Below are 57,156 nucleotides of genomic sequence, written 5' to 3' on the forward strand. Positions count from 1 at the left end.
TGATAAAGCGAGACAGGCGTTGGCGCAACACACGGTTTTCCTGACGCAACTGCGCGTTCTCTTCTAACAATGTCAGCGCAACGGCGATTCCCGGCCAGTCAAGCTCCAGCTCCTGGCGCAGGCGCATTGCGCGTCGCATTACGGTCAGGGCATGATCGTCAAAGGTCTCGTCTTCATGGGGTTCAATCACCCCTAAGCCGACAATCTCATGCAGTTCCTCTTCTGATACACCGGTGTACAGACAAAATTCGGTAATGCTAAAGGTGACAGTGACGTTAGCCATTATGCTTTCCCCACTCTTTGCGCGGATCAAAGGTCTTTTGTGCATCTGCCAGCTGTTGCCACAGGGTGGCTGTGTTGTCGTCAGGTTTCGGCGGCATCACGATTTTGATCACCGCGTACAAATCGCCGGTATGTTTTTTACTCACCAGACCTTTGCCTTTAATGCGTAACCGCTGCCCGGCCTGACTGCCCGCAGGGATGGTTAACAGGATGCTTTCTTTCAGCGTAGGTACGGTCACTTTCGCGCCCAAAGCAGCTTCCCACGGCGCTACGGGAACGACAACTTCCAGATCCTGATTGACGATATCAAACAGTGGGTGCGGTGCGATATGAATCACCAACCACAAATCACCGTTCGGCCCTCCGTTTTCACCAGGGGTACCCTGGCCTTTCAAACGGATACGCTGACCGTTGCCCACGCCTGCCGGGATTTTCACGTTCAGTGTTTTGGGAATTTCTCGTTCAACCATGCCGAAGGCATTGTAAACCGGCAGGTTGTAACTGATCGTGCGGCTGTGTTCAGTGAGCGTTTCTTCGAGGAATACGGCAACTTCAATTTCAATATCATGTCCGCGGCTGGCATGGCGCTGTCGCGTGTGGTGTGCATGCTGACCAAAAATGGAGGAGAAAATATCGTCGAAATCTTCGGCGCTGTAGTTTTGATTCTCTCCTTGCTGGAATTGACGGTTGAACTGAGGGTCGTTGCGGTGCTGCCACAACTGGTCGTACTCGGCGCGTCGCTGTTCATCACTCAGTACTTCCCAGGCTTCAGCGACCTCTTTGAACCGGGCCTCTGCGTCAGGCTCTTTGCTGACATCAGGATGGTATTTACGGGCGAGTCGACGATAGGCGGTCTTGATTGTCTTGAGATCGTCTGTCGGTTTCACGCCCATAATGGCGTAATAATCCTTTAATTCCATAGCGTTCTCTCGTGTAAATCAACACTTGCAGAAGGTGAACCCTGACAAAAGGTGTCACCGCTAAGTTTAGGGTAATCCTGATAACGGCGAATGCCAACCGGGAAGAAAGGATATCGGTATAAACGATGCTGGCGTCGCACCACCAACAGCGCGTTGCAAGGTGGTGGCGTCTGTTGTGTGGTGCGAATAGTCGGATTAGCGAAATATCAGGATTTGGTCATCAGGAAGCGGACCGTGTCTGCATAGTTCTGTACGAAAGAATTAAGGTCATCTGATTTCAGTCCCTTCGGATTGATCATATATTTACCGTTAATAAAAATGGCAGGTACACCTTTTAAATCCACAGCTTTAGCCATTTCCTGTTGTTTGGCGGTGAGTGATTTCACGGCAAAGCTATTCCACGCAGCATCATAATCGCTGGCACTGACGCCGGCGTTGATAAATACGTTACGAATATCGTCTGCTGTCTTAATCGTTTGTTTTTTCTGCACGGCATCAAAAAGCAATGGTTTCACTTTGTCCTCCACGTTCAGGAGAATGGCGACGGACCAGGCATGCGTCATGTCTTGCCCCAAAGGGCCTAAAAAATCGACGTGATACTCGGTGAGTTTGACATCATCAGGCAGAACTTTTTTCACGTTATCAGTCACTTTAAACACTTCATCATATTGATAGCATGAAGGGCAGTAAAACGAGAAAAACTTCAGCGCCGCCGGTGCTGTAGCGACAGGTTTTTCCAGTGAAATAAATTCTTTGCCGTCGGTAAATGTTGCCGCCTGAGCGCTAACTGTGAAAAGTAATCCAATCAGGGGTAATAAATATTTTTTCATTTCCATATACTCTAAATAACATTTATTAAACATGTTGTTCTTGAAATGAACGGGTGTCCATTACGTTACGCTATAATACGATACTCACATTGAAAATGTGCTGAACCTTACTTTCATTTACGCATCAATACATGGCAGTACATTCGAAGTGTCTTTTTTCTGCTGGTGTTAAATATTATCGGGTACCCTTTATAAATAATGAATAATAACTGGCGTAACATTTTAAGGGGGTATTTAATCCGCAATGTTATATTGTAATAAGTAATGCTGAAAATATGATGAATAATCATTTCACATATAGTGTTTCTATTGCGCGAGGGCGTGTATGACCTTCAAATAACAGGACATAACTTTACAGCGCAAAGGTTGCTAAAACCTGGCGAGTGGTTAAGATAACCCGCATCAATCAGTGAGGGTAGAATGGCGAAACGTCAACGGCTGGGATGGTGGTTCCTCTGTCTGGCATGTGTTGTGGTGATGGTTTGCACCGCGCAACGCATGGCGGGCCTGCACGCGTTGCAGATGAACACCGTTGTCACAAGCGTTGTCACAAGCGAACAAGCGCAACCTGATGAGGCTGCCCCGGTTACCCCTTGTGAACTGAGCGCGAAGTCGTTACTGGCTGCGCCGCCGGTACTGTTTGAGGGCATTATTCTGGCGCTGTGTCTGCTGCTGTCGCTACTGGCGCCAGTGCGGGCGTTTCGTTTACCTTTTTTCCCACCGCGAGCCATCTCGCCGCCCACTCTCAGGGTACATCTCCGATTTTGCGTCTTCCGTGAATGACAGAACAGCCGTTGCTGACTGTTAGATAATTATTCACGGAGAAAAACTATGATGACTGTTTTCAGGCAGGCGCTGCTCTGTCTGTTATTACTCTGGCTGCCCGTATCCTGGGCGGCTGACCCCGGCTGGCTACGTTCACCCGATAACGATCACGCCAGCGTGCGATTACGCGCCGATACCTCAGCCGCCGGTGAAACCCGTCTGCTGCTGGATGTTAATCTGGAGGATGGCTGGAAAACCTACTGGCGTTCGCCGGGGGAGGGGGGCGTTGCGCCGTCTATCGCCTGGAAGGGCGAAATGCCGACGGTCGACTGGTTCTGGCCAACCCCTGCGCGTTTTGAGGTCGCCAATATCACCACCCAGGGGTATCACGATCGGGTGACGTTCCCGATGATGGTGCGCGGCAGATCGCCCGCCACGCTTAGCGGCGTGTTGACACTATCCACCTGTAGCAACGTTTGCCTGTTGACGGATTTTCCTTTTTCCGTGACGCCCACCGCCGAGGATCCGACTTTTGCGCATGACTATGCTCAGGCGATGGGGCAGATCCCGCTCGCCAGTGGCCTGACTGATTCTCTTCATGCCGGGGCGCGTGCTGGAGAACTGGTCGTTGAGGCGCAGCGCGCCGGAGGCTGGACTGCGCCAGGGCTGTATCTGGATGCCGTAGATGATGCGGATTTTGGTATGCCGCAAATCCAGGTTGACGGGGAAACGCTACGCGCCACGGTACCTGTCCATGATGGCTGGGGGGAAGGCGCGCCGGATCTGCGCGGTAAGTCGGTCACGCTGGTTTTGGCTGATAATGGCGTGGCGCAGGAAAGCCGTCTTGCGATTGGCGAAGCGCCAGCCATCGATAACGCTTCGCTTCCGCTGTGGCAGGTGGCGCTAATGGCGTTACTGGGCGGGTTGATTCTCAACCTGATGCCCTGCGTGTTACCGGTGCTGGGTATGAAGCTGGGTTCGATTTTACTGGTTGAGGAAAAAAGCCGCCGCCAGATTCGCCGTCAATTCCTCGCATCGGTAGCCGGAATACTGGTCTCCTTTATGGCGCTGGCGCTATTGATGACGGTGCTGCGGTTAACCAATCAGGCGCTTGGCTGGGGGATCCAGTTCCAGAATCCGTGGTTCATCGGTGTCATGGTACTGGTGATGCTGACGTTCAGCGCCAGCCTGTTTGGGTGGTTTGAATTCCGCTTGCCTTCGGCGATGACTACCACGCTGGCGACTCATGGCGGCAACGGCCTGGCGGGACATTTCTGGCAAGGCGCATTTGCGACCCTGCTTGCCACGCCATGCAGCGCCCCGTTTCTGGGCACGGCTGTGGCGGTGGCGCTGACGGCCTCATTGCCGACGCTGTGGGGACTGTTTATCGCGCTAGGTCTGGGGATGAGCCTGCCGTGGCTGCTGGTGGCCCTGCGTCCCGGTCTGGCGCTGCGCCTGCCGCGACCGGGGCGCTGGATGAATATCCTGCGGCGTTTGCTTGGCGTGATGATGCTGGGTTCGGCTATCTGGCTGGCGACATTGCTGCTCCCGCATTTAGGGCTGGCAGGGCAAAGTAGCGCTAAAGAGAGCGTGAACTGGCAACCGCTTAGCGAGCAGGCGATTGAAGAGGCGCTGGCGCAACACAAGCGTGTGTTTATTGACGTCACGGCGGACTGGTGTATTACCTGTAAGGTAAATAAATACAACGTTTTGCATAAAGATGACGTCCAGGCCGCGCTGCAGCAGCCGGATGTTGTGGCGCTGCGTGGTGACTGGACCCTCCCTTCTGAAGCCATCACCGAATTTTTGAAAAAACGCGGCCAGGTTGCTGTGCCGTATAACCAAATTTATGGCCCCGGTCTGCCGGAAGGTCAGGCGTTGCCAACGTTGTTAACCCGCGATGCGGTACTGCAAATGTTGAATGATGCTAAAGGAGTCACCCCATGAAGATGATGATTGTTCTGTTGTTAAGCCTGTTTTCCGCCGTCAGCGTGGCGAAAGAGCCTGCGCCATTTACCCCGGAACAGGAAAAGCAAATCGAAGCGCTTATCCAGGAAGCCCTGTTTAACGATCCTAACAGTCCACGAATTGGTGCAAAGCAGGCGAAACTGACGCTGATAAACTTTACCGATTACAACTGTCCATACTGCAAACAGCTCGATCCGATGCTGGAGAAAATTGTGCAGAAATACCCTGACGTGGCGGTGGTCATTAAACCGCTGCCATTTAAAGGGAAAAGTTCGGAACTGGCGGCGCGGACCGTGCTGACCACCTGGCATCAGCATCCGCAGCAGTTTCTGGCGCTGCATGAAAAGCTGATGCAGAAGAAGGGCTATCATACTGACGTGAGTATCAAGCAGGCCCAGGAAAAAGCGGGTGCCACTCCGGTGACGCTGGACGCGCAAAGCGCTGAAACGCTGAGTACGAATCTGCAACTGGCGCGACTGGTCGGGGTGCAAGGTACCCCTGCAACGATTATTGGCGATGAACTCATTCCGGGCGCAGTACCATGGGAAACGCTTGAGGACGTCGTAAAAGAAAAACTGGCGGCGGCCAATGGTCAGTAAGCTGCGCCGCTGGCTGCGCGAAGGGGTGATCTTACTGGCGTTGTTGGCCGGTGTGATGTTGCTGATGGATGCCTGGCGTGCCCCGCAGCTCCCTGCCTCTTTTGACAGCACACCTTTACAAACGCTGGATGGTGAAACCGTCACGCTGGCGGCGCTGAGTCAACACGAGCCAGTATTGCTCTATTTCTGGGCCAGCTGGTGCGGCGTGTGTCGCTTCACGACGCCGGAAGTCGCCAGGCTACGTTCGCAAGGGGAAAACGTGATGACCATTGCGCTACGCTCCGGCAATGAAGCTGAGGTATCCCGCTGGCTGTCGCGAAAAGGCGTGGACTTTCCGGTCATCAATGATGCAAACGGGGCAATTTCCCGCAGTTGGGCAATCAGCGTCACGCCCACGCTGGTGGTAATGTCGCAAGGCCGGGTGGTGTCTACAACCAGCGGCTGGACCAGCTACTGGGGCATGAAGCTTCGGTTGTGGTGGGCGAAAACGTTCTAATATTCGTGCCGGGGAAACCCGGCATTTTTTATGGTGCCGCCGCTAAAACGGGAGGACATATTTCGTTGTCTGGCGAAGCAAGCAGAGTGATTGATGTTCAGAATGAGTCACCTTCTCTTTGCAGGAAAGTGCAACATGACGAGTTCTGTAGCGTTTGGACCTTCTCTGGTAATGATGATTGCCGCCACATTTGTCCTCGCCGGCATGGTGAAAGGGGTCACCGGTATGGGGTTACCCACCGTGGCGATGGGGATCCTCGGATCGCTTATTTCGCCGGTTGCCGCGGCGGCAATGCTGCTCTTACCCTCGCTTATTAGTAATTTGTTTCAGTTTGGCGGCGGCGGTAATACACGCAGATTGCTCAAACGGCTGTGGCCAATGCTGTTGACGGTAGTGGTGGCGACCCTGCTTGCCAGCGCCTGGATTACCGGCGGCGACACGGCCCGTACCCAGTTTGCGCTCGGCGTAGCGCTGGTGGCTTACGCCATCTGGACGTTGGCGGGTAAGACGATCGCGGTGGCCGCGCACCGTGAAAAACCATACTCCCTTGTTGTTGGATTCGTTACCGGCTTGCTGACCGGCGGAACCGGCGTATTTGTGATGCCTGCGGTGCCCTGGATCCAATCCCTGGGTTTTGAGAAAGATGAACTGGTGCAGGCGCTGGGGATCTCTTTCACATTTTCAACGCTGGCGCTGGCGCTCGGACTGTGGTGGCACAATGCGCTGCCCGCACAGTCGCTGAGCTTATCGGCGTTGGCCATTGTGCCTGCGCTGATTGGTCAGTGGATGGGGACTCGTGTGCGACGGGTTATATCTCCGCTGGTGTTTAAACGCTGTTTTCTGTTGTGTTTGCTTGGACTGGGTGTGGAGATGATGGTGCGTGCGGTGTGACCCTTCGGTGACTTTCGCGCGTTTTCATGGCATCGTTAATTCAGATATTTAGCGCCAACGAGGTCACTATGGCATCCGTAATGTTAAAGGAAGAAGAGGGCGAGCTGGAGTCGCGCATGGCGCTCACTGCGGCAGTCATGGCCGATAAATCGCGCTCGCGTATGCTGTGTGCGCTGATGGATGGCCGCGCCTGGACCGCGACCGAACTTAGCGCCGTAGCGGATGTATCCGCTTCGACCGCCAGCGCGCATCTGGCGCGTTTGTGCGAACAACATTTTGTGGTGGCGCTCGCTCAGGGAAGACATCGTTATTTTCGCCTCGCAAGCGCGGAGATTGCTGAACTGCTGGAACGACTGATGGGGGTGGCGTGGGCGACATCTCCCCCTCGAAAAATCACCACGCCCCTAAGTTTGCGGCATGCCCGCACCTGCTACGACCATCTCGCCGGAGAAGTGGCGGTGAGACTGTTTGATACGTTCGTTTCCCGTCAGTGGTTAACGCCGGATGGTGAAACGCTAACTGAACTCGGGCAGGAAAAACTGACGGAAATGGGGATCGTCCTCTTTACCGGCTCGTCACGGCGGAAATTAACCTGTGGTTGTCTGGACTGGAGTGAGCGACGTTACCATCCTGGCGGCGTGCTTGGCGCAACGCTGTTACGTTGGTTTACCGAACAAAAGTGGATTAAAACGCAGACCGGTAGTCGCCATGTCACCTTTACCCCACCAGGGATCCGTAAACTCAATAGCGAGTTCGGTATTAAAACAACACGGTAGATGCCCTGTTTTGCGAAAGCGTTCCCGGAAAAATGTCCTGTTTCTGTCACACTCTGTTGTGATTGATAACAACAAGAGGTCGTAGGGATGAATAAATCGTTAATCGCCGCAGCCGTGGCAGGGGCTGTATTAGTGTCAGGCGCTGCGTACGCGCAGACCGCGCCGGAAGGCTACCAGCTTCAGCAAGTATTGATGATGAGTCGGCATAACTTACGTGCACCTTTAGCCAATAACGGCAGCGTTCTTGAGCAGTCCACACCTAAACAATGGCCGGAATGGGATGTTCCTGGCGGGCAACTCACCACCAAAGGCGGCGTGCTGGAAGTCTATATGGGTCACTACATGCGTGAGTGGCTGGCAGAGCAAGGGATGGTAAAAACGGGCGAATGTCCGGCTCCGGACACGGTCTATACCTATGCGAATAGCCTACAGCGTACGGTTGCTACGGCGCAGTTCTTTGTCACCGGCGCATTCCCGGGGTGCGATGTTCCAGTTCATCATCAGGAAAAAATGGGCACTATGGATCCCACCTTTAACCCGGTGATCACCGATGATTCTGCCGCCTTCAGCCAGCAGGCTGTCCAGGCGATGGAAAAAGAGCGCAGCAAAATGCAGCTCAGCGACAGCTATCAATTGCTTGAGCAAATGACAGACTACAAAGACTCGCCATCCTGCAAAGAAAAACAGCAGTGTTCCCTGACCGACGCCAAAGATACGTTCAGCGCCAAATACCAGCAGGAGCCGGGGGTGTCAGGACCATTAAAGGTGGGGAACTCGCTGGTCGATGCTTTCACGCTGCAATATTACGAAGGATTCCCGATGGACCAGGTCGCCTGGGGGGAAATTAAGTCCGATCAACAGTGGAAGGTGCTGTCGAAGCTGAAAAATGGCTATCAGGACAGCCTGTTCACCTCGCCGGAAGTGGCGCAGAACGTCGCCAAACCGCTGGTGAAATATATTGATAATGCGCTGGTCACCGAACGCATGAAAGCACCGAAAATAACCGTGCTGGTGGGGCATGACTCAAACATTGCTTCGCTGCTCACCGCGCTGGATTTCAAACCGTATCAGCTTCACGACCAGAACGAGCGTACGCCGATCGGCGGGAAGATTGTCTTCCAGCGCTGGCATGACAGCAAGGCGAATCGTGATCTGATGAAAATCGAATATGTCTATCAAAGCTCGCAGCAGTTGCGTAATGCGGATGTCCTGACGCTGAAATCCCCGGCGCAGCGTGTGACGCTGGAGCTGAAAGGGTGTCCGGTAGATGCGAACGGCTTTTGCCCAATCGATAAGTTCGATAGCGTGTTGAATGAGGCGGCGAAGTAAAAGAAAAACTCCCCCGTGCGAGCGGGGGAGTCAGAGCGCTAGACGTTTTTGCGTTCGATAGTCTGTTCACCCCAAAAGAGCGAATCTTTGTCTGTTTTCTCAAAGGCTTTGATGAGCACCTCATCGCTACCTTCTTCCCAAATTTTTTCCGCCAGTTTCTCGTCATAATGCGCGACTTCAAAAATGGCTTCGGCTATTTCCGGCGATGTATTGCGCAGACTTGCCCATTCACCGACGTGATGGGCTTTCGCTTCTTGAGTTGGCATTCGAATCCTCCTGTTGAAGATTAGCCGTTGAGTTTTACTGCCAGACCTGCGACATATTCACCCTGATAGCGGGCGATAGACAACTCTTCCTGACTTGGCTGACGGGAGCCGTCGCCTCCGGCGATAGTGGTTGCGCCGTAAGGCGTACCGCCGCGAACCTGTGAGACATCAAACAGCTCTTGCGCTGCGTAGCCGATCGGCACAATCACCATCCCATGATGGGCAAGCGTCGTCCAGGTTGAGGTAATGGTTTGTTCCTGACCGCCGCCGGTCCCCGTTGAGCTGAATACGCTGGCGAGTTTGCCGTACAGCGCGCCGGAAGCCCACAGCCCGCCGGTCTGGTCAAGGAAAGTACGCATCTGGCCGGACATATTGCCAAAGCGTGTGGGGGTACCAAAAATGATGGCGTCGTAATCAGCCAGTTCTTGCGGGGTGGCGACTGGTGCATTTTGTGTTTTACCGCCCGCCTTGAGGAAAATCTCAGGCTGCATGGTTTCCGGTACACGCTTAATGATGACTTCCGCGCCGTCTACCTTATTTGCGCCTTCTGCAACTGCATGGGCCATAGTTTCAATGTGTCCGTACATGGAATAATAAAGCACCAGAACTTTTGCCATTTTACACTACTCCTCGAGTTAACCGTGTCCGTAGCGATTCGCTACCTACCTATAAAGATATGACGTACTGTCAGGAGTGCAAATTTCACAAACACTTCTTTGATTTATAACAATTTTTATAACATCCTCTTTTGTTGCAAAATGATACATATTTAACCGTGCGAAATTTGGCAGTCATAAGAAAGGCTTATTGATTTCTTCTTGTTATTATTTTGATCATGCAGCGGATCCTGTTGCAGGATATTACAGTTTGCTGGTCAACAGGCCGGTCTTCGCTAAGCTTAATTCCACGCAGTGAAAACAAGGGCCTCGCCCAGACGCTGCGTTGAGGTATCACTCCTCAGTACCTATGCAATATGATGTCTAATCAATGACGGAGGTCAGTAATGGCAAACCATCGAGGCGGTTCCGGTAACTTTGCGGAAGACCGCGAAAGAGCATCAGAAGCAGGTCGAAAAGGTGGCCAGCACAGCGGGGGCAACTTCAAGAATGACCCGCAACGCGCTTCAGAAGCAGGCAAGAAAGGGGGCAAAAATAGCCACGGCAACAATAAATCGTAATTATTGCATTGCCTGTTAGTTATGTCGTGACGGTCTCGTGTTTCATCTTAGCCGTCACGAAGCCACCGCCGCCGGGATCATCCGGCGGTTTTTTTGTCAGCAAGGTTGAACTGTAACAAAACGCAACGCAGACTAATGACATTCTGTTAATCGGGTGTCTCATGTCTTTACTTTCTCGTTATTCCTTTTCGGTTAAACCTCAGGAGGCGATCCTCATTGTGATCACCATGTTCTGGGGTGGAACGTTTTTGGCGGTGCAATATGCCGTTACTCTGAGCGGGCCCTTTTTCTTTGTCGGTGTGCGTTTTGCTACTGCCGCGCTGGCCGTTGCGCTTCTGTCGTGGCGAACGCTGCATAAGCTGACCTGGCTGGAGTTTAAAGCTGGCGTGGCAATTGGCATTGCGATAGCGCTGGGCTATAGCCTGCAAACCTGGGGCTTGCAGTTTATTCCCAGCAGTAAATCGGCGTTTATTACCGCGATGTACGTACCGCTGGTGCCGCTGTTGCAATGGCTGTGCCTGGGGCGTATGCCTGGCCTGATGCCGTGTGTCGGGATTGTACTGGCCTTTATCGGGTTGATTTTTCTTGCCGGACCGGGGGGAAATTTACTGGCGCTGGGTGAAGGTGAGTGGATCACGCTCGCGGGCGCGGTGGCCATTGCGGCAGAAATTATTCTGATTAGCGCGTGGGCGGGAAAAGTAGATGTGCGTCGGGTAACGGTGGTGCAACTGGCAACCGCTTCTGTGGCGGCGTTTATTGCCATGGCCCCGGCAGGAGAGGCTGTACCGCCGATGTCGACAGGATTGCTGGTGGTCGCGCTGGGATTAGGAATATTTAGCGCGATTATTCAGGTCACCATGAACTGGGCGCAGCGCAGCGTTTCGCCGACGCGGGCGACGGTCATCTACACCGGAGAGCCGGTGTGGGCGGGGATCTTTGGTCGTCTGGCGGGTGAACGCCTACCGCTACTGGCTTTGTTAGGCGCAGCATTCATTATTGTTGGCGTGCTGGTCAGCGAACTGAAGTTCAAGAAGAAAAAAGCGCAGCCGCAGGCGGCGCCTCCTGAATCGCTTTAATTTAACCATTCACCGTGTGATTTGGTATGCTGACGCCCTCACAAGAAGGAGAGGGCGCATGGTCCAACGCGCAGAGAAAAAAAACGGTAAACGCTCGCAGGCCGTCAGTGCAAAACGTCAGGCTATTTTAACCGCGGCATTAAATATCTTTTCCCAATATGGGATCCACGGTACGCGTCTGGAACAGGTGGCAGAGCAGGCGGGGGTGTCAAAAACGAATCTGCTCTATTATTACCCGTCAAAAGAGGTGCTCTATATTGCCGTTTTACGGCAAATCCTCGACATCTGGCTGGCACCGCTAAAGGCGTTTCGCGAAGACTTTGCGCCGCTGGTGGCCATTAAGGAATATATTCGCCTGAAGCTGGAAGTGTCGCGCGATTACCCGCAGGCGTCCCGGTTATTCTGCATGGAGATGCTGGCGGGCGCGCCATTGTTGATGGCTGAATTAACGGGCGATCTTAAAACGCTGATTGATGAGAAATCGGCGTTGATTGCCGGATGGGTCAGCAGTGGGAAACTGGCTCCTGTCGATCCGCACCATCTGATTTTCATGATTTGGGCTTCAACACAGCATTATGCAGACTTTGCCCCACAGGTAGAGGCGGTAACGGGCGCAACGCTGCGTGATGAAGCCTTTTTTAACCAGACCGTTGAGAGCGTACAGCGGATGATTATCGAAGGGATCCGCGTGCGTTAGCTGGCAGGCGGTAGCGGACAGCTTAAATCGCCTTCTTCACACTGTAAAAGCGAGGCGAGAAACGCTTCGCGCTCGTTGGTCTTATCCGTTAAACACTGGCTAGAAATCATCGCCTGGGCGCTTCCGCCTTCGGTACCGGAACTGATTAACGCACAGTCTGCATCGCGCAGGGTTATCCACGAAGTTTGCGCTTTTTTCAGTAAATCGCGCTGGGTCGGGGCGGCGCGCTTTAGCGCATTCTGATACGTTTCATTAAGTTTGGCGTCGGCCGCTTTAAACTGCTCTGCCGCACAGGTGTTCATTTCAGCTTGATTATTCGCGTTGGCGCAGTCATCTGCCAGCGCCTGGCCGCTCAGCAGCAGCGCTGCACATGTCAGTAAAATTCGTTTCATGTTTCCCTCTGACTTTATAAAAAAGGCCCCGTTACCGGAGCCTTAATTAACCACAACCTTAGCCGATTGTCATCAGGCTGGCGTTGCCTCCGGCGGCGGCGGTATTGACGCTCAGGGAGCGTTCAATATACAGCCTTTCAAGCAGGATATTGCTTTCGCCGCGGGCAAAGCCCTGAACCGACACAATCGCTCCTTCACGGGCCGCCACCGCTTCACACAGCGCGCGAAGCTGATCGGAATCGCCATGGAAAATCACGGCATCAAACGGCTGCGTGGCGATGTTGTCCGCTTTGGCAAACTGAATTCGCCCGGAGACTGCAACTGGCAGACGTTTTGCCAGTTCACGATGGAACGCATCATCCGGCCACAGGATCAAGCTTCCCACCGAAGTCACAGCGGCAACCTGCACCAGCGCATCCTGCTCGTCATCAGCGATACACAGTACGCGCTCGCGCGGTAACAGCGTCCAGGTATTGCGCTCGCCGGTTGGTCCTGGCAGCAGACGTTGTGTTCCGGCCTGCGCCAGTTCACCAAAGTGCTGGCAAAGCGCACGCAGCGACGGACGATCGGCGGCCCATTCGGTGAGTGCTTCCAGCGGTTGAACAAGAGCCGCTTTGAGCTGCGCATCGACAGGATAGTCTGCATCCTGACGGGCAAGCGTAATGCCCAGCGCATTCTCCGGGCGGTTAGCCAGCAGGCGGTACAGGTACAGCGGTCCACCTGCTTTTGGTCCGGTTCCTGACAAGCCTTCGCCACCGAATGGCTGCACCCCGACGACGGCGCCAACCATATTACGGTTAACGTACAGGTTCCCCACATGTGCAGATCCCGTGACCTGAGCGATGGTTTCATCGATACGGGTGTGGACGCCCAGCGTCAGGCCGTAGCCGGAGGCATTAATTTGTTCAATCAGGCTGCCCAGATTGTTACGGGTGTAACGCACGACATGCAGTACCGGACCGAACACCTCTTTTTGTAATTCATCGAAGCTTTCCAGCTCGATAAGCGTCGGAGCGATAAAGGTACCGGTTTGCCATTCCCGCGCATCGTCACTGTTCTCACGCACGGCCTGGAATACCGGACGTCCTTTGGCGCGCATGGCCTGAATATGGCGCTCAATATTGGCTTTGGCTTCTTTATCGATAACCGGCCCAATATCGGTAGTCAGGCGACCCGGATTACCCATGCGGCATTCCGCCATCGCCCCGCGCAGCATTTTCAGCGTGTGGTCGGCAATATCATCCTGCAGACACAGGACGCGCAGCGCGGAGCAGCGCTGTCCGGCACTGTCAAAAGCAGAAGCCAACACGTCGACCACCACCTGTTCCGTTAACGCTGAGGAGTCGACGATCATCGCGTTCATGCCACCGGTTTCGGCGATAAGTGGGATTGGACGGCCCTGAGCATCAAGGCGGGTCGCGATATTGCGTTGCAACAGCGTGGCGACTTCCGTCGAGCCGGTAAACATCACGCCGCGTACGCGCTCATCGGAAGTGAGCTGCGCCCCGACGGTTTCGCCCTGGCCTGGCAATAGTTGTACCACGCCCGGCGGTACGCCCGCTTCGAGTAAAATAGCGATACCCTGGGCGGCAATCAGCGGGGTTTGTTCCGCTGGTTTTGCCAGTACGCTGTTGCCTGCGGCCAGCGCGGCGGCAATCTGTCCGCTGAAAATAGCCAGCGGGAAGTTCCACGGGCTGATACAAACTACCGGGCCTAACGGACGGTGGGTTTCATTATCGAAGTCATCGCGCACCTGGCCTGCATAATAGTGCAAGAAGTCTACCGCTTCGCGCACTTCTGCAATGGCGTTGCTGAAGGTTTTACCCGCTTCGCGTACCAGAATGCCAATTAATTGCTGCATCTGGCCTTCCATCAGAACGGCAGCGCGATGCAAAATAGCGGCGCGCTCTTGTGGCGGCGTCGCAAACCAGATTGGCGCATTATTAACGGCGTTTTGTAATGCCTGTTCCACTTCGCTGTGAGTCGCTTCACGCACGTAGCCGACAATGTCTTTTGGCTCGGCCGGGTTAACGACCGGCGTCATTTCACCGTCAGCAACCGGCTGCTCGAGAATCGGTTTGGCATGCCATTTTTGCAGCGCGCTATTGAGCAGGGCAGAGGACAGCGAGGCCAGACGATGTTCGTTAGCCAAATCCAGTCCGCCTGAGTTTTCCCGGCCTTTACCGTACAGGTCGCGCGGTAGGGGAATCTTCGGATGCGGTAAACCTGTCTGGCCTTCCTGTTGCGCCAGTTTTTCCACGGCTTCGACCGGATCAGCAACCAGTTCGTCCAGCGGCAAGGTGGTGTCAGCAATGCGGTTGACGAACGAGGTGTTGGCGCCGTTTTCCAGCAGACGACGCACCAGGTACGCCAGCAGGGTTTCGTGTGTACCTACCGGCGCATAAATACGGCATGGACGGTTCAGTTTGCCATCCGCGACTTTGCCCGTGACCTGCTCGTACAGGGGTTCGCCCATACCGTGCAGGCACTGGAACTCATACTGACCAGGATAATAGTTTTGCCCCGCTAACTGATAAATCGCCGCCAGCGTGTGGGCGTTATGGGTGGCGAACTGCGGGTAGATCAGATTCGGTACGGCCAGCAGTTTTTTCGCACAGGCCAGATAGGAAACGTCGGTATACACCTTACGGGTATAAACCGGATAGCCTTCCAGACCGTCCATTTGCGCACGTTTGATTTCGCTATCCCAGTATGCGCCTTTAACCAGACGGATCATCAGGCGGCGGCGACTGCGGGTGGCGAGATCGATCAGATAGTCGATAACAAATGGGCAGCGCTTCTGGTAGGCCTGGATAACAAAGCCGATACCGTTCCAGCCCGCCAGTTCGGGTTCGAAGCACAGTTTTTCCAGCAGATCGAGGGAGATCTCCAGTCGGTCAGCCTCTTCGGCGTCGATATTAATACCGATGTCGTACTGACGGGCCAGCAGTGTCAACGATTTCAGGCGCGGATAGAGTTCATCCATCACGCGGTCATATTGCGCGCGGCTATAGCGCGGGTGCAGCGCCGACAGCTTAATAGAGATACCGGGCCCTTCATAAATGCCGCGTCCATTAGACGCTTTACCAATGGCGTGGATCGCCTGCTGGTAAGAAACCAGATAAGCCTGAGCATCAGCGGCGGTTAGCGCCGCTTCGCCCAGCATGTCGTAGGAGTAGCGGAAACCTTTTTCTTCCAGTTTACGTGCGTTAGCCAGCGCTTCGGCGATGGTTTCTCCGGTGACGAACTGTTCGCCCATCAGGCGCATCGCCATGTCGACGCCTTTACGCACTAAAGGTTCGCCGCTCTTGCCGATAATACGGTTGAGCGAGCGGGAGAGGCTGGCTTCGTTATGCGTAGAAACCAGACGACCGGTAAACAACAGTCCCCAGGTCGCCGCGTTAACGAACAGAGACGGGCTACGCCCAATGTGCGACTGCCAGTTACCGTTGCTGATTTTGTCGCGGATCAACGCATCGCGGGTTGCCTTATCGGGAATACGCAGCAGGGCTTCGGCCAGACACATCAGCGCCACGCCTTCCTGCGAAGAAAGGGAGAACTCCTGCAATAAACCTTGTACCATTCCGGCGCGACCGCTGGCGGTCTTCTGGTTACGCAATTTGTCGGCCAGATCGTACGCCAGCTTATGCGCCTGCTCGGCGATGGGTTGCGGCAGACGTGCCTGCTCCATCAGCATTGGCACGGCGTCGGTTTCGGCGCGGCGGTACGCGGCGGTGATTGCCGCACGGGAAACGGACTGCGGCAGAATTTGTTCGGCAAATTCCAGGAAAGGCTGATGCGCTTCATTCTGCGGCGTGGTTGACTCCTCGCCCTCATTCGCCGCGCCTGCCAGCAGTGCCGGCAGTTCAGGAAGCGCATCGTCATTTTCCAGTCTTTCAAGATAATTAAAGATGGCTTGTTTAATCAGCCAATGCGGTGTGCGATCGATTCGTGATGCGGCTGTTTTAATACGCTCGCGAGTGGCGTCATCCAGCTTAACCCCCATCGTGGTGGTTCCCATGCCGTTTACTCCTGTTGTACTGAAATACGGGTCTGATAGTTACCGAGAAATATCCACTATGTTGCAACTTTGTGCAACCGTGTTAAATGTGACGTGGTTTGCAAGCTTGAAAATGAATGAAATGTTAATAAAGTTGGTGTTCGTGACAGGGCGAATAAAAATTACGGAATCTTTTTCTCTGCGGTAGTTAACACTTTTCAAAGGTGCAACCAAGAAAAGTGTGAGGGAGTGCAACCTACAGAAAAATGCTATCTACTCTGGATCAATTTTGATGTAAATGGTGTGTTAAATCGATTGTGAATGACCATCGCTTCCGGCAGGATACGGTCGCCTGGTAAACATAGATATCTTTGCCACGTTCCGGCAGGGTAATAAAACGGCAAGCCACGGCATTGCTGATACATAATTTTGGAGAGTTTTGATGGCTATTAGCACACCGATGTTAGTGACATTCTGTGTCTATATTTTCGGCATGATATTGATAGGGTTTATTGCATGGCGTTCAACCAAAAACTTTGACGATTACATTCTGGGTGGACGCAGTCTGGGTCCATTCGTGACCGCGTTATCCGCTGGCGCATCCGATATGAGTGGCTGGTTGCTGATGGGGCTGCCAGGCGCGATTTTCCTGTCGGGGATTTCAGAAAGCTGGATCGCCATCGGCCTTATTTTGGGCGCATGGATCAACTGGAAGCTGGTGGCCGGACGTTTACGCGTACACACCGAATACAATAACAATGCGCTGACGTTACCGGATTACTTTACCGGTCGCTTTGAAGATAAAAGCCGCATTCTGCGGATTATCTCCGCGCTGGTTATTCTGCTGTTTTTCACCATCTATTGTGCTTCAGGGATTGTGGCAGGGGCGCGTCTGTTTGAAAGCACCTTTGGCATGAGCTACGAAACAGCACTGTGGGCGGGGGCGGCTGCGACGATCATTTATACCTTTATCGGTGGTTTTCTGGCGGTAAGCTGGACTGATACCGTTCAGGCCAGCCTGATGATCTTTGCTCTGATCCTGACGCCGGTCATGGTCATTATCGGCGTGGGTGGATTCGATGATTCGCTGGAAGTGATTAAACAAAAGAGCATTGAGAACGTAGACATGTTCAAAGGGCTGAATTTTGTTGCCATCATTTCTCTGATGGGCTGGGGCCTGGGCTACTTTGGCCAGCCGCATATTCTGGCGCGCTTTATGGCGGCAGATTCTCACCATAGTATTGTGCATGCACGTCGTATTAGCATGACCTGGATGATCCTGTGTCTGGGCGGCGCAGTAGCCGTTGGTTTCTTCGGTATCGCTTACTTTAATAACAACCCGTCGCTGGCAGGTGCCGTTAACCAGAACGCTGAGCGTGTGTTTATTGAACTGGCGCAAATCCTGTTCAACCCGTGGATTGCCGGTATTCTGCTGTCTGCGATCCTCGCGGCGGTGATGTCGACCCTGAGCTGCCAGTTGCTGGTGTGTTCCAGCGCAATCACCGAAGATTTGTACAAAGCGTTCCTGCGTAAAAATGCCAGCCAGAAAGAGCTGGTGTGGATTGGTCGTATCATGGTGCTGGTTGTGGCCCTGGTGTCCATCGCGCTGGCGGCCAACCCGGAGAACCGTGTACTGGGTCTGGTAAGCTACGCCTGGGCAGGCTTTGGCGCGGCGTTTGGTCCGGTGGTTCTGTTCTCGGTAATGTGGTCGCGCATGACCCGCAACGGCGCGCTGGCAGGGATGATCATCGGCGCGGTGACGGTAATCGTCTGGAAGCAGTTTGCCTGGCTGGGTCTGTATGAAATCATCCCTGGCTTTATTTTCGGCAGCATCGGTATTGTCGTCTTTAGTCTGTTGGGTAAAGCGCCATCAACCGCAATGCAGCAACGTTTTGCCGAGGCTGACGCGCATTATCACTCCGCGCCGCCGTCTCGTTTACAGGCAGAATAATCTACCTTTGTCCTCAGGCCCGCCGCGTGCGCAATATCGTTCGGTTAAGCATGTATGGAGAACGTTTTACCCTGAATTAGTTTCCGTTCACCTTATGTGCATTGCTTCTCTGATATCGCTATACCTGTGAACGTGCAAGGGAGGCTCACCGCCGCCTCCCTTGCATCCCAGGCTCCCGGCGGGAAAATCGTCGCTRCGCGAGCTATTCGTCTTATGCCGTCTGCCTGTCGGGTCGGGGCCGAGCCTGYGTCCCTGYAGGCCGTCCCCTCTGTCCGCATCCCTGCGGACAGACCCGGTCAGCCGTCAACGCCTCATCGATTTTCAGCCGGACCGGGGTCATCGCTTCAACGCTCTGAYTTTCAGTAAAATCTTTTTTGCTGTTCAACATATTCAAATAAAAACACAGGAGGTCAGGTGTGGCTGGTCCGGCTGAAAATTGCCGACGTGTTTCCGTAAGGCMGGGAGAGCCAGCATGGATGCTGGCTCAGGGCGCGCTTTRCAGGGACGCTACCTCGCGCCCGGCCCGGTMGCCTGRAGGAATAARCGGAGGGNACCGCGGAGCGGCAATTTTCCCGCCGGGAGCCGGGATTGTAAAGGGCGTGGCGGAGAACGCCCTTTACACGTTCACAGGAATCGGTGTTTCAGAGAAACGATGTACATGAGGTGAACGGAATCCTTTCCCTGAAATAGCATGTTCATTACCTTCGCGAATACAGGTTGATGCTTTCTGATATAGAGGCGTTAACTTAATGACATTGACGCATGTGGGGGGCTTTTATTACCTACGCTGCAAGCTCGCTATAACCATTACCTGCCTAACCTTTTACATTCAGTCATCATTCTCAAAACATTCTGCTTGAGTTTTTCTTTCCTGTAATGATAATCACTATCACTGTAATTTACTTTTCTTTGCATCAATTGACTGAGAATAACGTTTAAGGGTTCTTCGCATGTTTGTTCCATTTCTAATTATGTTGCGCGAAGGGTTAGAGGCCGCGCTGATTGTCAGCCTGATTGCCAGCTACCTGAAACGGACTCAGCGTGGTCGTTGGATTGGTGTGATGTGGATTGGTGTGCTGCTGGCGGCGGCGTTATGCCTGGCGTTAGGGATTTTCATCAACGAAACCACCGGGGAATTTCCGCAAAAAGAGCAGGAGCTGTTCGAAGGCATCGTGGCGGTCATTGCCGTGGTGATCCTCACCTGGATGGTGTTCTGGATGCGTAAAGTTTCACGTAATGTCAAAGTCCAGCTTGAACAGGCTGTCGATAACGCGTTACAGCGCGGCAACCATCACGGCTGGGCGCTGGTGATGATGGTCTTTTTTGCCGTCGCCCGCGAGGGGCTGGAGTCGGTGTTCTTCCTGCTGGCGGCGTTTCAGCAGGATGTCGGCATCTGGCCGCCGCTGGGCGCGATGCTGGGGCTGGCCACCGCGGTGGTACTGGGTTACCTGATTTACCTCGGCGGTATTCGTCTCAATCTCGGGGCATTCTTCAAGTGGACCAGTCTGTTCATTTTGCTGGTGGCCGCCGGACTCGCTGCTGGAGCCATCCGCGCCTTCCACGAAGCCGGGTTATGGAATCATTTTCAGGATGTGGCGTTTGACATAAGCAGCGTACTTTCGACGCACTCGCTGTTTGGCACGTTGATGGAAGGAATCTTCGGCTATCAGGAGGCGCCAAGCGTGAGTGAAGTGGCTGTCTGGTTTATCTACCTGATTCCGGCATTCATTATTTTTGCGCTACCGCCGCGTTCAGGCACTACGGCATCGCGTACCGCACCTTAAAAAAAACGCGATGCGGAATACTTTTTAGTTACAACATACTTATTCAAAGGACCATGTTATGACGTTTCATTTTCGCCGTAGTGCGCTGCAGTTGGGTATTGCCACGCTGTTTGCATCCGTTTTTTCTGCACAAGCCGCCGATATTCCGCAGGTGAAAGTCACGGTTAACGATAAACAGTGTGAGCCGATGACGATCACGGTTAACGCCGGGAAAACGCAGTTCATCATCCAGAACCACAGCCAGAAAGCGCTGGAGTGGGAGATCCTCAAAGGCGTTATGGTGGTTGAAGAGCGCGAAAACATTGCGCCGGGCTTTAGCCAGAAAATGACGGCCAACCTGCAGCCTGGCGAATATGATATGACCTGTGGTTTGTTGACCAACCCGAAAGGCAAATTGATCGTAAAAGGAAGCGCTACAGCGGATGCCGCGCACAGTGATGCTCTGTTGAGTCTGGGCGGCGCGATTACCGAGTACAAAGCCTACGTGACGGCAGAAACCGCGCAACTGGTAGCGGGTACCAAAGCCTTCACCGATGCGATTAAAGCCGGCGATGTGGAAAAAGCAAAATCCTTGTATGCGCCAACGCGTCAGCACTACGAGCGTATTGAACCGATTGCCGAACTGTTCTCCGATCTCGATGGCAGCATTGATGCGCGGGAAGATGATTACGAACAAAAAGCTGCCGATCCGAAATTTACCGGCTTCCACCGTCTGGAAAAAGCGCTGTTCGGTGACAATACCACCAAAGGGATGGACAAGTATGCCGACCAGTTAAACCACGATGTCCTTGACCTGCAAACGCGTATTAGCGAGCTGGCCTTCCCACCGTCTAAAGTGGTAGGTGGCGCGGCAGGGCTGATCGAAGAAGTGGCAGCCAGCAAAATCAGTGGGGAAGAAGATCGCTACAGCCATACCGATCTGTGGGATTTCCAGGCCAACGTTGATGGCGCGCAGAAAATTGTCGATCTCCTGCGTTCTCAGTTACAAAAATCCAATGCTGAACTGTTAGCGAAGGTGGATGCGAACTTCAAAAAAGTCGATACCATTCTGAGCAAGTACCGTACCAAAGACGGTTTTGAAACCTATGACAAACTGACCGATGCCGATCGCAATGCGCTGAAAGGGCCAATCACGACGCTGGCGGAAGACTTGTCTCAATTACGCGGTGTTCTGGGTCTGGATTAAGCACTATGCAGCAAGATAATGAAAACGGCGTGAGCGAACCTTCACGCCGACGTTTGTTGAAAGGGATGGGCGCTTTGGGCGGCGCGCTGGCGTTGGCCGGCGGATGCCCGGTTGCCCATGCGCAAAAACCGCAAAGCGCGCCGGGAACGTTGTCTCCTGATGCGCGCAGTGAAGTGCAGCCGTTTTATGGCCAACATCAGGCGGGGATCCTGACGCCGCAGCAGGCATCCATGATGCTGGTGGCGTTCGATGTTCTCGCCAGCGATAAGGCCGATCTTGAACGTCTGTTCCGGTTGCTAACCCGTCGTTTTGCGTTTCTGACTACCGGTGGGCCTGCGCCGGATACGCCGAATCCGCGGTTACCGCCGATGGATTCCGGTATCCTTGGCGCATACATCGCACCAGACAATTTGACGATCACGTTGTCGGTCGGATCCTCGCTGTTTGACGAGCGCTATGGTCTGACACCGCAGATGCCGAAAAAGCTGCAAAAAATGACGCGCTTCCCGAATGATTCTCTGGATGCAGCGCTGTGCCATGGCGATCTGCTGTTGCAGATTTGCGCCAACACACAGGACACCGTCATCCACGCGCTGCGCGATATCATCAAACATACGCCCGATCTGCTCAGCGTTCGCTGGAAACGTGAAGGATTTATTTCCGATCACGCCGCGCGCAGTAAAGGGAAAGAGACCCCGGTCAACTTGCTTGGCTTTAAGGACGGTACCGCGAACCCGGACGCTACAGATGCGAAGCTGATGCAAAACGTGGTGTGGGTTACGGACGGGCAGGGCGAACCTGCATGGGCGCAAGGCGGCAGCTATCAGGCCGTGCGGCTCATTCAGTTCCGCGTGGAGTTTTGGGATCGCACGCCGCTGAAAGAACAGCAAACGATTTTTGGTCGCGATAAACACACCGGTGCGCCGCTGGGTATGCAGCATGAGCACGATGTGCCTGACTATGCCAGCGATCCAGAAGGTGAGGTGATTGCGCTCGACAGCCATATCCGTCTGGCAAACCCGCGTACGAAGGAGACCGAGTCCAGCCTGATGATGCGTCGCGGTTATAGTTATTCGCTCGGCGTGACCAATTCCGGTCAACTTGATATGGGACTGTTGTTCGTCTGCTATCAGCACGATCTGGAAAAAGGTTTTCTGACAGTGCAGAAACGCCTGAACGGTGAAGCGCTTGAGGAGTATGTCAAACCAATTGGTGGCGGTTACTTCTTTGCGTTGCCGGGTGTCAAAACCGCAGATCATTATCTCGGACAGAGTCTGCTCGAAGCTTGATATCTATGCCCCGCAGCGCGGCGGGGCTTTTACTGACATCTTCATGAATGAACGAATTATTTTTTATGATCGGTCTGTGAATGAAATAATTTTGTCATCTTTCTGCAAGAGACTGTCTGTAGCGACAAGTCAAAATCAAGTTAATGGCAAGTAAAAATATTGTTGCATTAGCGAAAGATTATGATGTACTTATAAGTAACAGCGGTAGTTCCCGGCGGTGATAGTTGTTCACTATGGAGATCGCGAATGGAAAAGTCCTGTACTGGACACGTTTTTCACAGTAACAGCAGTACCTTACGCGGACGTTTCTCTTCCGGTAGCCACTTCGTCACCGCTAAATCTCTCCCCCTTTCACTTTTTATCCTTGTAACTGACGCCCTGTACGGTGCGCGTAGCCGTGGGTGGCGTCTTATCCAAAAGCAAGCAATGGCTTACAAGGAAGCCAACCCTCAGATGTTCGTGCGCATAATCGTGCCGCTAACGGCGCGTGTGATGTATACCTACAACTCAAGGTGCTATCCATGGGAAGACAAAAAGCAGTGATCAAAGCTCGTCGCGAAGCAAAACGGGTGCTGAGGCGGGACTCGCGTAGCCATAAGCAACGTGAAGATGAATCGGTCACCTCGCTTGTGCAGATGGGCGGCGTAGAAGCGATCGGAATGGCGCGTGATAGTCGCGATGCCACGCCAATCACGGCGCGAAATGAGGCTCAGGCGCACTACCTGAATGCTATCGAGAGTAAACAGCTGATCTTCGCCACCGGTGAAGCCGGGTGTGGTAAAACCTGGATCAGCGCGGCAAAAGCAGCAGAGGCGCTGATCCACAAAGATGTGGACAGGATTATTGTAACCCGTCCGGTTCTGCAAGCTGATGAAGATCTAGGCTTCTTACCTGGAGATGTTTCCGAGAAGTTCGCTCCCTATTTCCGCCCGGTGTATGACGTGCTGGTGAAACGTCTGGGAGCCTCCTTTATGCAATATTGCCTGCGACCTGAGATTGGTAAGGTGGAAATCGCGCCGTTCGCCTATATGCGTGGACGAACATTTGAAAATGCCGTGGTCATTCTTGACGAGGCTCAGAATGTTACTGCTGCGCAAATGAAGATGTTTTTGACTCGCCTCGGGGAAAATGTGACGGTGATTGTGAATGGGGATGTAACCCAGTGCGATCTACCCGCCCACGTTCGCTCAGGGCTAAGCGATGCGCTGGCCCGTTTCGAAGAAGATGAAATGGTTGGGATCGTTCGTTTCAATAAAGATGATTGCGTTCGCTCGGCGCTCTGTCAGCGAACGCTCAACGCTTACAACTGATGAGTACGCCGTCTTCAAGGCCCGGGAAACCGGGCTTTGTTTTGCGGTATTACAGAATATCTTTTAAGGCGGCAGTCGTCATGGTCGCTTCAAATGGGATCAACTCAACTTTCGCGACGCCAGCCTGCTGGAAGGGATCCTGACTCAGATAGTGTTCTAATTTCTCATCGTCATCACATTTTGCCAATATCACACCACCGGAACGTGGAATTTTGCGGCCTGATGCCAGGAATAAACCTTCCGCATAGCCTTTTTGCAGCCAATCCACGTGGGCAGGAAGTAGGCTATCAACGTCATTCAACGGTTTTATATAGGTTAAAACAACAACATAAATAACACTCATTTTATTGTCCCTGCTTTTTGAAAGTGTATTAACGTAGCATATAACCAGGGAGAGAAAAGATTAATATCAGCACTGTCCTTCCTAAGTTTTAATATTAAAAATGCATATGCAGCATTTATGTCTGTTAATTGTACACTTGTAGGGTGCGGGTGGGTTGGCAGGGTTGATGGCTGGCGAAAAAATGGCGGCTATCGCTTAATTGGCGAGTTATTATTAATAATCATGAAACATTCGTGATGAGATAAATATTACGATAATGTTCCAGATCATGAGCGTTTTATATTTTTTAACATATTTGGCAAACTGAAACGCATACTTTCGCTATACTGTAGATCCTTGAATACGCTGCGCTCCCGAACTGGATCCGCCTTCTAATGCTTGAATTAAAAAATATTGCGTGCCTGCGGGATGAACGTCTGCTCTTTTGCCGCCTATCATGTTCTATTCAACCCGGCGAAGTTGTCCAAATATCGGGGCCTAATGGGGCAGGAAAAACCTCTTTATTACAGCTACTAACCGGATTATCAACGCCGAGCGAAGGGCAGATTTTGTGGCAGGGAAAACCGCTGCATCGGATGCGTGACGACTGGCATCGTCAACTGTTGTGGCTTGGCCATCAGGTTGGCGTAAAAGGGGGGCTGACGGCGGAGGAAAATTTGCGTTTTTATCACCCGCAGGCGTCGCTTGAGACGCGCTGGCAAGCGCTGGAGCAGGTCGGACTGGTCGGTTTTGAAGATGTGGCTGTGGCTCAGCTTTCTGCCGGGCAGCAGCGGCGCGTAGCGCTGGCCAGGCTGTGGCTCAGCCGCGCAATGTTCTGGATTTTAGATGAACCTTTTACTGCGCTGGACGTGGCTGGCGTGCAAAAACTGACCACACGACTGGAGCAGCATGTCGTCCATGGCGGCGCAGTTATTCTGACAACCCATCAACCTTTACGGCCTCTCTGCGTCCCGTTGCGCACGATTACGCTCAATGAGTATGAGGCGGCTATGGCATGATCACGCAGATTTTCTGGCGCGACCTGCGTCTTGCCTTTCGTAACTGTGCCGAAATTATCAACCCGCTGTGGTTTTTCTTGATTATCGTCACGCTGTTTCCACTCAGTATTGGCCCGGAGCCGCAGTTGCTGCGGCAAATTGCCCCCGGCATCGTCTGGGTAGCAGCGCTACTCTCCTCGCTGCTGGCAATGGATCGGCTGTTTCGTGATGACTGGCTGGACGGTTCGTTGCAGCAGATGATGCTAATGCCAGTCCCGCTTTCGCTGGTGGTGCTGGCGAAAGTCGCCGCGCACTGGGTGGTTTCCGGGCTACCGCTGTTAATCATTTCGCCGCTTATCGCCACGCTGTTCGGCCTCTCCGTTGCGGAGTGGCAAGTGCTGGCGCTTACGCTATTGTTGGGTACGCCCACGCTCAGTTTTATTGGCGCGATTGGCGTCGGACTGACCGTCGGATTGCGGCGCGGCGGCGTATTGCTCAGCCTGCTGGTGCTGCCGCTGATGATCCCTTTATTAATTTTTGCAACCGCCGCCGTGGGCGCGGCGCAGATGCTGCTGCCGGTTGACGGCTATCTGGCGATTCTCGGGGCCTTCCTGGCAGGAAGCGCCACCTTAAGTCCGTTCGCCACTGCGGCAGCGTTACGAATCAGCGTGCAATAACTTCCGTCATCTCCGGGAATATGAGGCAAAGAAAAAATGTGGAAAGCGTTACACCAACTCGCCATTCCAGAGCGGTTGTATAAGGTCTGCGGGCGATTTATTCCGGCAATGGCTCTCCTGAGCGCGCTGTTTCTGGTGGTGGGCTGCATCTGGGGCTTTGTCTACGCCCCAGCGGATTATCAGCAGGGCGAAAGCTATCGCATCATGTATCTGCATGTGCCCGCGGCTATCTGGTCGATGGGGATTTATGGCTCGATGGCGGTGACCGCCTTTGTGGGCCTGATTTGGCAAATGAAAATGGCGGACAACGCGGTGATTGCGATGGCGCTTCCCGGCGCTGTCTATACCTTCATCGCGCTGGTCACCGGTTCGGCCTGGGGCAAACCAATGTGGGGAACCTGGTGGGTGTGGGATGCGCGTCTGACCTCCGAGCTGGTGCTGCTGTTCTTATATGTCGGCGTGATTGGCTTGTATCACGCCTTTGACGACCGCCGCCTGGCCGGGCGCGCCGCCGGGATCCTCGTTCTGGTCGGGGTAGTCAATTTGCCGATTATTCATTTTTCCGTTGAATGGTGGAACACCCTGCATCAGGGGTCGACCAATATGCAGAAAACCATCGATCCATCTATGCGTATGCCGTTGCGTTTAACGATTTTCGGCTTCTTATTCCTTTTTATTACTCTGACATTAATGCGTATGCGTAATTTGATTCTGCTGCAGGAACGTCGTCGCCCATGGGTGGCGCAGCTGGTTTCCGGGCGCAAGAGCGAGGTTAATTCATGACCAGCGCTTTCCACTCCTGGAGTGATTTCTGGCAGATGGGCGGCTACGCCTTTTATGTCTGGCTGGCGGTTGCCGTGACGGCGCTCTCGCTGCTGGTTGTGGTCTGGCATGCCTGCTGGCAGCGCAGGGCGCTGCTGGCTGACGTACAGCGTCAAATGGCGCGCGAGCGCCGGATGCAGGCGGCGCGTAAAAAAGGAGAGGCGTTGTGAATCCGCGTCGTAAGGTACGACTCTGGCTTGCCTGTAGCGTGTTGGGAGGACTGGCGCTGACGGTCGGACTGGTGATGTATGCGCTCAGCGCAAATATCGATCTCTTCTATACGCCGGGGGAAATCATTTACGGCAAGCGGGAAAATGGCCAGAAGCCGGAACCGGGACAGCGCCTGCGCATTGGCGGCATGGTGATGCCCGGCAGCGTGAAGCGTGACGATAAAACGCTGGACGTGACCTTTAAGCTCTACGATGCGCGCGGCGTGGTAGAGGTGAGCTATACGGGGATCCTGCCAGCGCTGTTCAGAGAAGGGCAGGGAGTGGTGGCACAAGGAACACTGCAAGACGGTACCCATATTCGCGCCAAAGAGGTGCTGGCGAAACATGATGAAAACTATACCCCTCCGGAGATTAAAGAGGCGATGGATGAAAATCATCACCCTGCCGGGAATCAACAAGGAGCCGCGCAATGATCCCTGAAATTGGGCATTTTCTGCTGTGCCTGGCGCTGGGTATTTCCTGCCTGCTCGGGCTGTATCCGACCTGGGGCGCGATGCGCCAGGATACGCGGATGATGGCGCTGGCGAAACCGCTGTCGTTCGCCATGTTTGCGGCGATCCTCGGGTCATTCCTGATACTGGTTTATGCTTTTGTGGTGAATGATTTCACCGTTCAGTATGTCGCCAGCAACTCGAATACGCTGCTGCCAGTATGGTATCGCGTGGCGGCTACCTGGGGGGCGCACGAAGGGTCGCTGCTGCTGTGGGTGCTACTGATGAGCGGCTGGACCTTTGCTGTGGCGGCGCTGAGCCGCAACATTCCCCTGGAAGCATCTTCCCGCGTGCTGGCGGTGATGGGGATGATCTCCTTCTGCTTCCTGGTGTTCATCCTGCTGACCTCGAACCCGTTTGTACGTACGCTGCCGGACTTTCCGATTGAGGGCCGCGATCTGAATCCGATGCTGCAGGATATTGGACTGATTTTTCATCCACCGATGCTGTACATGGGGTACGTGGGTTTTTCCGTCGCCTTTGCTTTTGCCATCGCCTCGTTAATGACCGGGCGTCTGGACAGCGCCTGGGCGCGCTGGTCGCGTCCGTGGACGCTGGCGGCGTGGAGCTTCCTGACGGTGGGCATCGTGTTGGGTTCTGCCTGGGCATACTACGAGCTGGGCTGGGGTGGTTGGTGGTTCTGGGATCCGGTCGAAAACGCCTCGCTGATGCCGTGGCTGGCCGGCACGGCGCTGATTCACTCACTGTCAGTAACGGAGAAGCGGGGTAGCTTCAAGTCCTGGACCGTGCTGCTGGCAATCCTTGCCTTCTCGCTCTGCCTGCTCGGTACCTTCCTGGTGCGTTCCGGGGTGCTCATCTCTGTACACTCATTCGCCTCCGATCCGACGCGCGGCCTGTTTATTTTGGCGCTGCTGGTGATCACCATCGGCGGTTCGCTGCTGTTGTTTGCCATTAAAGGCGGGAAGGTGCGCTCTCGGGTACGTCATGAGCTGTGGTCGCGCGAGTCGCTGCTGTTGGGGAATAACGTCCTGCTGATCGCCGCGATGTTGGTGGTGCTGTTGGGCACACTACTGCCGCTGATTCATAAATTATTGGGGCTGGGTAGTATCTCAATTGGTGAACCATTCTTTAATTCGCTGTTTATCGTGCTGATGATTCCCTTCTCGCTACTGTTGGGGATTGGGCCGCTGGTGCGCTGGCGGCGCGATGAATTGCATAAGCTGCGTAAGCGGCTGCTGGTTGCGGCGCTGGTGTCGATTGTGCTGGCCGTGGTGCTGCCGTGGCTGATGCAGGACCGTATTAAGGCGATGACCGTGCTTGGTCTGCTGATGTCGCTGTGGGCGTTGGTTCTGACAGTGATGGAGGTAGTGGAGCGCGCTACCGATCGCCATACCTTCTGGCGCGGGCTAACTCGCCTGGGACGCAGCCACTGGGGGATGGTGGCTGGGCATGTCGGGCTGGTGGTGACGGTGATTGGCATCGCCTTTAGCCAGAACTATAGCATTGAGCGCGATGTGCGTATGAAGCCGGGCGATAGCGTCGATATTCATCAATATCACTTTGTCTTCCGCGACGTTCAGGACATTACAGGTCCGAACTATTTTGGCGGTGAAGCGGTGATTGACGTCTCGCAGGACGGGCGGCATATCAGCACGCTGCGGGCAGAAAAACGTGTCTACAGCAGCAGCCGGATGGAGATGACCGAGGCCGCCATCGACGGCGGGTTGGTGCGCGATCTGTATGCCGCGCTGGGTGAAGAACTGGATGACGGCAGTTGGGCGGTGCGCCTGTACTACAAACCGTTTGTTCGCTGGATCTGGTTTGGCGGAATGTTAATGGCGCTTGGTGGCGTATTGTGCATTCTGGACCCGCGCTACCGCTTACGTAAATCGCTGCCGGAGAACGCACAATGAACCGCAAAGTCCTTTATCTGCCGCTGGTTATCTTTCTGGTTCTGGTGGCGGCGCTGATGTGGCAACTGCTGCGCAATAGCGACGGCGATGACCCGACGGCGCTGGAGTCGGCGCTGGTTGGCAAACCGCTCCCCGCGTTTCATCTGGCGTCGCTGGAGAAGCCTGACGTGATGCTGGACGCGTCCAGTATTATCAATGGTAAGCCGGTGCTGCTTAACGTCTGGGCGACCTGGTGTCCAACTTGCCGCGCGGAGCACCAATACCTGCGTTCCCTCGCGGCGCAGGGTATTCGCATCGTGGGCATTAACTATAAAGACGATCGCCAGAAGGCGCTGGACTGGCTGCAGGAGCTGGGTAATCCATACGCGCAGGGGGTGTTTGATGGTGACGGTATGCTGGGATTGGATCTCGGTGTCTACGGTGCGCCGGAAACCTTTCTTATCGACGGCAAAGGCATTATTCGCTACCGCCATGCAGGCGATCTGAACGAACAGGTATGGCAGCAGGAAATCCTGCCGTTGTGGAATAAATACAGTCGGGAGGGCAGCGCGTGAGATTTTTGCTAATGACGTTGCTAACGGCGCTGCTATCGTTTCAGGCGCTGGCGGCGATTGACACTTATCCGTTTAAAAATGAGGCTCAGGAGCAACAGTTCCGCCAACTGACCGCGCAACTGCGCTGCCCGAAATGCCAAAACAACAGTATTGCCGACTCCAATTCGATGATTGCCGCCGATATGCGTAAAAAAGTCTGGCAACTGATGGCGGAGGGGCAAAGCAATCAGCAAATTACCGATTATATGGTGGCGCGCTACGGTAACTTCGTCACCTATGAGCCGCCGGTAACGTTGGCGACGCTGATCCTCTGGCTGCTGCCCGCCTGTTTTGTACTGGGCGGCGCGCTGGTCATTTTCCGTTTAAGCCGTCGCCCGCGGGCAGCGCGGGAAACGGAACTTAGTCCGCATGAGCAGGCGCGTTTGCAAGCGCTTCTCGATGAAAACAAAAGGACCCTGAAATGATCGTCGCTTTTCTTATCATGATGATTTTACTGCTGGGGACGGCGGCACTGCTGTTTATTCCTTGGTCAGGCAGACAGCGCGTTGATCGTAATACGATGAATCATATGATTTTTCGTGCGCGTCTTCAGGAGCTTGATGAAGACATTTCTCCGGTAAATGCGGCTCAGCAACAGCAGTTGGTTGACGATTTACGCTTGAATTTATTGGAAGATTTGCCTGAGTCGCCAAAAACGGATAACAAAAATAGTAGCTATTGGGTGTATATTCTCGGGGTTATTATACTAACCTCTTTATGCGTAGGGGTATTCGTCCGAACGAGTTACGTCCCCCGTGTAATTGAGTGGCAGCAGGTCGTGCAGCAAACGCCGCAACTGATGCAGCGCGTGATGGATCCCCAGGGGAAACCGCTGTCGGAAGAAGAGCTGTTTCGCCTGGCGCTGGGGCTACGTACTCGTCTGCAGCAATATCCGGCAGACCAGCTAAGCTGGACGATGCTCGGTAGGTTACAACTGGTGCTGAATAACCCCGGGGCTGCGTTACAGGCGTTTGATAAAGCGCGACAGTTGGCGCCGGGAAATGCGGATGCGCAACTGGGCTATACCGAAGCATTGCTGCACTCTACGGATCCGAATGATAGCCGTGAAGCCCAGCAGTTGCTTGATACGTTGCTTAAAAATAACCATAACGATGTAAGGGTACTCAGCCTTGTGGCGTTTAACGCCTTTGAGCATCAACAATATGATAAAGCGATAGCAGCATGGCAACTGATGCTGAAACTGTTACCGCCGGACGATAGCCAACGAGAGATCATTATTCGTAGTATCGACCGCGCGAAAAAAGAACAAATCGCTACACTGAAATAATCAAAATATATCAACATTTGCGCGAAGGTTTGTTCGATTTGCAATGTGATACCACGCTGAAATTATCGGCTAATCAACCTCTGATGATTAGCCCGCAGAATCAAACTTCCATAAGCATTGTTGGAGTAGAAGATGACGGTAATCGCTATAAATATTTTTATATAGCGATTGTCATGTGGCAAGGACTATTGCGTCTTTATTTTAGGAAAAGGGTTAAATAATAAGATGAGAAAACTTTCACTGGAACGTTCAGGTAGGCGAAAAATTATATTTATCGCCCTGCTGGTTGGGATCATTATTGGTGTCGTGCTGCTGGCGGGTACGGCAACTATCATGCATAAAACCAGCGACACTGAATTCTGCGTGTCGTGTCATACCATGCAACAACCTCTGGCGGAATATCAGGGCAGTGTGCATTTCCAGAACAATAAAGGTATTCGCGCCGAGTGTGCCGATTGCCACGTTCCCCACCAACCGATCGATTATATGCTGACCAAAATTGGCGCCCTGAAAGATGTCTGGGGTGAAATGACCGGCAAAATCGATACCCCAGAAAAATACGAGGCGCATAAGCTCGCGATGGCCCAGAGCGTCTGGGATGGGTTGAAGAAGAACGACTCGGCAACCTGTCGTTCCTGCCACGACTACAAAGCGATGGATATACTGGCGCAAACGCCTGAAGCCCGTAAGCAGCACCCGGTGGCGATCAAAGAGGGCCAAACCTGTATCGATTGTCATAAAGGCGTCGCACACATTCTACCGAACATGAGTGGCCTGGCGGCAGCAGGGGCGAGCGAACTGGCGAATGCGGCAGCGAAAACGCCGGCAACGGCGACCACGTTGTACACCATTCAAACCCAACCGTTCTGGCTTAGTGAGAAAACAACCGATCATAACGACGGTAACCTGATGGCTTCCACCGAAGTGCAGGTAGTGAAACGTGACGGTGATATGGTACTGGCTGACGTCAAAGGCTGGCAGCAGGATGGCGTCACCGAGGCGTTCTACGCCGCGCGTGGTAAACGCATCATGAGCGCCCTGCTGGGTGAGGAAGCGCGTAAGGCGTTGAAAGTGAACAGCACGGTAACCGATGAAGAGACGAAACAGGTCTGGCATGAAGTCGATCTGCAGGTCTGGCTGCCGGCGAAAAGTCTGATTGGCGATCAACAAAAAATCTGGAGCTACGCCTCCGAACTCATGGCTAACAACTGTACCGGTTGCCACGGTCTTACCGAGTTGAATCGCTTTAACGCCAACCAGTGGATTGGGGTGGTTAAAGGCATGTCCGGTCGTACGTCGCTGACGCAGGAACAGGTTCGTCTTCTGACCCAGTACGTACAAAAACACGCGAGCGACATGCCCGCAGCAGCCGATCAGGACAAAAAATAAGGAGCCATGATGAAAAAGAATAATGACCATGACATGGCGCAGCAGAGCCAGGAAGCAGGTATGAATCTGACTCGTCGCCGTTTTCTGGCTGGTGCCGGAGCTTTAATGGCGGCGCCGCTGCTGGCGGGAATGTGGCCACGCTCGGCGCTGGCCGAAGCGATAAGCCAGGCGCTGCCGCAGTTTGTAGCGTTACGCCAGGCGGAAAGCGGCATTCTGACCGGCGCCCACTGGGGCGCGTTTGAAGCGATTGTCCGCGATGGCAAAATGGTTGACGTTCGTCCGGTGAAAGACGATCCGTATCCGAACGAACTGATTACCATGGCACCTTATCAGGTGTATGCCGAAAACCGCATCAAGTACCCGATGGTGCGTAAAAGCTGGCTGGAAGGCGGCGCGAAAGACTGTAAACCAGAGCTGCGTGGCCGCGATGAGTGGGTGCGCGTGAGCTGGGATAAGGCGCTGCATCTGGTGGCCGGTGAAATCAGCCGTCTGCAGAAAGAGCACGGACCGTCCTCTATCTATGCGGGCTCTTATGGCTGGAAAAGCGTGGGGATGTTCCACAACCCAAGAACGCTACTGCAGCGCATGATGAACCTGGCAGGCGGTTTTGTCGGCTACTCCGGCGACTACTCGACCGGTGCCGCACAGGTAATTATGCCGCATGTAGTGGGCTCTGTTGAGGTTTACGAGCAGCAGACCGCATGGCCGAACGTCATTGAAAACACCGAGCTGGTGGTGATGATTGGCTGTAACCCTATGATCACGCTTAAAAACAGCTGGAACCTGCCGGATCACGTCAGCCAGACTGGTTTTGAAGCGCTGAAGAAAAAAGGCACCCGGATGATCTGTATCGATCCGGTGCACAGCGACAGCGCCCGCATGCTGGGTGCCGAGTGGATTGGCCCGCACAGCTATACCGACTGCGCGCTGATGGCGGGGATTGCCCATACGCTGTTGGTGGAAAAACTGCATAACGCTGACTTCCTGAAAACCTATACCGTCGGCTTCGATAAGTTTGAAGCGTATCTGACCGGTCAGGACGACGGTATTGTGAAAGACGCCAATTGGGCGGCGGACATCAGCGGTGTTGACGCCGAGGTGATCAAACAGCTGGCGCGCGATATGGCAAAACACCGCACCATGATCATGGGCGGCTGGGGCATTCAGCGCCAACATCACGGCGAGCAGGCGCACTGGATGATGGTGACCCTGGCGTCGATGCTGGGGCAGATTGGTCTGCCTGGCGGCGGCTTCGGCTTTAGCTATCACTACTCTTCCGGCGGTAGTCCGACCGCGCGCGGCGGCATTCTCGCCGGGATCTCGGCGGGTAGCCCAACCTCTCCGGCGGCAAAAGACATTACACCGTTCCCGGTAGCGCGTATTGCCGATGCGCTGGCGAACCCTGGCAAGACCATTGATTATAACGGCACGAAAGTGACCTACCCGGATATTAAAATGGTCTACGTGGCGGGGGGGAATACCTTCCACCAACATCAGGATACCAATAACCTGGTCAAAGCCTGGCAGAACCCGGAGACCGTGGTTGTCAACGAACCTTACTGGACGGCAACGGCGAAACATGCCGATATCGTGCTGCCGGTTACCACGACCTATGAACGTAACGATTTGGACATGGGCGGCGACTACTCGCAGCTCTACGTCTTCCCGCTACGCCAGTGTGTGCCGCCGCAGCATGAAGCGAAAAATGACTTTGACGTCTTTGCCGGTATTGCCGAAATCCTCGGCGTACACGACGCCTTTACCGAAGGTAAAGATGAGATGTTATGGTTAAAAGGCATGTATGACGACATGAAAGCTCAGGCGCGTAACGCACGCGTGGCGCTGCCGCCGTTTGATATGTTCTGGGCGTCCAACAACTATATCCGCTTCCCGATTCCGGAAGAGAATAAACAGTGGGTACGCTTTGCTGATTTCCGCGAGAACCCGCTGCTTAATCCACTGGGTACCCCGTCCGGCAAAATCGAAATCTATTCTGATGCCATTGCCAAAATGGGCTACGAGGACTGTAAAGCGATCCCGACCTGGATGCCGCCTCACGAGTGGTATCGCGGGCCGGAAGCAGCGAAATACCCGCTGTCGCTGAATACCGGTCACCCGATTAACCGTCTACACTCTCAGCTCGACAACACGCCGCTACGTAAGAAGTATGCAGTAGCCGACCGTGAGGCTATCTGGATCCATCCGAAGGATGCCAGCGCACGTGGCATTAGTGCGGGCGATCTGGTTCGTGCCTTTAACGATCGCGGGCAGATCCTGGTTGGGGCAGTGATTACCGATAACGTCCGTGAAGGGGTGGTGCGGATCAGCGAAGGGGCGTGGTTTGACCCGGCCGATCCGTCACAGCCTGGTTCGCTGTGCAAGAACGGTAACGTCAACTGCCTGACCTTTGACGTCGGTTCCTCCAGCCTGGCGCAGGGGAACTGCGGGCAGATGTCACAGTTGCAGATAGAGAAATATACCGGACCGGTGCTGCAAAACACCGCGCATAATGTGCCAGTAGGCGCATAATCGACAGCCGGTTATAACGAACGGCCCCTCTTGCCAGTGGTGAGAGGGGCCGTTTCTTTTAATCCTCACTACACCAGCAGTAGAACCCCACGGGCGTGCAATATGCGAAAAAAAGCCCGTACTTGCGTACGAGCTCTTCTTAAAATATGGCGGTGAGGGGGGGATTGACTCGCTTTGCTCGCCCCTTCGGGGCAGCCCGTTCGCGATGCTCCCGGTCTGTCCAGCTGGCTGCGCCAGCAGTAGAACCCCGGTCGGGGCTTCTCATCCCCCGCAGGCGTGCAATATGCGAAAAAAAAGCCCGTACTTGCGTACGAGCTCTTCTTAAAATATGGCGGTGAGGGGGGGATTGACTCGCTTTGCTCGCCCCTTCGGGGCAGCCCGTTCGCGATGCTCCCGGTCTGTCCAGCTGGCTGCGCCAGCAGTCGAACCCCGGTCGGGGCTTYTCATCCCCCGCAGRCGTGCAAYATGCGAAAAAAAAGCCCGTACTTGCGTACGAGCTCTTCTTAAAATATGGCGGTGAGGGGGGGATTCGAACCCCCGATACGTTGCCGTATACACACTTTCCAGGCGTGCTCCTTCAGCCACTCGGACACCTCACCATATTGTTGTTCCTGTGCTACCGGAACGGGCGCTAATTTAGGGAAATACCGTCCCGGCGTCAATCAACTTTTTGAAAAAAACGTGCATTTACACAAACTTCAAACAATCTGGAGCTTAAATAAGCGGGAATTGTTTTTTTTGCCAGCATCCTAAAATTTGCTACTCTGAGGATCCCTCGAAAAATGATGATAATAAGTGCGAGAAAGTTCCGCATAGCAATGCTCAGGAGACAAAATGGATATAATTTTTTATCACCCAACATTCGAAACAACCTGGTGGATTAATGCGCTGGCAAAAGCAATACCAGGCGCGAACGTCCGTGAGTGGAAAGCGGGTGATAATGCGCATGCTGACTATGCGCTGGTTTGGCATCCGCCGGTTGAAATGCTCGCGGGACGAAAATTAAAAGCCGTATTTGCGCTGGGTGCTGGCGTCGATTCCATTCTCAGTAAGCTAAACGCTCACCCGGAAATGTTGGATACCTCGATCCCGCTTTTCCGTCTGGAAGATACGGGTATGGGCCTGCAAATGCAGGAATATGCGGTAAGTCAGGTGTTGCACTGGTTTCGTCGCTTTGATGATTACCAGGCGTTAAAAAATCAGGCGAAATGGCAACCATTGCCAGAGTATACCCGCGATGAGTTCACCATCGGGATCATGGGGGCCGGGGTCCTGGGTGCGAAAGTTGCCGAGAGTTTGCAGTCATGGGGGTTCCCGCTGCGCTGCTGGAGTCGTACGCGTAAATCCTGGCCTGGCGTGGAAAGCTTTGCCGGTACCGAAGAGCTGGGTGCGTTTTTGAGTCAAACTCGCGTGCTTATCAATCTTCTACCCAATACGGCAGAAACCGTGGGCATCATTAACGCTGGTTTACTTAGCCAGTTACAGGATGGCGCTTATGTGCTGAACCTGGCGCGTGGCGTTCATCTCAATGAAGACGATCTTCTGGCATCGCTGGACAGCGGCAAGGTGAAAGGCGCCATGCTGGATGTCTATAGCCGTGAACCGCTGCCGGAAACCAGCCCGCTATGGAAACATCCGCGAGTGGCGATGACACCGCACATCGCCGCTGTTACCCGTCCGCCGGAAGCGGTGGATTATATCTCCCGTACGATTTTGAGTCTGGAAAGTGGCAAAGCCGTTACGGGTCAGGTCGATCGCGTACGGGGATACTAATGCCAACCCGGCAAGTGCCGGGTTTCCGCTAATAAATGGCGGCGATACCTGCTATCCTTGACGGAAAATGACTACAGGAGAGAGTTATGTATCCCGTTGACCTGCATATGCATACCGTCGCCAGCACCCACGCCTACAGCACCTTAAGTGATTACATCGCTGAAGCTCGTCGCAAAGGCATCAAGCTGTTTGCCATTACCGATCATGGACCGGACATGGCGGATGCGCCTCACCACTGGCACTTTATTAATATGCGCATTTGGCCTCGTGTCGTGGACGGCATAGGGATCCTGCGCGGAATTGAAGCGAATATTAAAAATATTGAAGGCGAAATTGACTGTTCAGGTCCGATGTTCACTTCCCTGGATCTGATTATCGCAGGCTTTCATGAGCCGGTTTTTGCGCCACACGATAAAGAGACGAATACGCAGGCGATGATAGCCACTATGGCCAGTGGCAACGTCCATATCATCAGCCACCCGGGTAACCCCAAATATCCCGTCGATATCACTGCGATTGCTCAGGCAGCGGCAAAATACCAGGTTGCGTTGGAAATCAACAACTCTTCGTTTTTGCATTCGCGTAAGGGCAGTGAGGACAATTGCCGCGCTGTTGCTGCGGCTGTGCGTGATGCCGGCGGCTGGGTCGCGTTAGGGTCAGATTCACATACCGCTTTCACCTTAGGAGATTTCGGTGAATGTCGTAAAATACTCGATGATGTGAATTTCCCGGAAGACCGAATTTTAAACGTTACGCCAAAGCGCTTGCTGACGTTTCTGGAATCGCGAGGCATGGAGCCGATCGCGGAATTTGCTGAACTGTAATTGTTACTAACTGGAATATATTAATGAACGAGTTTTCTATCCTGTGTCGTGTACTGGGCTCGCTGTTTTACCGCCAACCGCAGGACCCTTTACTGGTTCCTCTGTTTACCCTGATTAGCGAAGGTAAACTCTCCGCCAACTGGCCGCTGGAACAGGACGAACTGCTGGCTCGTCTGCAGAAGAGCTGCGATATGCCTCAGTTGGCTGCGGATTACAACGAGTTATTTGTGGGAGACGATTGCGCGGTGCCGCCTTATCGCAGCGCCTGGGTAGAAGGGGCTAAAGAATCGGATGTGCGTGCATTCCTTTCTGCCCGGGGAATGCCGCTGGCAGATACGCCGGCAGATCATATTGGCACGCTGTTGCTGGCGGCTTCATGGCTTGAAGACCAGTCTGCGGAAGATGAAAGCGAAGCGCTTGAAACCTTGTTTGCAGACTACTTGTTACCCTGGTGCGGCACGTTTCTGGGCAAAGTTGAAGCGCATGCGAATACGCCATTCTGGCGTACTATTGCGCCCCTGACACGTGATGCGATTGGTGCGATGTGGGACGAATTACAGGAAGAGATAGACGAATAAATGTGATTTAAATCACGCTAAACTGCAACACAATTTATCAACTTGCATAATTTGTGTGCGCGATCTCATTCCAATGCCGTTTTTCTGCTAAGATGCGCGGCATGAACATACTTCTCTCAATTGCAATCACAACGGGCATTCTCTCCGGGATCTGGGGATGGGTGGCCGTTTCTCTCGGTTTACTCAGCTGGGCTGGGTTTCTGGGCTGCACTGCCTACTTTGCCTGTCCGCAAGGTGGGCTGAAAGGGCTGTGGATCTCGGCGTGTACGCTGCTAAGCGGTGTGGTGTGGGCGTTGGTGATTATTAACGGCAGTGCGCTTGCCCCGCATATGGATATTGTCGGCTATGTCATGACGGGAATTGTCGCGTTTTTGATGTGTATTCAGGCAAAGCAATGGTTGCTTTCATTCGTGCCGGGCACGTTTATTGGGGCTTGTGCAACGTTTGCAGGGCAGGGGGACTGGCGACTGGTCGTGCCATCTTTGGCGCTGGGTCTGGTATTTGGCTATGCGATGAAAAATAGCGGCTTGTGGCTGGCGTCACGCCGTGAAAACAGGATATCGCCAACCCCGACCAGTAAATAAAACAAGCGTGAGGCTCCCCTCACGCTTTTTATGCTGTAATGACCCATCAGGATTCTGGCGGTACCGACATATGGCGGTATTTAACCAGGATGTCATTATCAACTTGTTTCTTATCCTGCAAATCCCACAACCCGCGATCTATTCCGTCATTAATCAGGAAGATAACGCCGGTTTCAATTGCTGACATCAGACAAAGCATAACCGGTTCGTTAGAGGTATAACCAATTTCACCCTCCAACAGACGCTGGTAGTCAATGAAGCGGAACACCCCTGCCTGTACTTCATAAGACAGAATGGTTTTGCTGGTATTCACCGATGAGAGGATCTCACCGGTACTGACGTTAACCACACGCAGGTTTACCGCTATCTGGTCAAGCTGGTATTGCGTATCGGCGCCTATACCGAAATAGCGCGCGCCGACACCACCTGATTTTACGTTGCTTTCATAACCAATAATGGACCCTTCCACCATGACGTTTGCAGCGGTCAGAGACTGGAGTGGGATCCGGTTATTAATGGCAACTGTACCGTTTTCCTGAGCCGCACGAATGATTTTTCGTTCGTTAAGCAAGTTCTGTAACCCCTGACGTTCCAGCGGGACGAACCAACGAGAATCCTTCAATGCGGTGACGAGCATAGCCGTGGCGCTTTGCGGGACGGCGGTAGAGAAGTTACTTGCCGGGTAAGGCTTAAACTGGCCAGTCTCATCCTGAATGTTGTATACCGACACAAATATCTTACCTGTAGGCATGGGCAGATGCGTCAAATCTTTATAGCTTTGGGCTCGGGGCATTAATGTCGGCTTAGCGGCCTCTTGAGGCGGGGCGGTTAAGCATCCGCTGAGTAAAATTACTGCCACCATGATAAGTAAGCGCTGCATGATATTTTCCTTTCGTGGCTCTCATTTAGAAATCGGTTGACTGGTTTTGTAAACCTGACACTTCAATAGTCGAAGTTCTTCCCGTTTTCCTGTCAGTGACATTCAATTGCAGTTGCCCATCCCGGTTGGCGATATCAACGATAAAGTCACTGGTTACCATCCTCCCCGGCTTACCTGTATTGATATTGGTGAGTAAGCCGCCGAGTATTTGCGACTGAATTGCCTGGGTAAAGTTATCCAGTGCTGTTGGGGTTTCGATCCCGTAGTCGCCAGCGCTCGGATCTTTATATGAGTTTTGCGCCTGAGCGCTATTTAATAAAAAAGAGCCGTTGTTTGGGTTGCCACCAAAGTTAGGGTTGCGGAACTGGAACGTCATGTTTCCGGCCCAACTTAATGGCGAAATTAGCATGAGCAAAACCACTGCATGTTTGACACGCATGAAAGCCTCCGGACAAAATCATGTTTTAGAATTCATCACGCGCTAAATCGCTTGTGCTTAATAGTGTTTGATCTATTTGCCGGCGATTTAATGCTTCCTCAGTTTCTGCCAATGCGAAGACCACTATTTTGTCGAAGTCTCTTTTCGTCGGGAATAAAAAGGTCTGGAAGATAACGTCCTGATTAACCGTTATCGTAATCCAACTTCCCCAACGTGCACTGGGTCTTTCATTAATGGTTAAGTTTCCTGTGTACTTGCTTTCCCACTTGTCACTAAAGGCGCGATAAAAATCATGGCCAATGGAAGAGACAGTGTGGTCAGTTAACAGTCCGGGAACCTCCACCTCTACAGCCGCGTGTAGATTCCCGGCAGCAAAGAACAAATTTGCTGCCACAATCCAGTTCAAATAGCGTTTCATGGCTTTATCGCCTGAGGTTATCATTGGCCCACGAGACCGCCTGCGTACGATTTTTGACAGCTATCTTTTTGAAAAGATTATAAAGATGCGTTTTCACGGTATTTTCACTGATAAACAGCGAACGCGCGATTTCAATATTTGAGGCACCGATACGCAGTTTATTAAGGATCTCTTTTTCACGGTGAGTGAGTAGTGCCGACTCCGTGCTGTTATAACGGTAATTTCCGGAATGCGTGATCAGGTAGCTGGCGAGCTTTTGCGAAAAGTAGCATTCACCGCGCAACACACCTTGCAAGCCGCTGACTACACGTTGTTCATCTTCGGTTGCGTAAAATACACCATTGATATGCGGCCAGTTTTCAATATCCCGATAGGGATAATCATCAGGGGTATTCAACAATAAAGTCTTTATATTGTTGTTTTTTCTGCTTAAATTATCTTGCCAGTAATGGATCAGTTTTTTATCTGCCTCCATCATATCCATTAAAACAATACAGCCGGAGGAAATATCATCCAGAGAACGTTGAATATTATGTAGTTTTCCGGTTAACGCCAGTGATTGCTTTAAATGTTGTAATAACGCAGTTGCCTGCAGAGAAGGTTTAGTGATCAACAATAATGTATGACCATGAATACTATGGACTTCATTAAACATGATGAAACTCCACTTTTTAGTCGCACACCTGACAGCTGCCGCTACTAAAATAGAGGCACCAGAAGTACTGACAGATGTTGCACTGCTGTGTAGAAATAAAATATCGACCCAACGGGGTGAAAATATTAAAACAAATGGACTTCAACTGTTTTCAATCTAGCTATTACAAATCTTAAAGCAAGTGTTAAACATGTTACATAATGTAAATTTATATATTAAAATGTGATTTTTGGGTTTTAATTGAGTTTAGATTTGATAGTAAAGTTGTACATTTCAGCATTATTGCATAGATTTAAAAAATCATACAAATTATGTTATCGCATTGATATTAAATAAATAAATTTATAGTTTGTTAGTTTTACATTCCTAATGAATTCGGATTGTTTCGCCTGGATTTAAGTTGGACAATTTTAGATAGAAAAAAATGATGCTTGTCACGACTTGTACCTATGCCTATCGCAGCACTAAGCTGGGAGGCCCGGAAATCGCGGAAAATGCACTTTTTTGTTACTGCATAGAAATTCACTTGCAGGGTTAAAAAATAAATAGAACCTGTTGTCGCAGCCGTGTTTTTTACTGTTAATTAATACTTTGGTGTGAATCAGGATATAAAAATACCACTGGCGGGTGAGTTATTTAAAATGTTTCAACGGACATACTCTTCATCGTAACGTGACGTTAACAAATGTAAGTCATGTTAACAACAATTTGAGTGGTAACTAATTTAACTTCATGTACGACCAGGTCCAGGGTGACAACATGAAAAACAAGTTGTTATTTATGATGTTTACAATACTGGGTGTGCCTGGGATTGCATCCGCAACAAGTTATGATTTAGCTAATTCAGAATATAACTTTGCGGTAAATGAATTAAGTAAGTCTTCATTTAATCAGGCAGCCATTATTGGTCAGGTTGGCACTGCGAACAGTGCAAATACTCGTCAGGGGGGCTCGAAGCTATTGTCGGTCATTTCGCAAGAAGGTTCTGGTAACCGGGCGAAAACGGACCAGACGGGATCATATAACTTTGCATATATTGATCAGGTGGGTAGTTCCAATGACGCGAGTATTAAACAAGGTTCTTATGGTAATACAGCTGTAATTATCCAGAAAGGCTCTGGTAATAAAGCGAATATTACCCAGTATGGTACACAAAAAACAGCAGTTGTGGTGCAGAGACAGTCGCAAATGGCAATTCGCGTAACTCAACGCTAATCCATTATCGACGTTTAAATCAATCCGATGGGGGTTTACCATGAAACTATTAAAAGTGGCAGCATTCGCAGCAATCGTCGTTTCTGGCAGTGCTCTGGCTGGTGTTGTTCCGCAATGGGGCGGTAATCATCATGGCGGCGGTAGCAACTATGGCCCAGACTCTTCGTTGAGTATCTACCAATATGGTTCAAACAACGCTGCGAATGCTCTGCAAAGCGATGCGCGTAAATCAGATGTCACCATCACCCAACATGGGCGTGGTAATGGCGCGGTCGTAGGCCAGGGGGCTGATGACAGTACTATTAGCCTGAAACAGACTGGCTTCCAGAACAATGCCACCATCGATCAGTGGAATGCAAAAAATGCTGATATTAGTGTGACCCAGTTCGGTGGCCGCAATGGCGCGCTGGTTAATCAGACTGCTTCTGACTCCAATGTGCTGATTCAGCAAGTTGGTTTTGGCAACAATGCAACAGCTAACCAACACTAATTCAGTTTTCTGACTGATAATAAACAGGGCGTGAGCCCTGTTTTTTTTTCGGGAGAATATGATGCATACATTATTACTCATTGCCGCGCTGACAAATCAAATAACATTCAATACGACCCAACAAGGCGATATGTACACCATTATTCCTCAGGTGACGTTAGCCCAACCCTGCGTTTGTGAGGTCCAGGTCCTTGCCGTTCGTAAGGGGGAGGGAGGACAAAGCCAATCGCAGCAGAAAACAAGCCTTTCGGTCCCCGCTAATCGGCCGATTGAACTAACCAAACTGAGCTTTAATATTTCACCGGGGGATTCGGTCAAAATTATCGTTACCGTTTCGGACGGGCAGTCTCTGCATTTGTCACAACAATGGCCTGACTCAACCAGTCAGCCATAATTTTTGCTGTATTTGCATTAAGGGTGTGGCTGGGAATGCGGCGCTGTTCTATGAATATAGAAACGTACAGCGTTTTTATTTGATCGTAACTCGCAGTGGTGAAGGATCATTCAGATCCCTCAAGGATGACTAATCATTGAGGAACCCTTATGTGCACATTTTTTAAACGTATTTTTAGCGCCAGTTTATGTACGTTATCTCTTTTCACTTTTCCCATAATGGCCCAACAGATCTCGCCCGGCGGCGTTATCCATTTTCGCGGCGCAATAGTTGAAGCGCCCTGCGACGTTAACACCCAACAACAACAGGTCGAATTGTCTTGTATGCGCAATGGCACCACCCGTAATAGTCTCTATAATCATCAACAGGTCACGGCTGCCCCTCAGAATGTGCAGCAAATTGCTACTGTGAAAATGCATTACCTCAATGAACAGAAAAACATGGCGATCCTTAACATTGAATATAAATGAACCATTCTGGCTTAGACATGCAAACTTGTGGTTAAAAAGTGAGATTTCAAGGAAATCCCTGCTGTACACTTGATGAATCGTGTTTTGTCAGGGGGAATTTATGCATTCACGCGTGCATGTGTTACACGGCGATATTACGACGATCGCTGTTGATGTGATCGTCAACGCGGCGAATTCATCGCTACTGGGAGGTGGTGGTGTTGATGGTGCAATCCATCGCGCCGCCGGACCCGCATTGCTGGAGGCCTGCAAACAGGTTATCCAGCAACAGGGAGAATGCCCGACCGGGCATGCCGTTATCACGCTGGCGGGGGCGCTTCCGGCAAAAGCGGTCATTCATACCGTAGGACCTGTCTGGCAAGGTGGAGGGCATCATGAGGCTGAACGTCTTGAAGACGCTTATCTGAACTCGCTGCAATTGGCCTTGGCCAATGGGTATCAATCCATTGCTTTTCCGGCGATCAGTACCGGAGTCTACGGGTATCCCCGCGCCGCAGCGGCAGAAATAGCGGTAAATACGGTGTTAAAATTTATTACCCGTCGTACGCTTCCCGATCAAATATACTTTGTTTGTTTTGACGAAGAAAACGCTCAACTCTACAAGAGACTACTTTCCCGGCAAGGTGACAAGAACACGGACTGATATGACACGACTTGAGCGGGCCATCACGCCACTTTGTGCTAACCACCCAGGAGATTGTGGCATTCTTACGTTGGATGACAGCCTGGATGCCTTTGCTGCTCGCTATCGACTAACAGAAATGGCGGAACGTACACTGGATGTGCAGTACTACATCTGGGAGAACGACATGTCCGGTCTGTTGCTGTTTTCAGTTCTGTTGGCGGCGGCGAAACGTGGAGTGAAGGTTCGCTTGCTGTTGGATGACAACAACACGCCGGGTCTTGATGACACGCTGCGGCTGTTGGATAGCCATCCTAATATAGAAATTCGTCTGTTTAATCCCTTTTCCTTTCGCATTCTGCGCGCCCTGGGCTATTTGACCGATTTTGCCCGGCTAAATCGGCGAATGCACAATAAAAGTTATACCGCTGACGGCGTGGTGACCATCGTGGGCGGGCGTAATATTGGTGATGCCTATTTTGGGGCGGGTGAGCAACCGTTATTTTCCGATCTGGACGTCATGGCTATTGGTCCCGTTGTCAAAGATGTTGCGGATGATTTTGAGCGTTACTGGCACTGCCGCTCTGTTTCAACGTTACAAAACGTACTTGAGATGTCGGAGTCAGATTCTTCGCAGCGTATCGAGCTGCCTGAATCCTGGTATAACGATGATATTACTCGTCGCTATCTGCATAAGCTGGAAACCAGCCAGTTTATGACCAGCCTCGATCAGCAGTCGCTGCCGCTGATTTGGGCGAAAACGCGTTTGCTGAGTGATGATCCTGTCAAAGGTGAAGGGAAAGCGCCGCGCCATTCGTTATTACCGCAGCGTTTGTTTGATGTGATGGGGTCGCCGGGCGAACGCATTGATATTATTTCCGCCTACTTTGTGCCGACTCGGGCTGGGGTGGCGCAGCTGTTGAGAATGGTAAGGAAAGGCGTCAAGATTGCGATTTTAACCAATTCGCTGGCGGCAAATGATGTGGCTATCGTTCATGCGGGCTATGCGCGATGGCGAAAAAAACTGCTGCGCTACGGGGTAGAATTATACGAACTTAAACCTACCCGCGAACGCGTTTCGGTGGTCCACGATCGCGGATTAACCGGTAATTCAGGTTCCAGCCTGCATGCTAAAACCTTCAGTATTGACGGTCGAAAAGTATTTATCGGCTCGCTTAATTTTGATCCCCGTTCAACGCTGCTTAATACGGAAATGGGGTTTGTGATTGAGAGTGAAGTGCTGGCTGAAGTGATCCATAAACGTTTTATGCAGAGCCAGCGTGACATGGCCTGGCAACTGCGCCTCGACCGCTGGGGTAGAATTAATTGGGTGGATCGCGTTTCCGGCAGCGAACAGGTACTGAAAAAAGAACCCGCCACAGGATTCTGGAAGCGGGTTCTGGTGAAGCTTGCGTCGGTGTTACCCATTGAGTGGCTGCTCTGAACCACGCAATGAGAGAAAAATTAACCAGCGACAGCTTTATTTTTATCTTGCTTAACGGCCGGTTTACCCGAAAAGAGAAACTTCAGCACCGGTATGCGCAAATGGAGTTCGTACAGTATCACCGCAATCCCCACCACAAACAGCAGGCCGCACAAAAAGCCCAGTAGATTCGATGAGATATGCGGTGTGATATACGCGCCAAAAAACAGCGTCAAAGGGTGGTGCACTAAATAGATAAACAGTGACGCGTTGACAAAATAGGTCACGCGGGCCGACTGGAAATTCAGCAAACGGTGGCCAAGCGAAAAGACGACGTTCACCATCCACAGTCCCATGACCATGGTGATGACATATTCGGTTTCATACATCCAGGCATCGCCATTGCCATAACGTTGATTGAGCAGGTAAGCGACAAACGCCAATGCGGCGCCTATCGTGCAGCCACGCGATGACCTGGTAAACAGCGCTTTCAGATTAGGGTTGATAAACGCCAGCGCGCCGAGCATAAAGAAAGGTATATAGAACAGCGTTTGCATAACAATAAAATTAAACATGCCATCGCTGAGAATTGAAGGGTAGAGGATGAAAATCGTCCTTCTGACGGCGGCATAACCGACACCCAATAAAATAAAAATCAGCGTTAATTTGGTCATCGACACAGCAGAGGGGTTAGCACCTTCGCTACGCATCGTCTTATTTTTCATCTGGGTAAATACCCACATGCTTACGGTCGTTAAAACCACCAGAACCAGTAAAAACCACAGATGGGAAATAAGCTCCCATGCCAGCGTGTTGTACTTTTCGTACCCGCTGAGAGTATGCCAGCTGTCTGCTTTGCCCTTCACGTATTGCAGCATGATAAATTGCGGCAGCGTAAGCAATGGAATCGCCGTCAGCATCGGGATTCCCACGCGTTCGACACGCACCTTCCACCACCGCTTTAGCGGATAGCGCAAAAATAACATGTACGAAAAGTAACCCGAAATAACAAAGAAAACCTGCATGCGAAATGCATGGATAAAATCGTTAAAAAGGGTCAACCACCATGACGGCTCTGCGCTGTTCACATGCCATGTATGAGTGGAGTAGATCAAAGAAATATGGAAGGGGATCCCTAACAACATTAGCCAGGCACGGATGGAGTCAAGAAAATATTCACGTGGTGGTGATACAGGGCTCATAGACAGTTACGTATTCTCAGACTTTTCGTCTTATCCCTAAGACGAATAATGGTTACATTCGAGGCCAACCCTACACGAAGTCCAACAACCTGTCTCCAGGATAAGCACGCAAAGTGAAAACAGCAGACAAAGCTGCTTAAAGCATGAGCCAGCGCGCGAACAATACAGGGATTCAGTTGTCGGAATACCCGATTATCCATTAAAATGGATCGGATCAATATAAGCACACAAAGGGGGAAGTGCTTACTAATTATGAAACATAAACTACAAATGATGAAAATGCGTTGGTTGGGTGCAGCAGTCATGTTAACGCTGTACACATCATCGAGCTGGGCGTTCAGCATTGATGATGTTGCAAAACAAGCTCAATCCTTAGCCGGTAAAGGCTATGAGGCGCCAAAAAGTAACTTGCCCTCCGTTTTCCGCGACATGAAATATGCGGATTATCAGCAGATCCAGTTTAATCGCGATAAAGCCTACTGGAGCAATCTCAAGACCCCATTTAAGCTCGAATTCTACCACCAGGGTATGTACTTCGACACGCCGGTCAAAATCAACGAAGTTACCGCCACTGCGGTGAAAAGAATCAAATATAGCCCGGATTACTTTAATTTTGGCGATGTTCAGCATGATAAAGACACGGTAAAAGATCTCGGTTTCGCCGGGTTCAAAGTGCTGTATCCGATCAACAGCAAAGATAAAAACGATGAAATCGTCAGCATGCTCGGGGCCAGCTATTTCCGCGTTCTCGGCGCAGGCCAGGTCTACGGTCTGTCTGCGCGCGGTCTCGCGATCGATACCGCTCTCCCTTCTGGTGAAGAATTTCCCCGCTTCCGTGAGTTTTGGATCGAACGTCCGAAACCGACAGACAAACGTTTAACCATATACGCCTTGCTGGACTCTCCGCGCGCAACCGGAGCGTATCGCTTTGTCATTATTCCGGGTCGCGACACGGTTGTTGATGTTCAGTCCAAAGTTTACCTGCGCGACAAAGTGGGCAAGCTGGGCGTGGCGCCGTTAACCAGTATGTTCCTGTTCGGCCCAAATCAGCCTTCTCCGGCAACGAATTATCGTCCGGAACTGCATGACTCTAATGGTTTGTCTATCCACGCTGGCAACGGCGAATGGATTTGGCGGCCGCTGAACAACCCGAAACATCTCGCGGTGAGCAGCTTTGCCATGGAAAACCCGCAAGGTTTCGGTCTGTTGCAGCGTGGCCGTCAGTTCTCGCGTTTTGAAGATATTGACGATCGTTACGACCTGCGTCCAAGCGCCTGGATCACGCCAAAAGGTGACTGGGGCAAAGGTAAAATTGAGTTAGTTGAAATTCCGACTAACGATGAAACGAACGATAACATCGTTGCGTACTGGACGCCGGATCAACTGCCTGAAGCGGGCAAAGAGATGAACTTCAAGTACTCCCTGACGTTCACGCGTGATGAAGACAAGCTTCATGCGCCGGAAAATGCCTGGGTACAACAGACTCGTCGTTCTACGGGTGATGTTAAACAATCCAATCTGATTCGTCAGCCAGACGGTACTATCGCGTTTGTGGTGGATTTTACCGGTGCAGACATGAAAAAGCTGCCACAGGATACCCCGGTTACCGCACAAACCAGCATTGGCGACAACGGCGAGATCGTTGAAAACACCGTGCGTTACAACCCGGTCACTAAAGGTTGGCGTTTGATGCTGCGCGTGAAGGTGAAAGACGTGAAGAAAACCACTGAAATGCGAGCAGCCCTGGTCAATGCCGATCAGACGTTGAGTGAAACCTGGAGCTACCAGTTACCTGCCAATGAATAAGACTACTGAGTATATTGACGCAATGCCGCTTTCGGATATCGAAAAAGCGGCTCTGCCGAAAACTGACATCCGCGCCGTTCATCAGGCGCTGGATGCCGAGCATCGTACTTACTCGCGCGAAGATGATTCACCGCAGGGTTCTGTGAAAGCTCGTCTTGAGCAAGCATGGCCAGATTCTCTGGCGAAAGAGCAGTTGGTTAAAGACGATGAAGGACGCGATCAGCTTCAGGCAATGCCTAAAGCAACGCGTACCTCAATGTTCCCCGATCCCTGGCGTACCAACCCGGTTGGTCGTTTTTGGGATCGTCTGCGTGGACGTGATGTGACTCCGCGTTATCTTTCGCGTTTGACGAAAGAAGAACAAGAGAGCGAGCAAAAATGGCGTACCGTTGGCACAATCCGCCGCTATACGCTGTTGATCTTAACGCTGGCGCAAACGGTCGTAGCAACCTGGTATATGAAGACGATTCTTCCGTATCAGGGTTGGGCATTCATAAATCCGGTCGACATGATGGGGCAGGACCTGTGGGTCTCCTTTATGCAATTGCTGCCCTATATGCTACAGACCGGGATTCTGATTTTGTTTGCCGTGCTTTTCTGTTGGGTCTCTGCAGGGTTCTGGACTGCGCTGATGGGCTTCCTGCAACTGCTGATTGGGCGAGATAAGTACAGTATCTCCGCCTCAACGGTCGGGGACGAACCACTGAATCCTGAACACCGCACCGCACTGATTATGCCTATCTGTAACGAGGACGTTGACCGCGTATTCGCGGGGCTGCGCGCCACGTGGGAGTCAGTTAAAGCCACGGGCAACGCCGAGCATTTTGATGTTTACATCCTGAGCGACAGTTACAATCCTGATATCTGCGTAGCGGAACAAAAAGCGTGGATGGAACTGATTGCCGAAGTGCAGGGCGAAGGGCACATTTTCTACCGTCGTCGTCGTCGTCGTGTGAAGCGCAAAAGCGGCAACATCGATGACTTCTGCCGCCGCTGGGGGAATCAGTACAGCTATATGGTGGTGCTGGATGCTGACTCCGTGATGAGCGGCGACTGTCTGAGCGGTCTGGTTCGTCTGATGGAAGCGAATCCTAACGCCGGGATTATCCAGTCTTCACCGAAGGCTTCCGGTATGGATACGCTGTATGCGCGTTGCCAGCAGTTCGCGACCCGTGTTTATGGCCCGTTGTTTACCGCCGGGCTTCACTTCTGGCAGTTGGGTGAATCGCACTACTGGGGGCATAACGCCATCATTCGCGTGAAGCCGTTTATTGAGCACTGTGCGCTTGCGCCGTTACCTGGCGAAGGCTCATTTGCAGGCTCGATCCTCTCCCATGACTTCGTGGAAGCGGCATTAATGCGTCGTGCCGGCTGGGGCGTGTGGATCGCTTACGATCTGCCGGGTTCTTATGAAGAGCTGCCGCCAAACCTGTTGGATGAGCTCAAGCGTGACCGTCGCTGGTGTCATGGCAACCTGATGAACTTCCGTCTGTTCCTGGTTAAGGGGATGCATCCGGTTCACCGCGCGGTGTTCCTGACCGGCGTTATGTCCTATCTGTCAGCGCCGTTGTGGTTCATGTTCCTCGCGTTGTCTACCGCATTGCAGGTAGTCCATGCGTTGACGGAGCCGCAGTACTTCCTGCAACCGCGGCAGCTATTCCCGGTCTGGCCGCAGTGGCGTCCTGAACTGGCGATCGCGCTGTTTGCTTCCACCATGGTGCTGCTGTTCCTGCCGAAGCTGCTGAGTATTTTGCTTATCTGGTGTAAAGGGACGAAAGAGTACGGCGGATTTATTCGTGTCACGCTGTCGTTGCTGCTGGAGGTTCTGTTCTCCGTGCTGCTGGCGCCGGTGCGTATGCTGTTCCATACCGTTTTCGTGGTGAGCGCATTCCTCGGTTGGGAAGTGGTGTGGAATTCGCCGCAGCGTGATGACGATTCCACCCCGTGGGGGGAAGCATTTATGCGTCATGGTTCTCAGCTCTTGCTGGGGCTGGTGTGGGCTGTGGGTATGGCCTGGCTGGATCTGCGTTTTCTGTTCTGGCTGGCGCCGATTGTCTTCTCGCTGATCCTCTCGCCGTTTGTTTCCGTAATTTCCAGTCGTTCTACGGTTGGGTTACGAACCAAACGCTGGAAACTGTTCCTGATCCCGGAAGAGTACTCTCCGCCGCAGGTGCTGGTGGATACAGATACCTATTTGGTAATGAACCGTAATCGTACGCTGGACGACGGTTTTATGCATGCGGTGTTTAACCCGTCGTTTAACGCGCTGGCTACGGCAATGGCGACTGCTCGCCACCGTGTGAGTAACGTACTTGAGATTGCACGCGACCGTCATGTGGAGCAGGCGCTGAACGAAACGCCGGAGAAACTGAATCGCGATCGTCGCCTTGTGCTGTTAAGCGATCCGGTGACCATGGCGCGTTTGCACTATCGCGTCTGGAATTCACCTGATAAGTATTCTTCGTGGGTGAATTACTATCAGGGCCTGACCCTGAATCCGTTAGCGCTCAGGAAAAAATAAGCGTTCTGTAATGTGAAAATACCGGCCTGGTGCCGGTATTTTTTTATACTGAATAAAAAGAGTCATGGGGTACCAGATGCGAATAGCGGCAGTGGCGATAATGGTCTTGTTGCTGAGCGGATGCGGCAGCATCATTAGCCGGACCATCCCAGGACAAGGGCATGGCAACCAATACTATCCGGGCGTACAGTGGGATGTCCGGGATTCCGCATGGCGCTACGTCACCATCCTCGACCTGCCGTTTTCGCTGGTGTTTGATACGCTGTTGTTACCGCTCGACATTCACCATGGGCCTTACGAGTAGTTATCGTTCATCCCATTCATCAGCTGCGGTCTGACCCTCTTCGGTATCAAGGGGAGGCTCCAGCTGAAATTCACCTTCGTCCCATTCGTGAAGCGTGTTTTCTTCCTGCCACTCCTGACGAATTTCAATCTCATCATAATCACCATCAAAAACGCTTTGCGCCGCTTCACCGCTTAGCATTGGCAGACATTCGCCATCGACATCATCCTCATCGGCAAAGAATTCTGCTTGCCACATAATGTCGCCATCCTGTAGCACGTATTTTTGTACGCTTAGCTGCTGAACACTGGCATCGTCAGCCTCCAGACCTGGGTTATCTGCCAGAAACACTTCACGAGCAGCATCAATAGCCTCTTCCAGCGTGGCATAAAAATACATGTCATTCTTTGCCATAATCTTCTCCTAAGGTGAACAATAAATGGTGATGATTCAATCTATAGACCTCGATCCGCGGAGCGTCAAACCCATTGATTGCAGAGCTAACCTAAATGAATGCCAGCCGTTGGTAGCGACGACAGGGTTTTATGATGACGTCTTCGATTGGTATGGAAAAATTTACAATGCGAGATACTGAAGTTGGCGTAATGGACGACCGCGAATTTGAGAAAAAAAGGTAATGTGTGTGGTTAGCAGTGGCGTAATGAAAATCAAATAAATAAACGATACTGTTATATAAATGAATCTTCAGATTTAATACGTATTTACTCGTGTTTTTGCTTGCAGTAATGCCCATTGTTCTGATGAGAGGATGTCTAACCTTATTAAAATAAAGGAAAAAATATTTATTAATGTAAAGAAGTCACAGAGGTAATTATTGAGAGATACTGAACTCAAGAGGCGGAAAAGTAATGACTAAGTATCCGCCATGTGCAACATCTGTTAATGGCGTGAGGTGTTTTAAAAAAGGACACATAATAATAGATGATTAATACCAGGTGTTATAAATGGATAAAAAATCATTAAATAATAAATGAATAAATATCACTGAAGTTGTACGGCTATATAGATTGCAAATGCTTATGCTTTATTATATAAAATGCCAACTCAAGAATACTCCTAAGGATGTTATGGAAAACAGTAATTCAAATAACAGGAAGTTGATGGCGTTCTATATAACTTGCTTAATCAGCTATATTCTTGGTGGGTTATGTCTTACACAGTTTAAATTAACAATACAAAGTGTTCCGCAAACAATATATTTGATTATCATAGTAGGTTTATTCTTTTTATATGGAATTATTTTCCTGTTTATGTTGTTTCAGTATTTATGCAGAAAAGATCTAACATGTCTCATAGTCTTAGGTATGGCATTTCTTAGCAATAATATTTTCTTTGTGGAAACTATCTATATCGTTCAGGATTTAATCAATGATCACACTTCGATAGAAAAAAGAACTAACGATATCGCTATATTCTATTATTTTCGCCAGTTGAGTTTTATTGCTTTATTATTTGTATCCTTGAAATCTTATAAAGCATCTTCGACAATCCTTGAAACCAAAGAAAGAGAACCATGCTATATAGCGGTAGCATTTTTGATCATGTTGGCTATCGCTGTCCTGGCGCATAGCCTGGCCAGTTATAATCCGGACATGACCCTTGAGATTACGAGCTTAAAACCCGATAACATAACCGTACACTGGCATATTGGCTATATTTACTCTCTGATTGTTGCCTGGGGATTGGTTCTACTCTATTTGGTCATTAAAACCAAAACGCATAACATCTTATGGAAAAGTATCGGCTTACTGTGTTGCTCAGGAATATTAACCAATGTGCTGCTATTAAGTTTAGATGAATATAGTATGTATATTTGGTATATCAGCAGAGGGATTGAGGTGATCAGTACCCTTTGTATAATATCGATCTTAATGTATAACACTTTTATCATTCTAAAAAAAGAAACGGATTCGGCTATCAAAGATGCCATGACCAAAATATACAACCGGAAACTGTTCTATAGATCGTTAAAAGCATCGCTAGCGAAAGGCGTGGTTTGCGTAATGGTTTTGGATATCGACAAATTTAAACGCATTAACGATACCTATGGGCATCAGGAGGGGGATCGGGTAATCATTAGTATTGTTGATATAATCAACAAGTCAGTTAGAGATTCGGATATCTTTGCGCGCATCGGCGGCGAGGAGTTTGCGATTCTTCTTAAGTGCAAGGATAAAGATGAAGCTATTGTCGTTGCAGAACGAATCAGAAGAAATGTTGAGCATGGAACGACTATACCTAATGCATATGATTTAAAAGAAAAGATGACGATCAGCATCGGTGTATATTGTACTAAAGTTGATGATGACTCAGCGGATAAAGTTGTTTCTTATGCGGATGCTGCGCTGTATGACGCCAAAAACTCTGGCAGAAATAAGGTGTGTTACTACTATCATTAAAAGTAAAATGAATACTGCCTGAAAACGCAAAGTTTACTCTTCGGGTTCAGGCAATATATACAAATTATCCAGCGAGCTCGGCACTCCGGCGACGGCGCAGACTATTCCACGAGTAGATCGCGTTAAACAGTACAACCCCCGCGGTCACGCAGAAGACCGCGCGAAAGCCGTAGTTGGCGGATATTGCCGCCCCCATTAATGGTCCCGTTACGTTGCCGATGTCGCGAAATGACTGGTTATAACTGAAAATACGCCCGGCTATTTGGTTGGTTGAGTTATAAACCAGCAGCGTTTGCACCGCCGGGAGCAGAGCACCGTCGGCAGCACCCAATAAAAAACGCAGAACGCCCAATTGCCAGGGAGTTTGTACAAATGACATCGGGATCAGCAGTAGCACGGAAATAATCAGCGCGACGATTAGAATCTTCTCCGGGCCAATCCGGTCACCGAGTTTGCCAAGCCTTGGGGCACTGATTAACGCTGCTACGCCGGGTACGGAGGCAATCATCCCACTAATGAACGCGATATTACTGACGTTCCCGGCTAACTCCCGCACGTATAACGTCAGGATTGGCGCAATAGAACCGGTCGCCACCTGAATGATTAAGGTAGTGACAAACAGGCTCAGCACCAGTTTGGGGTTTTTTAACGAGGCCACGACTTCGCGTATGTGCAGCATCTCTTTCTTGCTTACCGGCTGAAAACGCTCGCGGATAAAAAATAGCGTCAGGATAAAACAGACCAGCAGTACGCTGGCGGTAATGAAGAACACGGGACGCAATCCATAATGGTCCGCGAGTAGTCCACCTGCCAGCGGCCCTAGCAGTGCGCCGCTGACACCGCCGGTAGAGAGCGTTCCCAGCGCCCAGCCGCTTTTATTGCGTGGAACCTGGGTGGCGATCAACGCATTGGCGTTGGGAATGAAACCGCCGAGCAGACCGAGCAGCGCGCGCAGAACCAGGAACTGCCAGATATTTTGCGCCAGGCCCATCAGTAGCATCACAATAGCCATACCCAACGCGGAACGCAGCAGCATGATTTTTCGCCCTTTGCGGTCGGCAAGGCCACCCCAAAAAGGGGAGGCGATGGCTGAAAACAAAAAGGTGATGCTGAAGACCAGACCTGACCACATGTTCAGGGCGCTATGCCCCGTGACGCCGAGACTCTCAACGTACAAGGGTAAAAAGGGCATGACCAGGCTAAATGCTGCGCCGGTTAAAAAACAACCTATCCAGGCAACGGTGAGGTTGCGTTTCCAGTTTATGGGGGCATCTGAGGGTGACATAACGATCCGCAGTGTGATGCGCTGTATGCGCTATCGATTGAATATAAGTAAGCAGACTAATTATGCGCCCGGTTGATAGTTGCTGCAATGCGGATAGCAGTTAAACCTAAAGCGAGTCAGGAGAGGGTTGCAGCCCACTGGACTGCAACCGTGTTTTAGTACAGGGAAGGGGCGCCTTCAGGACGGGTCTTGAAGCGACGATGCAGCCACATATATTGTTCTGGGGCCATCATGATGCATTGCTCAACGATGTTATTCATCCATGCAGCCGTGGTCTCCGCGTCGTCTAACGGCGGTGAACATTCTGGCGGCAGCATAATCAATTGATACCCTTTCCCGTCGGGCTTACGACGAGGAACAAATGGCACCAGGCACGCATTCGACATGCGTGAAAGCATCCAGGTCCCGGAGGTCGTGGCGGCCTGTTCAACGGCAAACAGCGGCACAAACACGCTGGCGCGAGGACCGTAGTCATGATCCGGCGCGTACCAGACCACTTCGCCTTTTTTCAACGCTTTAATCATTCCTTTCAAGTCCTTACGATCAAGCATTGATTTATTAGAGCGCATGCGTCCCCAGGTCTGTAACCAGTCGAGCAGCGGATTGTCATTAGGACGATACACACCGATACCTGGCTCCTGCAGACCAAACTGACGCGCACCCAGTTCCAGGGTCAGAAAGTGCAGACCGACTAACAGGATCCCCCGCTTTTGCGCCTGAACGTCACGGATATGTTCCATCCCGATCACTTCTGTCCAGCGTGAAATGCGCTTATCGGACCAAAACCAGGCCATCCCGGTTTCCATTACGCCCATGCCGACGGACTCGAAGTTCCTGACGACCATCTGCTGGCGTTCCTGCTCACTCATCTGCGGGAAGCACAGCTCCAGATTACGTGAAACGATTTTTGCCCGGCGTTTCATCAAACGTAACGCCAGACGACCTAATGCACAGCCCAACTTATAAAGTACCGGGTAGGGCAACTGCACGATTAACCAAAGGATGCCAATACCCAGCCAGGTTAACCAATAACGTGGATGCAGTAGCGCAGCCGAAAACTTGGGTAAATTCGTCATGTCTATCCTGTCTTCAAACGACCAATTCCCTGTATTGTCGCATTTTTTCGCGCGTATCAAAAATTTGTGACGGGAGAACGGTGATTAAATCGGCAATTGTTGTTGCGTTTTTATCGTGAAGTAAGAAATGTAGCGTAAAATGTGTGGATGTAAATTGGCGATGTTTGCTTTATGATGCCGCCGATTTTCATTTACTCCCTATTTGCAGGATACGTACACCATGCCAGTGTTACACAACCGCATTTCGAACGACGCGCTCAAAGCCAAAATGCTGGCCGAGACTGAGCCGCGCACGACGATCTCGTTTTATAAATATTTCACCATCGATGACCCGCAACATACGCGTGATGCGTTGTACCAACTGTTCACTGCGCTGAATGTGTTCGGGCGTGTATATCTTGCCCATGAAGGCATTAACGCGCAAATCAGCGTGCCGCAAAGCAACGTGGATGCATTCCGCCAACAGCTGTATGCGTTCAATCCCGCACTGGATGGATTACGTCTTAATATTGCCCTGGACGATGACGGGAAATCATTCTGGGTGCTACGCATGAAAGTTCGCGAACGTATTGTGGCGGATGGTATTGATGATCCTGACTTT

At 51.8% G+C, this 57,156-nt stretch carries 58 protein-coding genes and 1 tRNA gene (1 of these 59 running past the window's edge); 42 read left to right on the plus strand and 17 right to left on the minus strand.

Annotated elements, in window-relative coordinates; all coding sequences use genetic code 11:
- From cbpM to dsbA, 3 genes are all read right to left on the minus strand, one after another.
- On the minus strand, positions 1–283 hold a 283-nt coding region (cbpM, locus tag JSN25_RS13400), incomplete at its 3' end, for a chaperone modulator CbpM (protein WP_204525020.1).
- A complete protein-coding gene (gene cbpA, locus JSN25_RS13405; protein WP_038639512.1) occupies positions 276–1,202 on the minus strand; it encodes a curved DNA-binding protein in 927 nt (308 codons plus the stop codon). The genes cbpA and cbpM, both read right to left, overlap by 8 nt.
- Positions 1,203–1,408: 206 nt before the next feature.
- The gene (gene dsbA / locus JSN25_RS13410; protein WP_204525724.1) at positions 1,409–2,032 is read right to left on the minus strand and encodes a thiol:disulfide interchange protein DsbA; all 624 of its coding nucleotides are present in this window, start codon (positions 2,030–2,032) and stop codon (positions 1,409–1,411) included.
- 420 nt (positions 2,033–2,452) lie between these two features.
- Here dsbA and JSN25_RS13415 point away from each other — a divergent pair, with 420 nt between their 5' ends.
- From JSN25_RS13415 to agp, 7 genes are all read left to right on the plus strand, one after another.
- Positions 2,453–2,815 (plus strand): copper resistance protein, encoded by a 363-nt coding sequence (locus JSN25_RS13415; protein ID WP_204525021.1) that lies wholly within the window; start codon positions 2,453–2,455, stop codon positions 2,813–2,815.
- Positions 2,816–2,863: 48 nt separating this feature from the next.
- On the plus strand, positions 2,864–4,744 hold the full coding sequence (locus tag JSN25_RS13420; RefSeq protein ID WP_204525022.1) for a protein-disulfide reductase DsbD family protein: 1,881 nt from the start codon (positions 2,864–2,866) through the stop codon (positions 4,742–4,744).
- Positions 4,741–5,364, plus strand: a complete 624-nt coding sequence (locus tag JSN25_RS13425) for a DsbA family protein (protein ID WP_069323285.1) — start codon at positions 4,741–4,743, stop codon at positions 5,362–5,364. Before JSN25_RS13420 ends, JSN25_RS13425 begins: the two co-directional genes overlap by 4 nt.
- Positions 5,354–5,860 (plus strand): protein disulfide oxidoreductase, encoded by a 507-nt coding sequence (locus JSN25_RS13430; protein ID WP_087857510.1) that lies wholly within the window; start codon positions 5,354–5,356, stop codon positions 5,858–5,860. The genes JSN25_RS13425 and JSN25_RS13430 overlap by 11 nt, the downstream gene beginning before the upstream one ends.
- Before the next feature lie 135 nt (positions 5,861–5,995).
- A complete protein-coding gene (locus tag JSN25_RS13435) occupies positions 5,996–6,751 on the plus strand; it encodes a sulfite exporter TauE/SafE family protein (RefSeq protein ID WP_137347916.1) in 756 nt (251 codons plus the stop codon).
- A gap of 68 nt (positions 6,752–6,819) precedes the next feature.
- Positions 6,820–7,527: an ArsR/SmtB family transcription factor gene (locus tag JSN25_RS13440; protein ID WP_204525023.1), complete on the plus strand. Its 708-nt coding sequence runs from the start codon at positions 6,820–6,822 to the stop codon at positions 7,525–7,527.
- Positions 7,528–7,614: 87 nt separating this feature from the next.
- Positions 7,615–8,856, plus strand: a complete 1,242-nt coding sequence (gene agp, locus JSN25_RS13445) for a bifunctional glucose-1-phosphatase/inositol phosphatase (RefSeq protein ID WP_038639533.1) — start codon at positions 7,615–7,617, stop codon at positions 8,854–8,856.
- Between the two features lie 38 nt (positions 8,857–8,894).
- Here agp and JSN25_RS13450 read toward each other — a convergent pair whose 3' ends face one another.
- Together JSN25_RS13450 and wrbA are read right to left on the minus strand one after the other, a co-directional pair.
- Positions 8,895–9,122, minus strand: a complete 228-nt coding sequence (locus tag JSN25_RS13450; protein ID WP_038639537.1) for a YccJ family protein — start codon at positions 9,120–9,122, stop codon at positions 8,895–8,897.
- A gap of 20 nt (positions 9,123–9,142) precedes the next feature.
- Entirely contained in the window at positions 9,143–9,739 is a 597-nt protein-coding gene (wrbA, locus tag JSN25_RS13455) for an NAD(P)H:quinone oxidoreductase (RefSeq protein ID WP_003036019.1), read from the minus strand.
- A 386-nt stretch (positions 9,740–10,125) separates the two neighbouring features.
- Here wrbA and JSN25_RS13460 point away from each other — a divergent pair, with 386 nt between their 5' ends.
- The 3 genes from JSN25_RS13460 (at position 10,126) to rutR (ending at position 12,072) form a co-directional block, all read left to right on the plus strand.
- Entirely contained in the window at positions 10,126–10,299 is a 174-nt protein-coding gene (locus JSN25_RS13460; protein ID WP_003036022.1) for a con-10 family general stress protein, read from the plus strand.
- Positions 10,300–10,460: 161 nt separating this feature from the next.
- Positions 10,461–11,375, plus strand: coding sequence for a DMT family transporter (locus JSN25_RS13465; protein WP_110498406.1), 915 nt, complete (start codon positions 10,461–10,463; stop codon positions 11,373–11,375).
- Positions 11,376–11,433: 58 nt separating this feature from the next.
- Positions 11,434–12,072, plus strand: coding sequence for an HTH-type transcriptional regulator RutR (gene rutR, locus JSN25_RS13470; protein ID WP_038639547.1), 639 nt, complete (start codon positions 11,434–11,436; stop codon positions 12,070–12,072).
- Here the strand turns inward: rutR and JSN25_RS13475 are convergent.
- On the minus strand, positions 12,069–12,464 hold the full coding sequence (locus tag JSN25_RS13475) for a lysozyme inhibitor LprI family protein (protein WP_085048551.1): 396 nt from the start codon (positions 12,462–12,464) through the stop codon (positions 12,069–12,071). The two genes, rutR and JSN25_RS13475, sit on opposite strands and share 4 nt — an antisense overlap.
- A gap of 58 nt (positions 12,465–12,522) precedes the next feature.
- Positions 12,523–16,485: a trifunctional transcriptional regulator/proline dehydrogenase/L-glutamate gamma-semialdehyde dehydrogenase gene (putA, locus tag JSN25_RS13480; protein WP_204525024.1), complete on the minus strand. Its 3,963-nt coding sequence runs from the start codon at positions 16,483–16,485 to the stop codon at positions 12,523–12,525.
- Positions 16,486–16,906: 421 nt separating this feature from the next.
- Here putA and putP point away from each other — a divergent pair, with 421 nt between their 5' ends.
- The 6 genes from putP (at position 16,907) to phoH (ending at position 23,984) form a co-directional block, all read left to right on the plus strand.
- Positions 16,907–18,415, plus strand: a complete 1,509-nt coding sequence (gene putP / locus JSN25_RS13485; protein ID WP_038639556.1) for a sodium/proline symporter PutP — start codon at positions 16,907–16,909, stop codon at positions 18,413–18,415.
- Positions 18,416–19,365: 950 nt separating this feature from the next.
- Positions 19,366–20,199 carry an iron uptake transporter permease EfeU gene (efeU, locus tag JSN25_RS13490; RefSeq protein WP_137347912.1) on the plus strand — a complete coding sequence of 278 codons (834 nt, stop codon included), beginning with the start codon at positions 19,366–19,368 and terminating at the stop codon, positions 20,197–20,199.
- 58 nt (positions 20,200–20,257) lie between these two features.
- Positions 20,258–21,385 carry an iron uptake system protein EfeO gene (efeO, locus tag JSN25_RS13495; RefSeq protein WP_121528863.1) on the plus strand — a complete coding sequence of 376 codons (1,128 nt, stop codon included), beginning with the start codon at positions 20,258–20,260 and terminating at the stop codon, positions 21,383–21,385.
- A gap of 5 nt (positions 21,386–21,390) precedes the next feature.
- A complete protein-coding gene (efeB, locus tag JSN25_RS13500) occupies positions 21,391–22,674 on the plus strand; it encodes an iron uptake transporter deferrochelatase/peroxidase subunit (RefSeq protein ID WP_087856992.1) in 1,284 nt (427 codons plus the stop codon).
- Positions 22,675–22,920: 246 nt separating this feature from the next.
- Positions 22,921–23,217, plus strand: coding sequence for a hypothetical protein (locus JSN25_RS13505; protein WP_170973269.1), 297 nt, complete (start codon positions 22,921–22,923; stop codon positions 23,215–23,217).
- A complete protein-coding gene (phoH, locus tag JSN25_RS13510) occupies positions 23,196–23,984 on the plus strand; it encodes a phosphate starvation-inducible protein PhoH (protein ID WP_006685183.1) in 789 nt (262 codons plus the stop codon). The genes JSN25_RS13505 and phoH overlap by 22 nt, the downstream gene beginning before the upstream one ends.
- A gap of 49 nt (positions 23,985–24,033) precedes the next feature.
- On the opposite strand, the gene JSN25_RS13515 is transcribed toward phoH, so the two are convergent.
- Positions 24,034–24,327: a YciI family protein gene (locus JSN25_RS13515; RefSeq protein WP_121528864.1), complete on the minus strand. Its 294-nt coding sequence runs from the start codon at positions 24,325–24,327 to the stop codon at positions 24,034–24,036.
- Positions 24,328–24,701: 374 nt separating this feature from the next.
- On the opposite strand from JSN25_RS13515, the gene ccmA reads away from it, so the two are divergent.
- From ccmA to torA, 11 genes are all read left to right on the plus strand, one after another.
- Positions 24,702–25,325: a cytochrome c biogenesis heme-transporting ATPase CcmA gene (gene ccmA / locus JSN25_RS13520; RefSeq protein WP_121528865.1), complete on the plus strand. Its 624-nt coding sequence runs from the start codon at positions 24,702–24,704 to the stop codon at positions 25,323–25,325.
- A complete protein-coding gene (gene ccmB, locus JSN25_RS13525) occupies positions 25,322–25,981 on the plus strand; it encodes a heme exporter protein CcmB (protein WP_069323296.1) in 660 nt (219 codons plus the stop codon). The genes ccmA and ccmB overlap by 4 nt, the downstream gene beginning before the upstream one ends.
- A gap of 36 nt (positions 25,982–26,017) precedes the next feature.
- Positions 26,018–26,764 (plus strand): heme ABC transporter permease, encoded by a 747-nt coding sequence (locus tag JSN25_RS13530; RefSeq protein WP_085048544.1) that lies wholly within the window; start codon positions 26,018–26,020, stop codon positions 26,762–26,764.
- Positions 26,761–26,973, plus strand: coding sequence for a heme exporter protein CcmD (gene ccmD / locus JSN25_RS13535; RefSeq protein WP_085048543.1), 213 nt, complete (start codon positions 26,761–26,763; stop codon positions 26,971–26,973). The genes JSN25_RS13530 and ccmD overlap by 4 nt, the downstream gene beginning before the upstream one ends.
- The gene (gene ccmE / locus JSN25_RS13540; RefSeq protein WP_042309391.1) at positions 26,970–27,446 is read left to right on the plus strand and encodes a cytochrome c maturation protein CcmE; all 477 of its coding nucleotides are present in this window, start codon (positions 26,970–26,972) and stop codon (positions 27,444–27,446) included. The genes ccmD and ccmE overlap by 4 nt, the downstream gene beginning before the upstream one ends.
- A complete protein-coding gene (locus JSN25_RS13545) occupies positions 27,443–29,398 on the plus strand; it encodes a heme lyase CcmF/NrfE family subunit (RefSeq protein ID WP_085048542.1) in 1,956 nt (651 codons plus the stop codon). The genes ccmE and JSN25_RS13545 overlap by 4 nt, the downstream gene beginning before the upstream one ends.
- Complete coding sequence (locus tag JSN25_RS13550; RefSeq protein WP_204525025.1) at positions 29,395–29,952, plus strand: DsbE family thiol:disulfide interchange protein; 558 nt, start codon at positions 29,395–29,397, stop codon at positions 29,950–29,952. The genes JSN25_RS13545 and JSN25_RS13550 overlap by 4 nt, the downstream gene beginning before the upstream one ends.
- Positions 29,949–30,416 carry a cytochrome c-type biogenesis protein gene (locus tag JSN25_RS13555; RefSeq protein WP_233638414.1) on the plus strand — a complete coding sequence of 156 codons (468 nt, stop codon included), beginning with the start codon at positions 29,949–29,951 and terminating at the stop codon, positions 30,414–30,416. The genes JSN25_RS13550 and JSN25_RS13555 overlap by 4 nt, the downstream gene beginning before the upstream one ends.
- A complete protein-coding gene (ccmI, locus tag JSN25_RS13560; RefSeq protein WP_087856996.1) occupies positions 30,413–31,279 on the plus strand; it encodes a c-type cytochrome biogenesis protein CcmI in 867 nt (288 codons plus the stop codon). Before JSN25_RS13555 ends, ccmI begins: the two co-directional genes overlap by 4 nt.
- Positions 31,280–31,504: 225 nt before the next feature.
- Positions 31,505–32,668, plus strand: a complete 1,164-nt coding sequence (locus tag JSN25_RS13565; RefSeq protein WP_069323301.1) for a NapC/NirT family cytochrome c — start codon at positions 31,505–31,507, stop codon at positions 32,666–32,668.
- A 9-nt stretch (positions 32,669–32,677) separates the two neighbouring features.
- Positions 32,678–35,197, plus strand: coding sequence for a trimethylamine-N-oxide reductase TorA (gene torA, locus JSN25_RS13570; protein ID WP_087856998.1), 2,520 nt, complete (start codon positions 32,678–32,680; stop codon positions 35,195–35,197).
- A 511-nt stretch (positions 35,198–35,708) separates the two neighbouring features.
- Here torA and JSN25_RS13575 read toward each other — a convergent pair.
- Positions 35,709–35,796 (minus strand) — tRNA-Ser (locus JSN25_RS13575).
- A 235-nt stretch (positions 35,797–36,031) separates the two neighbouring features.
- Between JSN25_RS13575 and ghrA the strand changes: the two genes are divergently transcribed.
- The 4 genes from ghrA (at position 36,032) to JSN25_RS13595 (ending at position 38,956) form a co-directional block, all read left to right on the plus strand.
- Positions 36,032–36,970 (plus strand): glyoxylate/hydroxypyruvate reductase GhrA, encoded by a 939-nt coding sequence (gene ghrA, locus JSN25_RS13580; protein ID WP_150344892.1) that lies wholly within the window; start codon positions 36,032–36,034, stop codon positions 36,968–36,970.
- Between the two features lie 86 nt (positions 36,971–37,056).
- The gene (locus JSN25_RS13585; protein WP_038639608.1) at positions 37,057–37,794 is read left to right on the plus strand and encodes a phosphatase; all 738 of its coding nucleotides are present in this window, start codon (positions 37,057–37,059) and stop codon (positions 37,792–37,794) included.
- A 23-nt stretch (positions 37,795–37,817) separates the two neighbouring features.
- The gene (locus JSN25_RS13590; protein ID WP_204525026.1) at positions 37,818–38,372 is read left to right on the plus strand and encodes a TorD/DmsD family molecular chaperone; all 555 of its coding nucleotides are present in this window, start codon (positions 37,818–37,820) and stop codon (positions 38,370–38,372) included.
- Positions 38,373–38,473: 101 nt separating this feature from the next.
- Complete coding sequence (locus JSN25_RS13595) at positions 38,474–38,956, plus strand: DUF1097 domain-containing protein (RefSeq protein WP_038639615.1); 483 nt, start codon at positions 38,474–38,476, stop codon at positions 38,954–38,956.
- A gap of 46 nt (positions 38,957–39,002) precedes the next feature.
- Here JSN25_RS13595 and csgG read toward each other — a convergent pair whose 3' ends face one another.
- The 4 genes from csgG to csgD are packed head-to-tail and all read right to left on the minus strand — an operon-like array spanning position 39,003 to position 41,348.
- Positions 39,003–39,836 carry a curli production assembly/transport protein CsgG gene (gene csgG / locus JSN25_RS13600; protein ID WP_003036082.1) on the minus strand — a complete coding sequence of 278 codons (834 nt, stop codon included), beginning with the start codon at positions 39,834–39,836 and terminating at the stop codon, positions 39,003–39,005.
- A 25-nt stretch (positions 39,837–39,861) separates the two neighbouring features.
- Positions 39,862–40,275, minus strand: a complete 414-nt coding sequence (gene csgF, locus JSN25_RS13605) for a curli production assembly/transport protein CsgF (protein WP_016152599.1) — start codon at positions 40,273–40,275, stop codon at positions 39,862–39,864.
- A gap of 25 nt (positions 40,276–40,300) precedes the next feature.
- On the minus strand, positions 40,301–40,693 hold the full coding sequence (gene csgE / locus JSN25_RS13610; RefSeq protein WP_038639617.1) for a curli production assembly/transport protein CsgE: 393 nt from the start codon (positions 40,691–40,693) through the stop codon (positions 40,301–40,303).
- Positions 40,694–40,697: 4 nt separating this feature from the next.
- On the minus strand, positions 40,698–41,348 hold the full coding sequence (gene csgD, locus JSN25_RS13615) for a biofilm master transcriptional regulator CsgD (protein WP_069323303.1): 651 nt from the start codon (positions 41,346–41,348) through the stop codon (positions 40,698–40,700).
- Between the two features lie 759 nt (positions 41,349–42,107).
- On the opposite strand from csgD, the gene csgB reads away from it, so the two are divergent.
- The 6 genes from csgB to JSN25_RS13645 all read left to right on the plus strand — a co-directional run bounded on the left by csgB (position 42,108) and on the right by JSN25_RS13645 (position 45,983).
- On the plus strand, positions 42,108–42,563 hold the full coding sequence (gene csgB / locus JSN25_RS13620; RefSeq protein ID WP_032939898.1) for a curli minor subunit CsgB: 456 nt from the start codon (positions 42,108–42,110) through the stop codon (positions 42,561–42,563).
- A 40-nt stretch (positions 42,564–42,603) separates the two neighbouring features.
- Positions 42,604–43,053, plus strand: a complete 450-nt coding sequence (csgA, locus tag JSN25_RS13625) for a curli major subunit CsgA (RefSeq protein WP_006685125.1) — start codon at positions 42,604–42,606, stop codon at positions 43,051–43,053.
- A gap of 61 nt (positions 43,054–43,114) precedes the next feature.
- On the plus strand, positions 43,115–43,447 hold the full coding sequence (csgC, locus tag JSN25_RS13630) for a curli assembly chaperone CsgC (protein ID WP_038639625.1): 333 nt from the start codon (positions 43,115–43,117) through the stop codon (positions 43,445–43,447).
- A 149-nt stretch (positions 43,448–43,596) separates the two neighbouring features.
- A complete protein-coding gene (locus JSN25_RS13635; protein WP_085048537.1) occupies positions 43,597–43,917 on the plus strand; it encodes a type 1 fimbrial protein in 321 nt (106 codons plus the stop codon).
- Between the two features lie 100 nt (positions 43,918–44,017).
- Complete coding sequence (gene ymdB / locus JSN25_RS13640; protein WP_038639630.1) at positions 44,018–44,560, plus strand: O-acetyl-ADP-ribose deacetylase; 543 nt, start codon at positions 44,018–44,020, stop codon at positions 44,558–44,560.
- Positions 44,493–45,983 carry a phospholipase D family protein gene (locus JSN25_RS13645; RefSeq protein ID WP_369711276.1) on the plus strand — a complete coding sequence of 497 codons (1,491 nt, stop codon included), beginning with the start codon at positions 44,493–44,495 and terminating at the stop codon, positions 45,981–45,983. Before ymdB ends, JSN25_RS13645 begins: the two co-directional genes overlap by 68 nt.
- A 20-nt stretch (positions 45,984–46,003) precedes the next feature.
- Here JSN25_RS13645 and mdoC read toward each other — a convergent pair whose 3' ends face one another.
- Positions 46,004–47,164, minus strand: a complete 1,161-nt coding sequence (mdoC, locus tag JSN25_RS13650) for a glucans biosynthesis protein MdoC (RefSeq protein WP_069323306.1) — start codon at positions 47,162–47,164, stop codon at positions 46,004–46,006.
- A 270-nt stretch (positions 47,165–47,434) separates the two neighbouring features.
- On the opposite strand from mdoC, the gene mdoG reads away from it, so the two are divergent.
- From mdoG to JSN25_RS13665, 3 genes are all read left to right on the plus strand, one after another.
- Complete coding sequence (mdoG, locus tag JSN25_RS13655) at positions 47,435–48,970, plus strand: glucans biosynthesis protein MdoG (protein ID WP_087857802.1); 1,536 nt, start codon at positions 47,435–47,437, stop codon at positions 48,968–48,970.
- A complete protein-coding gene (mdoH, locus tag JSN25_RS13660) occupies positions 48,963–51,491 on the plus strand; it encodes a glucans biosynthesis glucosyltransferase MdoH (protein WP_204525027.1) in 2,529 nt (842 codons plus the stop codon). Before mdoG ends, mdoH begins: the two co-directional genes overlap by 8 nt.
- 76 nt (positions 51,492–51,567) lie before the next feature.
- Positions 51,568–51,795, plus strand: coding sequence for a YceK/YidQ family lipoprotein (locus tag JSN25_RS13665; RefSeq protein WP_159121321.1), 228 nt, complete (start codon positions 51,568–51,570; stop codon positions 51,793–51,795).
- Here the strand turns inward: JSN25_RS13665 and JSN25_RS13670 are convergent, their stop codons facing one another.
- Positions 51,796–52,173 carry a MysB family protein gene (locus JSN25_RS13670; protein ID WP_038643106.1) on the minus strand — a complete coding sequence of 126 codons (378 nt, stop codon included), beginning with the start codon at positions 52,171–52,173 and terminating at the stop codon, positions 51,796–51,798.
- Positions 52,174–52,862: 689 nt separating this feature from the next.
- On the opposite strand from JSN25_RS13670, the gene JSN25_RS13675 reads away from it, so the two are divergent.
- Positions 52,863–54,194: a sensor domain-containing diguanylate cyclase gene (locus tag JSN25_RS13675; RefSeq protein ID WP_150344894.1), complete on the plus strand. Its 1,332-nt coding sequence runs from the start codon at positions 52,863–52,865 to the stop codon at positions 54,192–54,194.
- A gap of 64 nt (positions 54,195–54,258) precedes the next feature.
- Here JSN25_RS13675 and mdtG read toward each other — a convergent pair whose 3' ends face one another.
- Both mdtG and JSN25_RS13685 read right to left on the minus strand, forming a co-directional pair.
- A complete protein-coding gene (gene mdtG, locus JSN25_RS13680) occupies positions 54,259–55,479 on the minus strand; it encodes a multidrug efflux MFS transporter MdtG (RefSeq protein ID WP_038639648.1) in 1,221 nt (406 codons plus the stop codon).
- A gap of 155 nt (positions 55,480–55,634) precedes the next feature.
- Entirely contained in the window at positions 55,635–56,555 is a 921-nt protein-coding gene (locus JSN25_RS13685; protein ID WP_150344895.1) for a Kdo(2)-lipid IV(A) acyltransferase, read from the minus strand.
- A 220-nt stretch (positions 56,556–56,775) separates the two neighbouring features.
- Between JSN25_RS13685 and trhO the strand changes: the two genes are divergently transcribed.
- Positions 56,776–57,156, plus strand: partial view of an oxygen-dependent tRNA uridine(34) hydroxylase TrhO gene (gene trhO / locus JSN25_RS13690; protein WP_204525028.1) — the start only. The gene runs 672 nt beyond the window's last position; only the first 381 of its 1,053 coding nucleotides appear in the window; the start codon lies at positions 56,776–56,778; its stop codon lies off the right edge, out of view.

Origin of the sequence: Citrobacter cronae, assembly GCF_016893685.1 — a bacterium.
GTDB classification, from domain to species: domain Bacteria; phylum Pseudomonadota; class Gammaproteobacteria; order Enterobacterales; family Enterobacteriaceae; genus Citrobacter; species Citrobacter werkmanii.

Coding starts and splice junctions, on each gene's coding strand:
- cbpA (WP_038639512.1), bottom strand. CDS start 1,202: ATGGAATTAAAGGATTATTACGCCATTATGGGCGTGAAACCGACAGAC.
- dsbA (WP_204525724.1), bottom strand. CDS start 2,032: ATGAAAAAATATTTATTACCCCTGATTGGATTACTTTTCACAGTTAGC.
- JSN25_RS13415 (WP_204525021.1), top strand. CDS start 2,453: ATGGCGAAACGTCAACGGCTGGGATGGTGGTTCCTCTGTCTGGCATGT.
- JSN25_RS13420 (WP_204525022.1), top strand. CDS start 2,864: ATGATGACTGTTTTCAGGCAGGCGCTGCTCTGTCTGTTATTACTCTGG.
- JSN25_RS13425 (WP_069323285.1), top strand. CDS start 4,741: ATGAAGATGATGATTGTTCTGTTGTTAAGCCTGTTTTCCGCCGTCAGC.
- JSN25_RS13430 (WP_087857510.1), top strand. CDS start 5,354: ATGGTCAGTAAGCTGCGCCGCTGGCTGCGCGAAGGGGTGATCTTACTG.
- JSN25_RS13435 (WP_137347916.1), top strand. CDS start 5,996: ATGACGAGTTCTGTAGCGTTTGGACCTTCTCTGGTAATGATGATTGCC.
- JSN25_RS13440 (WP_204525023.1), top strand. CDS start 6,820: ATGGCATCCGTAATGTTAAAGGAAGAAGAGGGCGAGCTGGAGTCGCGC.
- agp (WP_038639533.1), top strand. CDS start 7,615: ATGAATAAATCGTTAATCGCCGCAGCCGTGGCAGGGGCTGTATTAGTG.
- JSN25_RS13450 (WP_038639537.1), bottom strand. CDS start 9,122: ATGCCAACTCAAGAAGCGAAAGCCCATCACGTCGGTGAATGGGCAAGT.
- wrbA (WP_003036019.1), bottom strand. CDS start 9,739: ATGGCAAAAGTTCTGGTGCTTTATTATTCCATGTACGGACACATTGAA.
- JSN25_RS13460 (WP_003036022.1), top strand. CDS start 10,126: ATGGCAAACCATCGAGGCGGTTCCGGTAACTTTGCGGAAGACCGCGAA.
- JSN25_RS13465 (WP_110498406.1), top strand. CDS start 10,461: ATGTCTTTACTTTCTCGTTATTCCTTTTCGGTTAAACCTCAGGAGGCG.
- rutR (WP_038639547.1), top strand. CDS start 11,434: ATGGTCCAACGCGCAGAGAAAAAAAACGGTAAACGCTCGCAGGCCGTC.
- JSN25_RS13475 (WP_085048551.1), bottom strand. CDS start 12,464: ATGAAACGAATTTTACTGACATGTGCAGCGCTGCTGCTGAGCGGCCAG.
- putA (WP_204525024.1), bottom strand. CDS start 16,485: ATGGGAACCACCACGATGGGGGTTAAGCTGGATGACGCCACTCGCGAG.
- putP (WP_038639556.1), top strand. CDS start 16,907: ATGGCTATTAGCACACCGATGTTAGTGACATTCTGTGTCTATATTTTC.
- efeU (WP_137347912.1), top strand. CDS start 19,366: ATGTTTGTTCCATTTCTAATTATGTTGCGCGAAGGGTTAGAGGCCGCG.
- efeO (WP_121528863.1), top strand. CDS start 20,258: ATGACGTTTCATTTTCGCCGTAGTGCGCTGCAGTTGGGTATTGCCACG.
- efeB (WP_087856992.1), top strand. CDS start 21,391: ATGCAGCAAGATAATGAAAACGGCGTGAGCGAACCTTCACGCCGACGT.
- JSN25_RS13505 (WP_170973269.1), top strand. CDS start 22,921: ATGGAAAAGTCCTGTACTGGACACGTTTTTCACAGTAACAGCAGTACC.
- phoH (WP_006685183.1), top strand. CDS start 23,196: ATGGGAAGACAAAAAGCAGTGATCAAAGCTCGTCGCGAAGCAAAACGG.
- JSN25_RS13515 (WP_121528864.1), bottom strand. CDS start 24,327: ATGAGTGTTATTTATGTTGTTGTTTTAACCTATATAAAACCGTTGAAT.
- ccmA (WP_121528865.1), top strand. CDS start 24,702: ATGCTTGAATTAAAAAATATTGCGTGCCTGCGGGATGAACGTCTGCTC.
- ccmB (WP_069323296.1), top strand. CDS start 25,322: ATGATCACGCAGATTTTCTGGCGCGACCTGCGTCTTGCCTTTCGTAAC.
- JSN25_RS13530 (WP_085048544.1), top strand. CDS start 26,018: ATGTGGAAAGCGTTACACCAACTCGCCATTCCAGAGCGGTTGTATAAG.
- ccmD (WP_085048543.1), top strand. CDS start 26,761: ATGACCAGCGCTTTCCACTCCTGGAGTGATTTCTGGCAGATGGGCGGC.
- JSN25_RS13545 (WP_085048542.1), top strand. CDS start 27,443: ATGATCCCTGAAATTGGGCATTTTCTGCTGTGCCTGGCGCTGGGTATT.
- JSN25_RS13550 (WP_204525025.1), top strand. CDS start 29,395: ATGAACCGCAAAGTCCTTTATCTGCCGCTGGTTATCTTTCTGGTTCTG.
- ccmI (WP_087856996.1), top strand. CDS start 30,413: ATGATCGTCGCTTTTCTTATCATGATGATTTTACTGCTGGGGACGGCG.
- JSN25_RS13565 (WP_069323301.1), top strand. CDS start 31,505: ATGAGAAAACTTTCACTGGAACGTTCAGGTAGGCGAAAAATTATATTT.
- torA (WP_087856998.1), top strand. CDS start 32,678: ATGAAAAAGAATAATGACCATGACATGGCGCAGCAGAGCCAGGAAGCA.
- ghrA (WP_150344892.1), top strand. CDS start 36,032: ATGGATATAATTTTTTATCACCCAACATTCGAAACAACCTGGTGGATT.
- JSN25_RS13585 (WP_038639608.1), top strand. CDS start 37,057: ATGTATCCCGTTGACCTGCATATGCATACCGTCGCCAGCACCCACGCC.
- JSN25_RS13590 (WP_204525026.1), top strand. CDS start 37,818: ATGAACGAGTTTTCTATCCTGTGTCGTGTACTGGGCTCGCTGTTTTAC.
- JSN25_RS13595 (WP_038639615.1), top strand. CDS start 38,474: ATGAACATACTTCTCTCAATTGCAATCACAACGGGCATTCTCTCCGGG.
- csgG (WP_003036082.1), bottom strand. CDS start 39,836: ATGCAGCGCTTACTTATCATGGTGGCAGTAATTTTACTCAGCGGATGC.
- csgF (WP_016152599.1), bottom strand. CDS start 40,275: ATGCGTGTCAAACATGCAGTGGTTTTGCTCATGCTAATTTCGCCATTA.
- csgE (WP_038639617.1), bottom strand. CDS start 40,693: ATGAAACGCTATTTGAACTGGATTGTGGCAGCAAATTTGTTCTTTGCT.
- csgD (WP_069323303.1), bottom strand. CDS start 41,348: ATGTTTAATGAAGTCCATAGTATTCATGGTCATACATTATTGTTGATC.
- csgB (WP_032939898.1), top strand. CDS start 42,108: ATGAAAAACAAGTTGTTATTTATGATGTTTACAATACTGGGTGTGCCT.
- csgA (WP_006685125.1), top strand. CDS start 42,604: ATGAAACTATTAAAAGTGGCAGCATTCGCAGCAATCGTCGTTTCTGGC.
- csgC (WP_038639625.1), top strand. CDS start 43,115: ATGCATACATTATTACTCATTGCCGCGCTGACAAATCAAATAACATTC.
- JSN25_RS13635 (WP_085048537.1), top strand. CDS start 43,597: ATGTGCACATTTTTTAAACGTATTTTTAGCGCCAGTTTATGTACGTTA.
- ymdB (WP_038639630.1), top strand. CDS start 44,018: ATGCATTCACGCGTGCATGTGTTACACGGCGATATTACGACGATCGCT.
- mdoC (WP_069323306.1), bottom strand. CDS start 47,164: ATGAGCCCTGTATCACCACCACGTGAATATTTTCTTGACTCCATCCGT.
- mdoG (WP_087857802.1), top strand. CDS start 47,435: ATGATGAAAATGCGTTGGTTGGGTGCAGCAGTCATGTTAACGCTGTAC.
- mdoH (WP_204525027.1), top strand. CDS start 48,963: ATGAATAAGACTACTGAGTATATTGACGCAATGCCGCTTTCGGATATC.
- JSN25_RS13665 (WP_159121321.1), top strand. CDS start 51,568: ATGCGAATAGCGGCAGTGGCGATAATGGTCTTGTTGCTGAGCGGATGC.
- JSN25_RS13670 (WP_038643106.1), bottom strand. CDS start 52,173: ATGTATTTTTATGCCACGCTGGAAGAGGCTATTGATGCTGCTCGTGAA.
- JSN25_RS13675 (WP_150344894.1), top strand. CDS start 52,863: ATGGAAAACAGTAATTCAAATAACAGGAAGTTGATGGCGTTCTATATA.
- mdtG (WP_038639648.1), bottom strand. CDS start 55,479: ATGTCACCCTCAGATGCCCCCATAAACTGGAAACGCAACCTCACCGTT.
- JSN25_RS13685 (WP_150344895.1), bottom strand. CDS start 56,555: ATGACGAATTTACCCAAGTTTTCGGCTGCGCTACTGCATCCACGTTAT.